This window comes from Streptomyces sp. NPDC050759 (genome assembly GCF_044456945.1).
Classification (GTDB): Bacteria; Actinomycetota; Actinomycetes; order Streptomycetales; family Streptomycetaceae; genus Streptomyces.
In genome coordinates, this window is record NZ_JBITGI010000002.1 from 110450 (window position 1) to 168120 (window position 57671).

At 68.9% G+C, this 57671-nt stretch carries 45 protein-coding genes and 3 pseudogenes; 21 read left to right on the forward strand and 27 right to left on the reverse strand.

The window, feature by feature from the left end; genetic code table 11:
• Positions 1-425 precede the first annotated feature (425 nt).
• Positions 426-2042, forward strand: coding sequence for a flavin monoamine oxidase family protein (locus tag ACIBJB_RS06300; RefSeq protein WP_398927062.1), 1617 nt, complete (start codon positions 426-428; stop codon positions 2040-2042).
• Here the strand turns inward: ACIBJB_RS06300 and ACIBJB_RS06305 are convergent.
• A pseudogene (locus ACIBJB_RS06305) lies at positions 2008-2366 on the reverse strand (beta-ketoacyl synthase N-terminal-like domain-containing protein). The gene ACIBJB_RS06300 and the pseudogene ACIBJB_RS06305 sit on opposite strands and share 35 nt — an antisense overlap.
• 484 nt (positions 2367-2850) lie before the next feature.
• Positions 2851-3795 (reverse strand): serine protein kinase RIO, encoded by a 945-nt coding sequence (locus tag ACIBJB_RS06310; RefSeq protein ID WP_398927065.1) that lies wholly within the window; start codon positions 3793-3795, stop codon positions 2851-2853.
• Positions 3796-4047: 252 nt separating this feature from the next.
• On the opposite strand from ACIBJB_RS06310, the gene ACIBJB_RS06315 reads away from it, so the two are divergent.
• Entirely contained in the window at positions 4048-4632 is a 585-nt protein-coding gene (locus tag ACIBJB_RS06315; protein WP_398927067.1) for a hypothetical protein, read from the forward strand.
• 1171 nt (positions 4633-5803) lie between these two features.
• On the opposite strand, the gene ACIBJB_RS06320 is transcribed toward ACIBJB_RS06315, so the two are convergent.
• Positions 5804-6763 (reverse strand): zinc-binding alcohol dehydrogenase family protein, encoded by a 960-nt coding sequence (locus ACIBJB_RS06320; protein ID WP_398927068.1) that lies wholly within the window; start codon positions 6761-6763, stop codon positions 5804-5806.
• Positions 6764-6915: 152 nt separating this feature from the next.
• Here ACIBJB_RS06320 and ACIBJB_RS06325 point away from each other — a divergent pair, with 152 nt between their 5' ends.
• The 3 genes from ACIBJB_RS06325 to ACIBJB_RS06335 all read left to right on the forward strand — a co-directional run bounded on the left by ACIBJB_RS06325 (position 6916) and on the right by ACIBJB_RS06335 (position 9177).
• On the forward strand, positions 6916-7386 hold the full coding sequence (locus ACIBJB_RS06325; protein WP_398927071.1) for a MarR family winged helix-turn-helix transcriptional regulator: 471 nt from the start codon (positions 6916-6918) through the stop codon (positions 7384-7386).
• 198 nt (positions 7387-7584) lie between these two features.
• Positions 7585-7872, forward strand: coding sequence for a hypothetical protein (locus ACIBJB_RS06330; protein WP_398927073.1), 288 nt, complete (start codon positions 7585-7587; stop codon positions 7870-7872).
• A 600-nt stretch (positions 7873-8472) separates the two neighbouring features.
• Entirely contained in the window at positions 8473-9177 is a 705-nt protein-coding gene (locus ACIBJB_RS06335; RefSeq protein ID WP_398927075.1) for a DUF4232 domain-containing protein, read from the forward strand.
• 211 nt (positions 9178-9388) lie between these two features.
• Here the strand turns inward: ACIBJB_RS06335 and ACIBJB_RS06340 are convergent, their stop codons facing one another.
• Positions 9389-9994 carry a hypothetical protein gene (locus tag ACIBJB_RS06340; protein WP_398927077.1) on the reverse strand — a complete coding sequence of 202 codons (606 nt, stop codon included), beginning with the start codon at positions 9992-9994 and terminating at the stop codon, positions 9389-9391.
• Positions 9995-10920: 926 nt separating this feature from the next.
• Here ACIBJB_RS06340 and istB point away from each other — a divergent pair.
• Positions 10921-11708: pseudogene (istB, locus tag ACIBJB_RS06345) on the forward strand (IS21-like element helper ATPase IstB).
• 14 nt (positions 11709-11722) lie between these two features.
• On the opposite strand, the gene ACIBJB_RS06350 reads toward istB, so the two are convergent.
• The 4 genes from ACIBJB_RS06350 to ACIBJB_RS06365 form a co-directional block, all read right to left on the reverse strand.
• Positions 11723-12106: a YybH family protein gene (locus ACIBJB_RS06350; RefSeq protein ID WP_398927079.1), complete on the reverse strand. Its 384-nt coding sequence runs from the start codon at positions 12104-12106 to the stop codon at positions 11723-11725.
• 598 nt (positions 12107-12704) lie between these two features.
• The gene (locus ACIBJB_RS06355) at positions 12705-13319 is read right to left on the reverse strand and encodes a hypothetical protein (protein WP_398927081.1); all 615 of its coding nucleotides are present in this window, start codon (positions 13317-13319) and stop codon (positions 12705-12707) included.
• A 138-nt stretch (positions 13320-13457) separates the two neighbouring features.
• The gene (locus ACIBJB_RS06360) at positions 13458-15038 is read right to left on the reverse strand and encodes an AbgT family transporter (protein WP_398927083.1); all 1581 of its coding nucleotides are present in this window, start codon (positions 15036-15038) and stop codon (positions 13458-13460) included.
• Positions 15038-16339, reverse strand: coding sequence for an amidohydrolase family protein (locus tag ACIBJB_RS06365; RefSeq protein WP_398927085.1), 1302 nt, complete (start codon positions 16337-16339; stop codon positions 15038-15040). The genes ACIBJB_RS06360 and ACIBJB_RS06365 overlap by 1 nt, the downstream gene beginning before the upstream one ends.
• A gap of 50 nt (positions 16340-16389) precedes the next feature.
• Here ACIBJB_RS06365 and ACIBJB_RS06370 point away from each other — a divergent pair, with 50 nt between their 5' ends.
• Complete coding sequence (locus ACIBJB_RS06370; protein WP_398927087.1) at positions 16390-17568, forward strand: Lrp/AsnC family transcriptional regulator; 1179 nt, start codon at positions 16390-16392, stop codon at positions 17566-17568.
• A gap of 70 nt (positions 17569-17638) precedes the next feature.
• Here ACIBJB_RS06370 and ACIBJB_RS06375 read toward each other — a convergent pair whose 3' ends face one another.
• Together ACIBJB_RS06375 and ACIBJB_RS06380 are read right to left on the reverse strand one after the other, a co-directional pair.
• Positions 17639-18751: a glycosyltransferase gene (locus ACIBJB_RS06375; RefSeq protein ID WP_398927089.1), complete on the reverse strand. Its 1113-nt coding sequence runs from the start codon at positions 18749-18751 to the stop codon at positions 17639-17641.
• A 255-nt stretch (positions 18752-19006) separates the two neighbouring features.
• Positions 19007-19459, reverse strand: a complete 453-nt coding sequence (locus ACIBJB_RS06380; protein ID WP_398927091.1) for a cupin domain-containing protein — start codon at positions 19457-19459, stop codon at positions 19007-19009.
• 595 nt (positions 19460-20054) lie between these two features.
• Here ACIBJB_RS06380 and ACIBJB_RS06385 point away from each other — a divergent pair.
• Positions 20055-20759, forward strand: a complete 705-nt coding sequence (locus ACIBJB_RS06385; protein WP_398927093.1) for a DUF4232 domain-containing protein — start codon at positions 20055-20057, stop codon at positions 20757-20759.
• Positions 20760-20868: 109 nt separating this feature from the next.
• On the forward strand, positions 20869-23001 hold the full coding sequence (locus ACIBJB_RS06390; protein ID WP_398927095.1) for a PQQ-binding-like beta-propeller repeat protein: 2133 nt from the start codon (positions 20869-20871) through the stop codon (positions 22999-23001).
• Between the two features lie 85 nt (positions 23002-23086).
• Here the strand turns inward: ACIBJB_RS06390 and ACIBJB_RS06395 are convergent, their stop codons facing one another.
• The 5 genes from ACIBJB_RS06395 to ACIBJB_RS06415 all read right to left on the reverse strand — a co-directional run bounded on the left by ACIBJB_RS06395 (position 23087) and on the right by ACIBJB_RS06415 (position 28757).
• Positions 23087-25144: an ATP-binding protein gene (locus ACIBJB_RS06395; RefSeq protein ID WP_398927097.1), complete on the reverse strand. Its 2058-nt coding sequence runs from the start codon at positions 25142-25144 to the stop codon at positions 23087-23089.
• Between the two features lie 181 nt (positions 25145-25325).
• Entirely contained in the window at positions 25326-25463 is a 138-nt protein-coding gene (locus ACIBJB_RS06400; protein ID WP_398927099.1) for a hypothetical protein, read from the reverse strand.
• The gene (locus ACIBJB_RS06405) at positions 25436-26200 is read right to left on the reverse strand and encodes a cytochrome P450 (protein WP_398927101.1); all 765 of its coding nucleotides are present in this window, start codon (positions 26198-26200) and stop codon (positions 25436-25438) included. The genes ACIBJB_RS06400 and ACIBJB_RS06405 overlap by 28 nt, the downstream gene beginning before the upstream one ends.
• A gap of 668 nt (positions 26201-26868) precedes the next feature.
• The gene (locus ACIBJB_RS06410) at positions 26869-28296 is read right to left on the reverse strand and encodes an FAD-dependent oxidoreductase (protein WP_398927103.1); all 1428 of its coding nucleotides are present in this window, start codon (positions 28294-28296) and stop codon (positions 26869-26871) included.
• 326 nt (positions 28297-28622) lie between these two features.
• Positions 28623-28757: a hypothetical protein gene (locus tag ACIBJB_RS06415; protein WP_398927105.1), complete on the reverse strand. Its 135-nt coding sequence runs from the start codon at positions 28755-28757 to the stop codon at positions 28623-28625.
• Between the two features lie 317 nt (positions 28758-29074).
• On the opposite strand from ACIBJB_RS06415, the gene ACIBJB_RS06420 reads away from it, so the two are divergent.
• Positions 29075-29431, forward strand: a complete 357-nt coding sequence (locus ACIBJB_RS06420) for an Atu4866 domain-containing protein (protein WP_398928393.1) — start codon at positions 29075-29077, stop codon at positions 29429-29431.
• Positions 29432-29506: 75 nt separating this feature from the next.
• Here ACIBJB_RS06420 and ACIBJB_RS06425 read toward each other — a convergent pair whose 3' ends face one another.
• The 5 genes from ACIBJB_RS06425 to ACIBJB_RS06445 all read right to left on the reverse strand — a co-directional run bounded on the left by ACIBJB_RS06425 (position 29507) and on the right by ACIBJB_RS06445 (position 36708).
• Positions 29507-30106 carry a hypothetical protein gene (locus ACIBJB_RS06425; protein ID WP_398927107.1) on the reverse strand — a complete coding sequence of 200 codons (600 nt, stop codon included), beginning with the start codon at positions 30104-30106 and terminating at the stop codon, positions 29507-29509.
• A 291-nt stretch (positions 30107-30397) separates the two neighbouring features.
• Complete coding sequence (locus ACIBJB_RS06430; protein ID WP_398927109.1) at positions 30398-31675, reverse strand: condensation domain-containing protein; 1278 nt, start codon at positions 31673-31675, stop codon at positions 30398-30400.
• A 545-nt stretch (positions 31676-32220) separates the two neighbouring features.
• Positions 32221-32994 (reverse strand): SDR family oxidoreductase, encoded by a 774-nt coding sequence (locus tag ACIBJB_RS06435; RefSeq protein ID WP_398927111.1) that lies wholly within the window; start codon positions 32992-32994, stop codon positions 32221-32223.
• 456 nt (positions 32995-33450) lie between these two features.
• Positions 33451-35592, reverse strand: coding sequence for an ATP-binding protein (locus ACIBJB_RS06440; protein WP_398927113.1), 2142 nt, complete (start codon positions 35590-35592; stop codon positions 33451-33453).
• Positions 35593-35799: 207 nt separating this feature from the next.
• Positions 35800-36708, reverse strand: a complete 909-nt coding sequence (locus tag ACIBJB_RS06445; RefSeq protein WP_398927115.1) for a helix-turn-helix domain-containing protein — start codon at positions 36706-36708, stop codon at positions 35800-35802.
• Positions 36709-37172: 464 nt separating this feature from the next.
• On the opposite strand from ACIBJB_RS06445, the gene ACIBJB_RS06450 reads away from it, so the two are divergent.
• The 4 genes from ACIBJB_RS06450 to ACIBJB_RS06465 all read left to right on the forward strand — a co-directional run bounded on the left by ACIBJB_RS06450 (position 37173) and on the right by ACIBJB_RS06465 (position 42030).
• On the forward strand, positions 37173-37946 hold the full coding sequence (locus ACIBJB_RS06450) for an SDR family NAD(P)-dependent oxidoreductase (RefSeq protein ID WP_398927117.1): 774 nt from the start codon (positions 37173-37175) through the stop codon (positions 37944-37946).
• A gap of 181 nt (positions 37947-38127) precedes the next feature.
• On the forward strand, positions 38128-40209 hold the full coding sequence (ligA, locus tag ACIBJB_RS06455; protein ID WP_398927119.1) for an NAD-dependent DNA ligase LigA: 2082 nt from the start codon (positions 38128-38130) through the stop codon (positions 40207-40209).
• 237 nt (positions 40210-40446) lie between these two features.
• The gene (locus tag ACIBJB_RS06460) at positions 40447-40872 is read left to right on the forward strand and encodes a hypothetical protein (protein ID WP_398927121.1); all 426 of its coding nucleotides are present in this window, start codon (positions 40447-40449) and stop codon (positions 40870-40872) included.
• Positions 40873-41220: 348 nt separating this feature from the next.
• Complete coding sequence (locus tag ACIBJB_RS06465; RefSeq protein ID WP_398927122.1) at positions 41221-42030, forward strand: hypothetical protein; 810 nt, start codon at positions 41221-41223, stop codon at positions 42028-42030.
• 94 nt (positions 42031-42124) lie between these two features.
• On the opposite strand, the gene ACIBJB_RS06470 is transcribed toward ACIBJB_RS06465, so the two are convergent.
• The 3 genes from ACIBJB_RS06470 to ACIBJB_RS06480 form a co-directional block, all read right to left on the reverse strand.
• Entirely contained in the window at positions 42125-43321 is a 1197-nt protein-coding gene (locus ACIBJB_RS06470) for a glycoside hydrolase family 64 protein (protein WP_398928395.1), read from the reverse strand.
• Between the two features lie 77 nt (positions 43322-43398).
• Positions 43399-44817, reverse strand: a complete 1419-nt coding sequence (locus ACIBJB_RS06475; protein ID WP_398928398.1) for a glycoside hydrolase family 76 protein — start codon at positions 44815-44817, stop codon at positions 43399-43401.
• 197 nt (positions 44818-45014) lie between these two features.
• Positions 45015-45587 carry a GNAT family N-acetyltransferase gene (locus ACIBJB_RS06480; protein WP_398927124.1) on the reverse strand — a complete coding sequence of 191 codons (573 nt, stop codon included), beginning with the start codon at positions 45585-45587 and terminating at the stop codon, positions 45015-45017.
• A gap of 417 nt (positions 45588-46004) precedes the next feature.
• Between ACIBJB_RS06480 and ACIBJB_RS06485 the strand changes: the two genes are divergently transcribed.
• From ACIBJB_RS06485 to ACIBJB_RS06495, 3 genes are all read left to right on the forward strand, one after another.
• The gene (locus ACIBJB_RS06485; RefSeq protein ID WP_398927126.1) at positions 46005-46412 is read left to right on the forward strand and encodes a hypothetical protein; all 408 of its coding nucleotides are present in this window, start codon (positions 46005-46007) and stop codon (positions 46410-46412) included.
• Positions 46413-46587: 175 nt separating this feature from the next.
• Positions 46588-47241: a hypothetical protein gene (locus ACIBJB_RS06490; protein ID WP_398927128.1), complete on the forward strand. Its 654-nt coding sequence runs from the start codon at positions 46588-46590 to the stop codon at positions 47239-47241.
• A 193-nt stretch (positions 47242-47434) separates the two neighbouring features.
• A complete protein-coding gene (locus tag ACIBJB_RS06495) occupies positions 47435-49681 on the forward strand; it encodes a protein kinase (protein WP_398927130.1) in 2247 nt (748 codons plus the stop codon).
• Between the two features lie 361 nt (positions 49682-50042).
• Here ACIBJB_RS06495 and ACIBJB_RS06500 read toward each other — a convergent pair.
• A pseudogene (locus ACIBJB_RS06500) lies at positions 50043-50320 on the reverse strand (metal-sensitive transcriptional regulator).
• 329 nt (positions 50321-50649) lie between these two features.
• Here ACIBJB_RS06500 and ACIBJB_RS06505 point away from each other — a divergent pair.
• From ACIBJB_RS06505 to ACIBJB_RS06520, 4 genes are read left to right on the forward strand one after another with little or no spacing between them, the layout of a single operon-like run.
• Positions 50650-51396, forward strand: a complete 747-nt coding sequence (locus ACIBJB_RS06505) for an MMPL family transporter (protein ID WP_398927132.1) — start codon at positions 50650-50652, stop codon at positions 51394-51396.
• Positions 51393-52061, forward strand: coding sequence for a TetR/AcrR family transcriptional regulator (locus ACIBJB_RS06510; protein WP_398927134.1), 669 nt, complete (start codon positions 51393-51395; stop codon positions 52059-52061). Before ACIBJB_RS06505 ends, ACIBJB_RS06510 begins: the two co-directional genes overlap by 4 nt.
• A gap of 9 nt (positions 52062-52070) precedes the next feature.
• Positions 52071-52856: an SDR family NAD(P)-dependent oxidoreductase gene (locus tag ACIBJB_RS06515; protein WP_398927136.1), complete on the forward strand. Its 786-nt coding sequence runs from the start codon at positions 52071-52073 to the stop codon at positions 52854-52856.
• 27 nt (positions 52857-52883) lie between these two features.
• Positions 52884-53924, forward strand: a complete 1041-nt coding sequence (locus ACIBJB_RS06520; protein WP_398927138.1) for an NAD(P)-dependent alcohol dehydrogenase — start codon at positions 52884-52886, stop codon at positions 53922-53924.
• Between the two features lie 74 nt (positions 53925-53998).
• Here ACIBJB_RS06520 and ACIBJB_RS06525 read toward each other — a convergent pair whose 3' ends face one another.
• The 3 genes from ACIBJB_RS06525 to ACIBJB_RS06535 form a co-directional block, all read right to left on the reverse strand.
• Positions 53999-54649 (reverse strand): response regulator, encoded by a 651-nt coding sequence (locus ACIBJB_RS06525; RefSeq protein ID WP_398927140.1) that lies wholly within the window; start codon positions 54647-54649, stop codon positions 53999-54001.
• A 4-nt stretch (positions 54650-54653) separates the two neighbouring features.
• Positions 54654-56135: a histidine kinase gene (locus ACIBJB_RS06530; RefSeq protein WP_398927142.1), complete on the reverse strand. Its 1482-nt coding sequence runs from the start codon at positions 56133-56135 to the stop codon at positions 54654-54656.
• Positions 56136-56229: 94 nt separating this feature from the next.
• On the reverse strand, positions 56230-57456 hold the full coding sequence (locus ACIBJB_RS06535) for a hypothetical protein (protein WP_398927144.1): 1227 nt from the start codon (positions 57454-57456) through the stop codon (positions 56230-56232).
• Between the last annotated feature and the right edge of the window lie 215 nt (positions 57457-57671).

Here is a 57671-nt window from a genome sequence, read left to right on the forward strand (position 1 = left end):
TCAGACCGCCGCGTGAACGCCCGAACCCGTGGTCGGCCGACTCGGTGGCAATGCCGCCGGGCGGCTCCTTCTGAAGCTCCCCTTTTTCCTCGCACCGGCGGCGTGCTGGTGAGTCCGGCAGACGGTGGAGTCAACGTTCAAGTCCCAGATGATCAGGTCTTTCGCGTCGGCCTGGGCCTGAAGCTGGGTGAAGGTGCTTTGCCTCAGGAACCGTGCCAGGGCAGCTCCGTAGGAACCGGCAAGCCGGTCGACTATCTCCCGGCGAGGTTCGGGCGCGGGCCGCAACCGGGCTCCCGTACACGCCACCCTGTCCTTCAAGATGCGAGCTTGCAGAAACGTGTGGGTCACATCAATAATCCACGGGCCGTAATCGATCACTGGGAGGCTTCCCCGGTCTTCATTCCAGACCGAATGGGAGCCCAGTCATGGCACAGCCTCAGGTCGGGCCGGGAACGAGTCGCCGAGCGTTCCTGCGCCGCGTTGGAGTAGCCGGTGGCGCCGGAGCCATGTTCGCCACCATGGGGGCCCTCGGCCTCGCGCCCACGGCCGCCTACGCGGCAGAGAAGGAGGCGTCCTTCCAGGCACCGCGCCGCAGCGACTTCACCCTTCAGGGACGCGGCGGCAAGCCTGCCAGAGTGGTCGTCATCGGAGGCGGCATCGCGGGTCTCACCTCAGCTTACGAGCTGGGGAAGGCCGGCTACGACTGTACGATCCTCGAGGCCAGGGACCGCGTCGGTGGCCGAAACCTCACCATCCGCGGCGGCGACAGCCTCACGGACATCAACGGCAGCAGCCAGACGGCCCACTTCAGCAAGGGCCAGTACATGAATGCGGGCCCGGCCCGCCTCGCCCAATGGATGGTCACCCTCGACTACTGTCGCGAACTCGGCGTCCCGATCGAGGTCTTCACCAACACCAATGCCAGTGCGCTCATCTACAACCCGGGCCAGGGCATGACGAAACCGGTCCACTACCGGACCGCGAAGGCCGACGTGTACGGCTATGTCTCCGAGCTGCTCTCCAAGGCCACCAACGCAGGCGCTCTCGACGGCGAGTTGACGGCCGACGACAAGGAGCGGCTGCTCACTTTCCTCAAGAGCTACGGCTCGCTCGGCGCCGACTACACGTACACCGGCACCGAACACCGCGGGTTCACCGTCGACCCCGGCGCCTCCGGGACGCCCGGTGAGGAACTCGGCAGCGTTCCATCGCTCTCGGACGTCTTCGCCTCCAACGTGGGCCGCACCTTCTCGTTCGAATTCGGTTACGACCAGGCGATGCTGATGTTCCAACCCGTCGGCGGGATGGACCAGATACCCAAGGCTTTCGCGCGCGCCATCGGACACGAGAAGATCCGCACCGGCGCGGCCGTGACCGATATCAAGAACACGATGGACGGCGTGGTCGTCACCTACACCCAAGGCGGCCGTTCCCGTGTGATCAAGGCCGACTACTGCATCGCCACCCTGGCACCGCATATCCTCGCGAAGACCCCGCACAACCTCGGCACCAAGGTGCAGAGCTCGCTCCTCGCCGTGAAGCCCGCCAACGCCTCCAAGATCGGCCTCGAGTACCAGAGCCGGTGGTGGGAGAAGGACCTCAAAATCTTCGGCGGTATTACCGAGACCGACATGGACCTGGACCACATCTGGTACCCGTCCTATGGCCACCTCGGCGACCGTGGCCTGATCATCGGCTACTACAACACCGGTGCTCACTCGGACGTGTATTCGGCGCTCACCCCGCCCCAACGGCTGGAGCGTGCTGTCGCGCAGGGCGTCATGATCCATGGCGACAAGTACCGTACCGAGTTGGCGGCTTCCTTCTCCCATCAGTGGAAGCTCGCCCCGTACCTCGAGGGAGCCTGGCACTCGATGCCCGGGGGCCCCGACGCGCCGGCGTACGCGCCGCTCAACATGGCGCAAGGCAATGTGTACTTCGCCGGTGACTACCTGAGCTATCTCGACGCCTGGCAACACGGGGCGATCTCCTCGGCACGCAAGATCGTCACGGAGCTCCATGCGCGCGTGCTCGCCTCCTGACGTTCTCCTTCGGCGGCGCGCGGATCGATTCGGACGGGCGGGCGCCAGATAGCCGATGGTTCGCCGGTGGCTGGTCCGTATGCGGGCCGCAAGGCCGCAGGCGGTCTGTTCTGCGGCAACTTTCGCCGAGGACCACGACACCGCCGCCCTCGCCGCGGACGTAGCCATTGGCCCGGACGTCGAAGGTGTGGCAGCGGCCGTCCGGGGAGAGGCCGCCGAACTTCCAGGCCCCATGGTGCTTTCGGCCAGGAGCTTCAGATCGACGCCACCGGCGAGGGCCAGCGTGGCTTCGCCCCTCGCCAGGCTCTCGCAGGCCAGATGCACGGCGACCAGTGAGGAGGACTGCCTGCCCCGTGTCCACCGCGAGGCTCGGTCCGCCCAGCCCAAGCAGGTAGGAGACCCGGTTGGCGATGATGCCGCGCTGCGATCCGGTCGGCGAGGTGCGGCTCGACCGCATCACGTCCCGCGTGGCCTCGCTCCCGGTCGACCTCCTCCGCCACGAGCTCTTCCGCACGCACAACTCTGTACCGGAGGAGACCCTGGAGCAGATCGTCGACGACGTCTTCTTTCCGCTCCTGCACCGCTGAGCGCCTGTCAGGGTTGTGGACAGCACGTTACCGGCCTTGTGACGACACGACTTGTGGACACCGGTCCGACATCCGAACGCTTCTGACGGCTCTTGATCGGACAGCCTCCGGCCAGCCAACATCACACGAGTGGTTCGTGAGGCGCTGGCTGGCGCGTCGGGCTCGCTCGTAACCGCCCAGGGCCAGTTGAGGAGCCGTCAGAAACAGCCTGGCCGCCCATTTCAGAAGGCGTGCGCCATCAGCTCCGCGAACAGCGCGTGCTCGTCGACCTCCAGACCCCGCGAGCGGAACCAGCCGCAGATGTTGGCGCAGTCCCGCTGGAGGAAGTCCATCCCGTTGAGGTTGCCGACCAGGTCGACGATCTGTGGCAGGTCGATGATGACCAGCCGCTCGCCCGCCGCCAGGATGTTGTACGCCGAGAGGTCGCCGTGCACGAGGCCGCTCTGCACCATCGTCGCGAGCGCGTCGGTCAGCTGCTCGAAGTAGGCCGCCAGCAGCTCGCGTGAGGGCCGAACCTGGGCGAGCCGGGGCGCGGTCGCGACGGTGTCGTCCTCATCGACGACGGTGATCCACTCCATCAGGACCTCGGTGCCGTCGATCTGGACCGGATAGGGAACCGGCAGCCCGAGATTCCAGAGCCGCACCAGCGCACCCCACTCGGACACCGCCCACTCGCCGGCCGCGACCTGCCGACCGAAGGTGCTCTTCCGTTTGACGGCCCGCTCGTCACGTGAGCGCTTCATCGAACGGCCCTCGGTGTAGGAGGCGGAGCGGTGGAAGGACCGGTGCTCGGCAGAGCGGTACCGCTTGGCCGCCATGACCACGCCGCCGGCGGGGTCGAGCGGGTCGGCGCGCTCGACGAGGTGGACGTCGGCCTCCTTGCCGGTCTTGAGGACGCCGAGCTCGGTGTCGATCGCGCCCTGCGAGGTCACCACCCAGTCCGGGAGCGGCTCGGGGCCTCGGCAGAGGGGTTCGACGCTGAGCCAGGTCGACCAGCGCTGGCCGTCCTCGAGGTCGTCGTAGGCACGGAAGTCGAAGACGAACCGCTCGTCGACGTCGCTCAGGTCGTGCGACTGCGGGACGTAGCGGTCGGCGTCGGTGCTGAAGGCGTCAGGAAATGCCGGGTGTTGAGGGTGCTGGTGCTGCGAGAGATCGTCGTGAGACATCGCTGGAAGTGCTCCATGAGGCGAGAGGGAGGCGGTCTGCGGGCAGGCCGAGAACAGTCGTAGTCACGGTCGTGCCTCCTCTCGTGGAGCACCGGGCAGCTCCCGGTGACCCGCCCATGGTGCGGGTGGGACACGGGGCACAGCAACCGAATAAAGTCGGCCCGCGTCGAGCGGCCCCAGCTGTGCCGCCGGCTCCGGCGTGATCCTCCGGACCGAGCTCGACCTGTTGCTCTTCGTAGGACGCCCCGACGCATGGCGTCGTGGTCGACACCCCGACGGGCAAGAAGTGCTGTCCTCCGGCCCGACGACGACCGCTACGCGGACAGCGGCGCCCTGATCATCCCGGCCGGGCACTCTCCGGCCGACCGCCACGCTGACCCCGTCGTCTCCCCTTTCGCCAGCTTGAGCAGCCGCAACGTCTCCACCGGTCCGTCGCACGCCTTAGCGGTCGCGGTCGCGCGGCCGGACAGCGCCGCGCGGGCCGCCGCTTCGGTGTCGATGGCGTCGGTCTTGCCGCGGCGCCGACGGACGGCCGTCGGGCTGGTCGACCTCGGTCACCTCGATGCCCTCGGCGCTGAGGTGGCGGGCCGGCGCGGCGCCGTAGGAGCCGGTGCACTCCACCCCGGCTCGTCGAAGGGTGCCGAACGAGCGTGCCCAGGCGACGAGTTACTGATAGCCCTCGGTGGTGGCCGGGAAGATGCGGCCGTCCAGGGCGACGCCGAGGGTGGTGATGACGGCTGCGGCGTGGACGTCCTTGTGGGTGTCGACGCCGAGCAGGACCTCCTCCGCGGCGTCGAGCGGGACGTGACACGGGGCAGCGGCTTGTGGGCTGCGTGATGCGGGCTGCGTGATGCGTGATGCTGGGCGGGGTCACCTGTCTCCTGATCGCCTCGGGACCGGTGCCGTCGCAGGGCCGGGGAGGTCAAGACGGTGACGGTGCCTGTCGCGAAGGCCCTATCGGGACACATCTCCTGCCCTGCGGCAGCTGATGCCGCTCCGGGTGGTGGCCCACAGATCAACACTCAGGGCACGAGGCCAGTCGTAGCGCGAGTCAGGCCACCACTCGAAGCGGCACCTGATCATCCTCACAGTCGTAGGGGACCTTGCCGCGCGGCACGCCGCCCAGCACTTGAAGCGCGTGGACGTGGCCTTCCAGGAACGCTTCCTGCCCGCACGAAGCGAGACCAGGAGGCGACCACTGCCGCCACGCTGCCCTGGGTGGTGCTCGATGGCGCCGCGGCCGATCAGACCGGCAAGCGAGTTTCTTCGGGAGCTGCCGGCTTGCGGCAACACTCCGACTTCCTGCCGGTCCTATGCCTTGGACCTGCTGCGCTGGTTCCGGTTCCTCGCCGCAGTGGACGTCGAACGGAGCCGTGCGAAGCGCGTGGACGTACGCGACTTCGTCCTCTGGCTCCGCACATGGCACAACCCGGCGCGGGACAGGCGTCACCCGGACGCACCCGTGCCGGGGTCGCTGAACGCGCGCACCGGCAAGGCGTACCTGAAGTCGGGCTACGCCCCGGCGAACCATCAACCATGCGGTGTCGGTGCTGTCGGCGTTCTACGACCACCATCGGCAAACCGGGCATGGTCCACTGGTCTCCCCGGTACCACCGCAGTCCCGTGACGGGCGCCGGCTGGAGGCGCATCACAACCCGCTGAGGCCTTTCCGGCTGCACCGCCGGAGCGCCTACCGCAACAGAAGCAGGTCGACCGCGAGCCCCGGGCGGTCCCAGACGATGTCGTCGAGGACCTGTTCACCTCGCTGGGCTGCCACCGCAAACGGGCACTGTTCTCCCTGTTCTTGTCCAGCGGCGCACGGGCGCCGAGATGCCGGGCATGACGATCGGCGATGTCCACCCGGGTGAGGGCCGGATCTACGTGCAGACCAAGGGCCTGGGCGGGGCGAAGGAAGCATGCCCGGGCCTCACCGGCAGCCTTCGCCTGCTGGCATGGGAACGGGCTCTTCCTTGTATTCGGTGCTTGTGTGAGGGATCCGGCGTGGGTTTTAAGGGGTCAACACGATGCGCTGCCCGGGACCGGTGGAGGTGTTCCACGATTGCTCGACCTGGGACAGGGGCATCGCTACGGGGGCCACGGCCAGGTCGCCTGCGGTGATCTCGGCGGCAAGGGAGGGAAGTTCGGCGAGGATGCCGGCTGTGGTCACCGAGCCCTGGCCGCTGCCCATGACGGTGAGAGCTCCGGCGCGCAGCAGGTAGGACGGCAGGGTGATCTCTTGTCCGGCGACTGAGCCGATGTGGATCCAGGTCAGTGGCTTGGAGCGGTCAGTGCGGGCGGTCAACACCGCGGGTATCGCGCGCTCGGTGGGGTGGCCCCACAGGTAGTCGATGACAACGTCGACGTCCGCGGCCGCCCGGCCGAGCCGCTCGGCGACGTCCTTCTCGTCGCCGTCGAGGCTGACCGTCTCGTCGGCGCCGAAGTCCCTGAGCAGGTCGAGGCGCTGCGCGTTGCGGCCGGCGCCGACGACGCGGGAGGCGCCGAGGCGCCTGGCGATCTGGACGGCGAGTTGTCCGGCGTTGCCGGTGGCGCCCAGCACCAGGATGGAGTCGCCGGCCTGGAAGCCGATGCGGCGGCGCAGCGCCACCCAGGAGGAGATGCCGGGGTTCATGGCCGCGGCCACGGCGAGGGGGTCGGTTCCGGGCGGCAGGGTGATGGCACGGCGGCGGTCGGCGACGGCCTGTTCTGCCATGGCGCCCAGCGCGGTGTCCGGGGCGACGAAGTAGAGCAGTTCACCCTCTGCGGTGCAGCCGACCGCGTCGATGCCGGGGATCAACGGCAGAGTGCCGTCGGAGGTGTAGTGGCTGCCGTCGGCGGAGGAGCGCACCCGCGGATGCAGACCGGCCGCGAGGACGTTGACGAGTACCTCGTGCGCACCCGAGGGAGTGGGCGTCTCGAACTCCCCGTAGCAGCGAGGAGCGTCGAAGGAGCGAACGACTGCTGCGCGCATGGGAGTCTCCGGTTTCTCGTTGCCTGCGCCGCGCCGGCTGCAATGGCCGGCGGCGCGGCGGAACAGCCGCCACCGCCACCCGAATTTGGTTTGCGGCACGTACTAAATCGAAGATAGTTTGTGGCACGTACCAATGCAACTAGACTGGCCGCATGACCACCGAGCCCGCCGCCCCGTCCGGCAGTACCGACGATCGCCCCTTGAACACCGCGGACGCCCTGGTGCAGCTGTCCTTCCTGATCCAGCGCATCCTGTCCGCCACCGGCGCCGGGCACGATCTGTCGGTCATCCAGATGCGACTGCTCGGCGTGCTGCGCGACCGGCAGGCCGGCATGCTCGAACTCGGCAGCCACCTCGGCCTGGACAAGTCCTCCATGACCGGCCTGGTCAGCCGCGCCGAGAAACGCGGCCTGGTGAGACGCTCACCGTCCCCTCACGACGGCCGGTCCGTGCTCGTCTCCCTCACCCCGTACGGCCGACAGCTCGCCGACGAGGGCAGTGCGGAAATCGGCCGCCGCATCACCGAGCTCGCCGGACACCTCACCTCGACCGAACGCACCCAGCTCACCCAACTCGCCGCTGCTCTGCTGCGCGTCCAACCCGCCGCGGCCCCCGGGCGCTGATCACCGACGCCCGGTCCGCAGCCACACCGCCACCCACGGGATCACCAGCGCCGTCAACCAGGTTTCTGAACCGGCAATACACACGCGTCAGGGGATCAACAGCGAACTTCACCGAAGCCATTCAGGGCGCGTATCGAGTCGTGATCAAACTGTCCACTTCGCCCGCCGCCTGTGCGACTCGCGTGAGAGCATCCGTCCATGAGCAGCGACCTGGAAGTGAGTGCTCTGGCGATCAACGTCACGATCCCGCCAGCGCTCCGCTGGACGGACACGCGACGTGGTGAAGAGTTCCAACTGACCACGCTCAACATCCGGCTTCTCCCGGACGGTCACCTCGCTGCGAAAGCCTATGGCCGACCAGTCGGCGGTGGTCGGGGTGCATATGTCTCGTTCCCGGTCCCCGACGAACCAGAACTGGCGGCTCTGGTTGTCGACGCAGCCAGCCGCGCCGGGACGTTGTGGGCCGCCCATCGCGGTCTCGGCTGAGCCTAGTTCGGCTCGAGGGCAGACCCTGGCAGTTCCGGACTCCGCTCTCGCGGCGGGGTCTGGTCCGGTAGATCTTCGTGTATGACGCGACTGCAACTGACGGACACAGAGTGGGAGTTCATCGGGCCTTACCTGCCGATCGGCGCGTACGGCCCGTACCCGAGCGGCTGCGGCAGCAGTTCGAGGGTGTGATCTGGCGGTTCAGGACATTTGCCCGAACCACCTGGCGAACGCTGCTTCTTCTCGCCGACGAAGCAAGACGTGACCGACCGGATCGGGAACGTCACCCGGCAGCATTACGAACCGCGCGTCACTCAGGCGAAAGGGCTGATCGCGCAGGTCGCCCGCGCGCTGTTCGTCCTGGGCGACATGGCGCTGGAGATCGGACCGATGCGTCCGGTGCGCAACAACGTCCGCGGCCTGGAGGCCGCGGGTCGGGAGCTCGGTCTGCGGGGGCGTTCCACGGTGGTTGTGGCCGGATTTCGTCACCGGTGGGTCACAGGGCGGAGTGCGGGAGAACTGCCGGCTCAACGGTTCTGTCTGGTTCGACGAGGGCGGCGAGGAGCCGTGCTCCGGACAACTGGAACTCGGGGGGACAGCATGCGTTACGTCAACGGAATGCGCGGTTCGGCGGTGGCGGTCGTCGTGGCTTCGGCGGCGCTGGCGGTAGCGGGATGTCAGCCCGGCGGGAGCGGTGCGGACACCGGAGACGGCGGCGTCACCCCCTCCGCGGCCGTCAGCTCAGCGGCCTCCTCCTCCACACCCGGCACCCCGAAGCCCGGCAGCTCCGCCTCCCGGCCCGCGTCCTCCGCGCCCGCCGCCTCCGCACCCCCGTCGTCCGCACCCGCTCCGGGCGGTTCGGCGCCGACCTGTTCCGCGGGCAGTCTGAAGGCGACCGCCCGTCAGGCCGCCGTGCGGCCGGCCGGTACGGGGACCGGGGCGGCCGTCGTCGAGTTCACCAATGTGTCCGGGCGGACGTGCGTCCTCAAGGGACACCCCACGGTGGCCGGCGCCGGGAACGGCTCTCCCGAGATGAACGTGCCGCTCACCGTCAAGCCGACCGGAGCCGCGGCGCCGGTGAAGGTGGCCGCCGGCGGCAAGGCGTGGGTGAAGCTGACGTTCGTGCAGGTGCAGGGAGAGGCCGACGGGTACTGCGTGTCCGGTTCGGCGCCCGTGCTGTATCCCACGATGGTCCTCCGGCTGCCGGGGTCCGGGGCGCATCAGGTGGCCCTGGAGGACGGGCAGTTCGCCGAGTGCGACGACACCGTGACCGTCACCGCCGTATCGGCGCTCAGGCCTTCTTGACGGCCTGCGGGCCGCCACGAGTTCTCTGACATCGCCGACCGGGCGAGGAAAGATCAGATGACCGCTCGCGGCTTCCTGCCGGACTGCTGATGGGCGAGGCGAGTGCGACGGCCGGGCCCGGCGCCGCTCGGAGCGGCGGATCCAGGCGGTCGGCTTCCCGAGGAAGAAGTCACTGCGGACCTTCAACTTCGGCGGAGCCCCGCGGCAAGGATCAGGTGAGCCGCTGTCGGGCTTCTTCCAGCGACCCGACCACCGAGTAAACGTCCGGGAGGTTCAGACCGACGTACAGGGCCTCTCCATCGAGGCTGCCGCCCGGCTCGTAGAGGCGCACAATCGGCGTCGGGAGTTCGTCGTTGAACTTGGGCGGGTCCCAACCCACGACCCGTCCGAGGAATGTCTTCCCTTCTGCCTGGGCGGCGTAGAACAGCAGGTAATGTGCCGGGTCGATCAGCCAGGGATCAGCCCGGTGCGACCCCCGATCGTCATGCCCCTGCGGCCATGAACCGTCGGACGACGCAGCACGCCAAGCCTGTTCCACATCTTCTGCTGTCCGGCCTATCCAGTACTTCTCGGTCGTTGCGCCGAGAGACACGTATTCGGGTTGGCCCTCGGTCCCGTCCGGGCCGAGAAACCGCACAACTGGCTCGATCGCGGGCCCGGTGATCTCGTTGAGATACCGGTAGAAGGCAACGATCCTGCCCGTCCGCAGCCTGCCGTCCTGGTCCTCGCCGTAGAAGTACCGGCCGTGCCGGTAGTACTGATCCGTGATGTCTTCGTAGTGCGGCCAGTGATCATATCCACGCTTGCGATAGTTCATCGATGACCCTTCAGACGTCGGCGACAGGCAGCACAGACTACTGACCCCCGGGCCTGCAGAATTCGGATCGTGAGGATCAGAGCGACACGTCGATGTAGTCGATGTCGGTGGACCCGACCTCGAGTTGGTGGCACGGCATCCGTTCGCCGGACAGCGGCGCGGCAACCGGCATGACGGTCAGGCGAGGCGGCGGAAGGCCCAGCGCACCAGCTCCTGGTCCACGCGGGGGCGGCCGGTGCGGCACCGGGATTCCGTGCACGGCCTGCACCTCGGTCAAAAAGTCACGGGCGGCATCCCGGAACTGGTGACCAACGCGCACAAATACGCGCCCGGCCCGTGCCTGCTGGACCGGGGATCAGCGACGGCGCCGTGGAGGCCGGCGTGTGGGACACCGGCCCGACGCCGCCAGTGGCCCACAGCCTTGATCCGGGTCGGGTCGGGCCGGACAGCACGGCCTGGACATCGCAGGCTGCGCGGCTGGCAGGCCGGCAAGGCTCTTCTTACTCCATTTCCGATGATGGGACCTCACGGGCAGCCCGTCGTGCAGCCGGCCTCGTAGGACACCGACGCTTCTGCTTTGATCAAGGGAACGAAGGCCCTGGTCAGGGCCCTGCTCCTGCACCGCCATCAGCAGCATGCGGCCGTGCTGGAGGGCCTGCGGGCCGCCGTCGAGCTGGGCACCTGCAGCGACGACGTGGTCACCTCACCCTGGAGGCCCGCAAGGCCTCCCAGGCAGCCGGCCGGGCCCAGACCGTCACCGCCACACCGGCAGCGGCAGACCCTTCTGAACCGTTGGATCCGCAGTTGCCGCAGGTCAGCCATCTGACCCCGTGTCGTCTGGCCAGGTCACTGCCCGAGGCTGCCCGCACGCTGCCCCGCCTGGAGCAGTGGGAGGAACTGCTGAAACTGCGACGGAAGGATTCGTCATGACTGCCGCCCAGCACGCGCTCACCGCCCAGGCATCCGACGCCGCGATCGACACCGCCTGCCGGATGCTCCGCCTTCCCACCATGCGGGCCAGGCCGCCGACACCGTCGCCCGCGCCGAGCGCGAAGGGCTCTCCTACGCCGGATTCCTCGCCGAACTCCTACTCGCCGAATGCGAGGACCGCGCCCGCCGCCGGGCCGAACGCGGCATCTGAGTCGCCCACTTCCCCCGCGAGAAGTCACTGCGCGAGTTCGACTACACCGCCAACCCCAACGTCGATCCGGCCGTCGTCCACCGCCTCGCCACCTCCGACTGGACCACCAAGGGCTACCCACTGTGTCTGATCGGGGACTCCGGCACCGGCAAATCCCACCTGCTCATCGGCCTGGGCACCGCGGCCGCCATGGCCCGCTACCGCGTCCGCTACACCACCGCCGCCTCCCTGGTGAACGAGCTCGTCGAAGCCGCCGACGACAAGCAGCTCGGCAAGACCATCGCCCGCTACGGACGCATCGACCTTCTGGAAATCGACGAACTCGGCTACCTCGAACTCGGCCGCCGCGGCGCGGAGATGCTCTTCCAGCTTCTGACCGAGCGCGAGGAGAAGAACAGCATCGCCATCGCCTCCAACGAGGCGTTCACCGCCTGGTCAAAGACGTTCACCGACCCGCGGCTCTGCGCAGCCATCGTGGACCGGCTCACCTTCAACGCCACCCTGATCGAGACCGGAACGGAGTCCTACCGGCTGGCCCGCACCAAGGCGAACAAGACCAACGGGCTGAGGTGAGCGCCTGCCAAGGATCAGGAGCTGAGATGCTCATGCAGCATCTTCAACTCGCCGTCCCGCCGCACGACGACGTTAGTGCCCCGACCCTGGCCAGAGCGGAGTTCGCCGTTCACGACGCCGGTCCAGGCGAACAGATAGCGACACACCGCGACATCAGCGGTGAGCACAGGCCACTCCAGCTCACGCACTTCATACACCTCGTCGAGGATCCCCGCGAACGTCTTCTCGATCGCGGATCGGATCTCCTCGATGCCCCGATGCGAACCGTCCGAGAACCAGTACACGGCGTCCTCGGCGATGAATGGCACGACACGTGAGATGTCGTGGCTGTTGTTGGCTCGTTCGTACTCGCCCATGAACGCAGCGAGCTCAGATTCCAGAGATGTCCGATCCGTCATACGGCCATCATGCCGACGCCCTCGCGCGGCCGTCACTCTTCCCTCGCCGCTTCAGTGGTCCCAAACCATGCCGCCCTCCGGAGCCACCGCACGACGCCTGACCTTCACGAACCATCCGCGAACTGGGGGCCACTTGGAGCCGCCCGGGGGGCCAAATGACGGTTCTGGCAGCGATCACGGGGAGCCGTCACGAGCAGTCGCTGGAGCGGGACCATCGTGCGGAGTAGTTCGAATTCGCCACGCCTGTACAGCTGTCGGTTACGAGTGACGGCCGCTCTCTCAGTGACAGCGGGCGTTCATGTTCAAGAATTTGCACGGATGGTCGGCGAGTCGTCCGAGGCGAGGCGAGGGCGGGGAGGGGTGCATAGGTCGGCGAGATGTTGTTGGAGCTTGGCGTGACGGAACCGGTAGACAGGCCCCACCTGCCGCAAAACGCCCAGTCGGTGGGCGTCCGCGAGGAACGCCTGTAGCTCCCAAGGCAGTTGTCCGCGCAGTGCGAGCAGGATGCGCGCACTTGAGTAGTGAGACCAAGCGAACGGAAGGACGCCGAGCAGTAGACCGATCACCGCCAAGGTGGTCAGCCCGTACAGGCAGGACTTCAGGACGGCATCAGCAACGGCTGGGTTCCTGTCGCGCTGCTTTGAATGGCGTCGCGGGATGTGGGAGTGCGTGTGTTTCCGGGGGCACGTGCCCAGCGCAGGACGGCCAGGCTTGCGCCGATGAAGGCACCGAGTAGCAGTCCGTAGAGCAGGGGGAGTTCGCGCGGAATGGGCCCAGCGAACGCTCCACTGTCGTCTTCGGGGAGAAGCGTCAGGCCCAATCTGTAGTAGAGGTCGACGACCATTCCGCAGGCGAACGCGGTCCCGACCATGGTCGCCCTCGCGTGAAACAGGCGCTCCGGCCGGCGAGTCCACGTGAACGCTCCTCGGCCGGGGGTCTGTGGTGGTGCGGGCATCCCCACACCCAGCAGGATGACGGCAAACGGAAACGTGGCCCGGCAGACGTCTGGAAGGAGCAGATCAGTATTCAGGGGGTCGGTCCAATTGATTCCAGGAACGAAAAGAAGTTCGAGCAGGACCACGGATGCCGCGGCACATACCACTGTGCTCAGCGCCGTGAGGGTGAGTCGTCGGCTGGCCCAGCCGCGAGACGCGGCCCGGCCGCCGAACATGGCGCTGCGTGGGCCGACGGTCGAGCCATGCTCGTGGCCCACGCCCCCGAGGCCACGCCGTGGCGGTGCTCGGGGCCTGGCCGGCGGCCACGTTCCGGTTCTGGAGCACCTTCCCGAGGAGTTCTCGAAAGCAGTCCCGGAACGGGTGGCCTCCGCACACCGGTCCACCGCGTAACCCGATCACCTCAGCCCGATGTGGGCACCGGGCCCGAGCGGCAGGTCGAACCCGTAGAAGATCCCCAGGATCGCCAGCCACAGCACCAGGAACGGTCCGGCGAAGATGGCCAGCCGGGAGATGAGGGTGCCGAGCCTGGCTTCGGGTTCGTACTCGCGGAGCATCGCCAGAACGAGGAACACGTACGGATTCATGGGTGTCAGGACGCCGGTCGCCGAGTCGCCGATACGGAAGGCGGCCTGGCTGAGTGCCGGGCTCATGCCCATGAGCATGAACGCCGGAATGAAGACCGGACCCACCAGCGACCACAGGGCGGAACCGGAGAGGATGAAGAGGTTGAGACAGGCGACGAGCAGGACGAACGCCATGATCGCCCAGAAACCCGTCACGCCCAGCGAGTTGAACACCGCGGCGGCCTTCACGGCCAGCAGCACCGCGACGTTGGACCAGGTGAACAGCGCGATGACCTGCGCGGCGACGAACATCATGACGATGTAGCCGGACATGGTCTTCACCGAGTCGGTCACAGCGGTGACCGCGTCCTCGGTGCTGGTGAGCGTCTTGACGGTGATCCCGTACGTCAGCCCCGCCAGCAGGAACGCGCCGAAGAGGACCGGAACGATGCCGCTGAGCAGCGGCGAAGGCACATAGGCGCCGCCATCGCCGCGCAGGGGCGCCCCCGGCGGCAGCCACAAGGCGAGAACCGCGCCCAGATAGACCACGACGACGACGCCCGTCAGCAGCAGGCCCCGGCGCTGGACAGGGGTGAGGCGCACCTCCTGCCCGGCCGGCTCGTCGTCGGCCGGCTCGTACGGGCCGAGGCGCGGCTCCAGGACGCGGCTGATGAGGAATCCGCCCAGCAGCGCGAGCGCGATGCTGCTCGACGCGGTGAAGAAGTAGTTGATGAGCAGATGGATGTCGAGCCCGTCGGCCGCCGGGAGCACCGCGGCCGCCTGCTGGGTGATGCCCACGTACAGGGCGTCGAGGGAACCGATGGTGAACCCGGCGGCGTAGCCCGCGGTGACACAGGCGAAGCCGCCGATCAGGCCTGCCGCCGGATGACGCCCGGCGTTCTTGAAGACCAGGGCCGCCAGCGGCGGGAGCACGATGGCGGCGACATCGCTCATCATGTGCGCCTGACTGGCGATGAGGGCAACGGCATACGGCAGCGTGGCGCGCGGGACCCTCGCCAGCGTCGCCCGCATCGCGGCCTCCAGCAGACCGGTCCGCTCGCAGAGCCCGACCACCATGATCAGGACGAGCACGGCGCCGATCGGCGGGAAGGCCGCGAAGTTGGGGATCAGGTTCTCCACCAGCCAGCGCAGCCCCTCGCCGGTGAACAGGCCGGTGACCGCCTTCGTGTCGTCGGTGCCGGGGACGTCCACGGCGACATGGGCGAGAGCGAGGGCGGTCGAGACGACGCCCAGCAGGAGGAAGAGGGCGGCGAACAGCACGATCGGGTTGGGCAGAGCGTTGCCCGCCCGCTCGATGAGCGCGAGGACGCGGTCGAGGACGCCGCGCCGTTCCCTGTCCGGGGTCCTGCCGTCCGGGGTGGGCAGGCCGGTCAATGAGGAGGAGGAGGACATCAGGGCCGCCTTCCGGTCGGTGCGGTCGCCAGCAGGTCCTTGCGGACGACGCCGTCCTGGACGACACAGACAATGTTCGCGGGATCGCCGAGGACGCCGATGTCCGTGAGCGGGTCGCCGTCGCAGAGCAGCAGGTCGGCGGTGCGGCCGGGGGTGAGGGTGCCCAACCGGTCGGCCATGCCGAGGAGTTCGGCGGAGGTGCGGGTGCCGGCGACGATGGCGGCCATCGGGTCCATACCCAGGTCCACCAGATAGGTGAGTTCCATCAGGTTCACGCCGTGCGGACCTACGGCGGCGTCGGTGCCCAGCGCGATCCGGGCACCGTACTCAATGGCCCGGGCGATGTTCTCCTTGGTGATCCCGGACCAGCGGACCTTCTTCTCGTAGTGGTAGGGCGGCATCGTGTCCTTGTTGATGCCGGCGTACACGGTGGACAGGGTCGGCACGACGAAGACGCCGCGCTCGCCGGCCAGATCGAGGGCCCGCTCGTCCAGGCCGTAGCCGTGCTCGATGCTGGTGACGCCGCCGCGCAGGGCGTTGAGGATGCCGGCGTTGCCCTGGGCGTGCGCGGCGACCGGCTTGTCGCCGTGCCGGCGGGCCTCGTCCACGACGGCCCGGATCTCCTCCTCCAGCAGGCCCTCGTCGTCGGGCTGGTCGTACGGGCTGCCCATCCCGCCCGTGGCGCAGATCTTCACCAGGTCGGCGCCCTCGCGCAGCACCCGCCGGACGGCGAGCCGGGCCTCGCCGGAGGTATCGGCGATCTCGGACATCCCGGCGCTCAGGTCGGTGCCGTCGGGCAAGCGCACGTCGGCGTGACCGCCGGTGTGGCTGATGATCCGTACGGCCGTGTGCAGTCGTGGGCCCACAATCCGGCCGGTCTCAACGGCGGTGCGGTAACCCGCGGACAGGCCGCCCAGGTCGCGTGCGGTGGTGACGCCCGCGTCGAGGGTCTGGCGCAGCCGGGTGGCGGTGTCCAGCGTGACCAGCACGGGATCGAGTTCGGCGCGGCGGCCGGGGGGCGAGCCCTGCGCGTAGGCGAGGTGGACGTGGCAGTCGAAGAAACCGGGCAGCACCGTACGGCCGCCGGCGTCGATGGTCCGGACGGCCTCGGTAGCGGGCGGGGCTGCCGCGGCGGGTCCGGCGTAGGTAATGGCTCCCTCGGCATCCGTCACGACGACGGCATCGTTCACAGGGGCGACACCCGTGCCGTCGATGAGCCGGGCATGGTGGATACGCAAAGGGGTCCTGCTGGTCTCTCGCGCGGTGACATCTGTCGCGGTACCGGTCGTGGCATCCGTCATGGCGGGCGATTCACTCCTCCGAAATATGGAACAGGCGAATGGAGTGTGGAATGCACGAGAAAACTCCGGGTCACAGTGCAGCTTTCGACACCGATTCCGCCAAGGCGCGCAGGAACGCGCCACCCGGAGGCGTGCAGGATTTCGCCGCGCTGGGACTGGACGAGCTCGACCGTGCCGTCGTGCACGCGCTGCAGATCCGCCCTCGGGCTCCGTGGACGCTCGTAGGAGAGGTGCTTGCCGTCAACCCGGTGACCGCCGCCCGACGGTGGCACCGGATGGAGAACGCCGGGCTGGCCTGGGTGACGGCCTACCCGCGGCTGACCAACTCCAGGATCGTGGTCACCGGGATCGTGGAGGTGGACGCGGAACCCGGCGCCGGCGAGGACGTGGCGCGGACCCTCGCCGCGGACCCGGCGGTGGCGAACGTCAAGCTGATGGCGGGCGGCCGGGACCTGGTGGCCTCCGTACAGGCTCGGGACCTGACCGCGCTGGCCCGCCTCACCACCCTGCTCTTCCAGGGAACCCCGGGAGTACGGGCGACCCGTACGCATGTGTCGACGGGAGTGCCCACCGAGGGCAGCCGATGGCGGTTGCGCAGCCTGGACGCCGTCCAGTGCGCCCGGATCGAGGCGGCCCTGCCGGCTCCGCCCGAGAGCGAGGACACGGCGGGATGGGACGACCTGGACGAGCGACTCGTGGAACTGCTGAGCACCGACGGCCGCATGCCTCTGCGCCGGTTGGCCGCGGAGACCGACACAGGCCTGACAACTGTGCGTCGCCGACTGCGGTCGCTGCTCGCCACCGGGGTGAGCCTGCGCTGCGACCTCGCCCGCCCGCTGTCCGGATGGCCGCTGTCCGCGGTGTACTTCGCGTCCGTTCCGGCTCAGTACCTCGAGGAGACGAGCCGGGCACTGTCCGGCGTACGGGAGGTCCGGTCGTGCGCGATCACGGCGGGACCGCACAACCTCGTGATCGACGTCTGGCTGCGCGCCCTGGCCGACGTGCACACCTTCGAGGCCCACCTGTCGGGCCGACTGCCACGCCTGACCATCGGCGACCGGTCGGTGGTGCTGCGCACGGTCAAGCACATGGGCCGGCTGCTGGACGGGGACGGCCGGTGTGTCGGCATCGTCCCGCTCGGCCATCCGCAGGACCAGGACGTGCCCCGTCAGACACTGCGCATGGTCGGCACCACCTCGCCCGGAGAAGCCGACGCGGCGCTTCCGTGAGTGTTCTCGTCGTGGCGGGTCGGCGGCCGGGCCCGTACCGGAGCCAGCTTGGGGACGTCTCGCAGGCGGGTCACCCGAGGCGCTTCAACAAAAGCCCGAGAACGTCGTCGGCAGAGTTCATCCCGGCGATCTCCTCGGCCACCGTCGCGGCGCCGTCGGCCACCGCCTGGTCGGCAAGCACTCGCGCGACCGCGTCGGCGACCTGGTCCGGTGTGTCGATGACCAAGGCCGCGCCCGCTTCGGCGGCGCGCGCGGCGTTGACGGGCTTGTCCAGGCCCATCGGGCACAGGACCATCGGCCGGGCAGCGCTCAACGCGGACAGCACACTGCCCGCTCCCGCAGAGGACACCACCACGTCCACTCCCTCCAGCAGGTACCTCATCGGAACGAAACCCGCCAGGTGCACCCGCGTGGGGTCGACCGGCCGGTCCCCGACGTCCGTTGCGGAGTGAGGAGCGACGAGAATGTTGACGTCCAGGGCGGCCAGCGAGTCCAGGATTGCGGCGAGGGTGGCGGGATCCTCGACAACCGTGCCCAGCGTCACGAGGACCAACGGGCGGTCCTCGCGGTCGGCGGACTTCGGCCGGGACCACGTGCTGTTCTCGTCGGAGTGCGGCTCGGGACGGATGGCTATTCGCTCCGCGGGCAGCGTGTAGCCGCCCCGAAGCAGACTGTCGGGCCACGGGTCGATGTAGGCGACGGGCGCCGTGGGGGTCACCCCGTAATGGGCGAAGCGAGCGACGGCAGCCTCGTCAAGCACGGCAGCCAGCCCGGCGTCGAGAGGCAGGGCCGCGCCATGCGCTGCCCACGGGACGCCGAGCGAGGCAGCGGCAAGTGGGCCGAGGTAGTCGACCATGTCGGCGACGATGAGGTCGGGGGCGAAGGCGGTGGCGGCGGCAACCGCGGCCTCCGCACCAAGGCCCACTCGGGATTCGACGAAGAACTCGACCGGTCCGGCCGCCATGTTCTGCATAGCGTCTATTTCGGCGCGTCGGGTGACATCCTGCAGGGTCTCCGGGATGCTCGGGCCGGCGGAGAGTAAGGGCGTCGGAGCAGTCGAGTCGGCCATCGACGCATGGCTGAGCACGGCAACTTCGTGACCGGCACGGCGAGCCGCCGCAACGAGCGGCAGCATGGGCAGCAAGTGTCCAAAGGCGGGCGTGCTGGAAAACAGGATGCGCACGGAACTCCTCAACGTGATGTGGCGGCCATGTCATCGGCCGCTCGAAGGCGACGCAGAACGTCGGCCGGCAGCGAGCAGGCAACTACCGGTCCGCCCGGACCGGACGGACTGCGCGTCCGCCCAACGACGGCGGCCAAAGCGTCCTTGGCCCACGGCAGCCCGTTCCGGCGGGACGGACGAGGGACATACGTGGGGGAACCGAGTGGTTCTGCCCCAGTGCCTGGCCTGCGTAATGAGCTGCACCGCGGTGCGGCGTCAGTCGAAGGTGAATCCGTATGTGTCGGCGACCGCGGCCATCGCCTTCACGTCGACCTCGTTGAGCGGCGGGCCCACCTGTCCGCGCACGCCCGGAGTACCTATCTCGGTGAACATCGCGTCCATGCCGCCCGGGGCGTACAGGAAGTAGATGCGCGCGGGCTTGGTCCGGCTCAGGTTTCTGAAGGAGTGCCGTACGCCCTTGGGCACGTAGACCACCCCGCCTGCCTCGACCTCGTACTTTTCGTCCCCGGCGGTGATGACGAGTTCTCCGTCCATGACGATGAACGTTTCCGACTCGCCGTGATGCGTGTGCGGAGGCGGTCCGGCGTCCGCGGGCATGATCGCCTCCACCAGGGAGAGTTCACCATTGGTGTCCGTCGCCTTCAGCAGCGTGGTGTACGTGTCACCCACGAGGTAAACGGGCTCACCACCGTCGGGCGGAACGTGCACGGGGGGAATGTGTAGGGACACGCGTGATCCTTTGACTCATGTGACGTTGAAACGGCGGACACAGCATGAAGTGCCTCCCACCGCAGTCGGAGTCTGGCAAGAATGACCACCCCGAAACCACAACACGAGGTGCTCAATAGGTGCTCACTCGTGCCCATTCCTGTACGGCCAAAGGCTTGAGCACAACTGCCAACTCATAGCGCAGATCTGGACGCAGGCTGATCCCAAGGGGCTTGTCGGCGCTCGCACCGAGGCCGCCGGCTTGGCTCTTCGCCGAACTCGGCGAAGACCGCATTGAGGCTGACCATTCCTGATGAATGAAGCGTCGGCTTCACGAGGTCGCCTCAGCGGCTCGGCGAACGTCATGGTGGTGAGCATTATTTGGCATGGAACGACCAGGAAATGAGCACCGTGGCCACGCGGTCCGGGCCGGTGGCGGTGCCACGATCGGACCGTGAGGCGCCCGGTGCCCGCTGGGCAGCGGCCTGCGTTGCAGAACGCTGACGGCGCTGTCCGAGCACGAACCGACGCGGCCCGGGGGCCGAGAACGTCCTGTCATGAAGAGGTAACCAGCTTGCGCACACATCGACTTGCCGTGGCCTTGGCCAGTTCCGCCGTCCTGGCCCTGGCGCTCACCGCCTGCGGAGAAGGCGGTGCCGAGTCGAAATCGGTTGGAACGGCACCCACGAAGCCCACCGACACGACCGACACGCCCACCGCCACCGCCGTTTCGGCATCGGCGTCTGCCACCGCCACGGGGCAAGCCACGAAGGGCGCGGGCTCCCAAGACTCCGGAAATGGTGGCGGCAGCGGAGCGGGTGCCGGCAAGACCTCGTCCGCCGGCACGGGCTCCGGCAGTGCCAAGCCCGTGGACTGCACCACCGGTTCGTTGGAGTTCGCCATCAAAGAGGTGAAGAGCCCCATCAACCATGCCCTCATCACGGCTACCAACACCGGCTCGAAGCCTTGCCGCATCTACCGCTACCCCGCCCTGCGGCTGAGTGAGAACTCGCAATCCGAAACAGCCAGGTTGGGGCCGAGCCAACCACAAGCCGTCGTCACCCTCGACCGCGGCGCCACCGCGTATGCGGGCCTGATCACCGCGTCCGTCGACCGCAACAGTCAGACCAAGGTCACGACCTCCTCGATCGGTTTGTCCCTGCACGGCCCCGACGCGGGAGACTCGTCCACCGAGAACGGGGTGGATGTACCCGTTCCCGGCGGTTCCCTGTACGTCGAGGACGACAACGCCCAGGTCACCTTCTGGCAGGACAACGTGAGCGACGCGCTCGCCTGGTGACCTGGAACTGGCGTCCCACACAAGGGCCTTGGCCCAAGCTCAGCCGTCGATCCACGTAAGAAAAAAGGTGTGACCGTCCATGCCATTGCGAGATGGTGACCCTGAATCCGTGGGGGGCTATGTCCTGCTCGACAGGATCGGTGCCGGCGGCATGGGCACCGTGTTCCTGGGCCGCTCGGCCGCCGGACGCAGGGTTGCCGTGAAGCTGGTGCACCCACAGCTCTGCGAGGACGAGGAGTTCCGCGTCCGTTTCCGGCAGGAGATCGAGGCGGTCCGCCGGGTCAGCGGGGCGTTCACGGCACCCGTCGTCGACGCCGACCCGGATGCCGAGCGGCCATGGATGGCCACGCTGTACGTACCGGGCCCGAGCCTGTCGGCCTGCGTGGACCGCGGCGGCCCGCTGAAGGGACCGGAACTGCGGATCCTGGCACTGGGGCTCATCGAGGCGCTGCGCGAGATCCACCGGGCCGGGGTGGTGCACCGCGATCTGAAGCCGGGGAACGTGCTGATGGCCGAAGACGGCCCACGCGTCATCGACTTCGGCATCTCGCGCGCCGCCGACAACCAGCAGTTGACCGTCACGGGCAACCTGATCGGCACGCCGCCGTTCATGTCACCGGAGCAGCTGCGTTCGCCGCGCGACGTCACCCCGGCGTCGGACGTGTTCTCGCTGGGCTCGTTGCTGGCCTACGCGGCCACCGGAAGCGGCCCGTTCGACGCGGACACGCCATACATGGCCGGCTATCAGGTGATGTACGAGCCGCCGACGCTGGACGAGGTTCCGCGACCACTGCGCGGTATCGTCGAACGCTGTCTGGACAAGGACGCGGCGGCACGCCCCGGATTGGTGGAACTGCACGACTGGCTCAGCGCGTTGCCGCAGACAGCCGACTCCGGCAACTCCGACCACACCACCGGTTCGGACGAACACGGCCACCCCGACGATCCCGACAACGCGGTCGGCACAGGCGACAGGGCGATTCCCGGAGCCTCCACGCAACCCGTCACCGGCCGAGGTCTGCGCAGAGAACGTCGTGGCCGACGGCTCACTCGTCTGCTCACGGCCGTCGGTACAGCGGTCGCCGTCACCGCGTTGAGCCTCGCGGCGGTCAACGCCTTCGGCGGCGACGAACGACCCACCGCACGCACCCCTTCGCTCCCCGCCGGCTGGCACCCCTGGCAGACGACACTCCGCCTCGGCTCCGTGCCCGACACCGCTATGGATTCCGGCCCGCCGGGATGCGTCCCCGAGCGCACCGTCCTCTACTGCGGCGGCGAGGGCTTCACCGTCGCCAAGGTCGATGCCGCCACCGGCCGCGTCATCTGGCGGTCCGGCGACTCCGTACAGAACACGATGCCGTACGGCGTGCGGGACGGGGTCGTGTACGTCGCCGAGCAGACCCAGGGTGAATTCCGGACCGCGGCTCTGGACGCCGCCACCGGGAAGCGCAGGTGGGTGCGAGACAGCGACGGCTCGGTCGTCTTCAGCGGCGGGCTGCTGACCTCCACAAACGACATCCAGGGATTCATCGCGTACGACACGTCGGGGAAGGAACTGTGGCAGTCGCCGAAGGCCGCGTTCTGCGCACCCCTGTCCCTGGCCGGCGTTCCGTACGCCGAGTGCACGATCACCGGCCAGACCACCACCCTGCTGCGCCTCGACCCGGCCAATGGCACGGCACGCAAACTCGCGGCCCTGCCGATCGGATCGCAGGGCATCGGGCAGTCCGGAGGCGCACCGGTCTACGCGCAGCCCGCGGCGGCTGCGAACCAGGACGGGGAGATCGAGAGCGAGCGCCGGTACACCACCTTGCTCCGGGTCGACCCGCGTACCGGCGCCGTCCGTCCCGTGCCGCTGTCCCGCACCCTGCGCGGCGCGCCGACCCTGCTCGGCGACGACGTCGTGGTCTTCGCCCAGACCAACGGAAACGTCACCGCGGTGTCCGCCGATGACGGCAAGCAGTTGTGGCAGCGGTCGACCGGCATGGAGGGCCTGTCGCAGCCGGTCTTGTCGGCGACGTACGAGCGGATCTACATCTCCAACCGCATCGGCCGCGTGGTGGCCCTGGACCTGAGTACCGGCAAGGAACTCTGGCGCACCTCCGCCGTCGACATCCTCGGGGACGCGTCCCAGGACTGGGCGCCGAGCGTTGTCCTCGTCAGGGACGAGATCGTGGCGATGGCCGGCAACACGCTCTCCTCCGTCGGTCCGAACGGCCCCACGTCACAGGCCACCGACTGACGGCCCGGGCGTGCAACGGCAGAGGGCTCGTTGAGCGAGGCCACCTCCACGGCGCGGCGGACATCGCTCAGCCGGGCTGCCCGCCTCACTGCTCCGCCGGCAGGTCCCGGCCCACCGGAAGGACCGGTGTTCCGCTCAGTTCGTGACTCCACAGGACGTCCCTGATGTGCTGCACCGCGGCCGTCAGGTGGCGGCGGTAGGTGCTGAAAGACATCCCGAGGCGTCGGGCCGCCGCCTCCTGGGTGGGGGCGGTCTTGCTGTACGTGGTCGTGAGGACCTGATGACGTGTCTCTCCGCCGCGCTGCCCCAGCAGGGTGTCGATGGCGTGGAGCAGGACATCGTGGAGGTTCTGGTCGTGCTCCGCGACCAGTCGGCTGCGGTTGAGGGGGTTTGCCGCGAGTTCGCCCGGCCACCACAGTGCACGCAGGGCATCCCGTACGGCGGTGTCGAACTCCGTCCGGGACAGCACCACGTGGTCCGACCGCTCCTGCGGAGGTATGACCGCAGGCGTGACGGCAGCCACGTCATCCTGCAGAGCTTCGTGCTTCTCCGCCACCCACTCCATTGCGGACCGGGTACGCCAGTCTTGGGCGAACAGACGGTAGCCGTGGTCGCCGACCACGGGACTGGCATCCGTCGGCCGCATGTCGCCGGGCGCGAGGTGAGCGTTCCAGAATCCGTCGTCCCTCATCACGACGAACAGCCACGCCAGACGGTCGGCCCGGATGATCTCCGCCGTCACGCGCCACGTGACCAGGTTCAGAGACGCCGAGGGCCGCTGGTATGCCTGTGCGTCCACGATGAACCGTGCAACAGCCATGTGCTCGCCCGCTCGCAGTGGGCTGCCGGCGCGGGCGTGGGACCAGGCGGCGGCCACCACCGGATCGACGTCCTCCCCCTCCGGTCCGCTGAGCCGCAGCAACGTCGAAAAGGCAGTGATCTCGTCGGTCCGGTTCGAGCGGTAGACCCTGAACGCTTCGGGCTGCCGGTTCAGCCAGAAGCGGGCGATCGCGGCGGACTCGGCGCCCTCCGTCAGGTGGACCAGGTCCACGACGCGGCTCTCGTCGTCAGGCGTACAGGGCATTTCCCGCACCGCGTCCTCAGGGTCCCATACGAGGGTGTCGGCAAGATGACCGAGGGACCGGTCCAGGTACACGAGTGAGTTCATCGCCTGGAGCACCTGTGCGGCGGGCACCTCGCGGACCCGCGCGAGCAGATGGTGGTACATGCGTCGGCGTAGGGAGGCGAATCCGTCGGGGTCCCGCCAGCGGAGATCGGCGGCCAAGACCTCGCGCACGACATCGTGCGGAAAGAGCCCGGAGGCGGTGGATTCGACGAACGGCTGGGTGCGCAGCCAGGCGAACAGTTCAGCGGCGTCTTCGCCCATCATCGCCCGCAGCAGGGCCTCGGAGGTGACGTCGGCCTGCGCGCACACCTCCAGCGCCGTGCGGTGCGCCGCACTCGGGGCGTGGCCCACGAGGTGGGGCAGCAACGTCGCGATCACGTCCTGGCCCGGTGACCAGTCGGCAGTGCCCCGGGTCCCGTCCGTGTCCCGCTGCGCGGCGACCGCCACCGCCAGCGACAGGGCCAGCGGATTACCACTGGTGAACGACAGCAGCGCGTGGTGCGTCCCGGCCGGGACACCCCGTACGCGCAAGAAGGCGGCGGCATCCTCCCGGGCCAGATCCCGCAACCGCACCACCCGAAGCAGGTTCGCCCACCCCGGATCGGCGACCCAGCGGGGATCGGGGGCCGCGCGTCCGGCCACCACCACGACCGTGCCCAGCGGCAACCGCGGCAGGAACTGCTCCCACAACCAGTGCTCCAGGCCGTGGCAGAGCTCGAAGGTATCGACCAACAGCACCGTGTTCGGCTCGCCGATCGCTTTCCCGGCCGCGTGCTCGAAGTCCTCCGGCGTCGCGGCGACCGTACGCCCGTCCACCTCGATCACCAGCCGTCCCGCCTCCTGCGCCTCGAGAGCGAACCGCCTCAGCAGCGCGGACTTGCCGATCCCGCCGGGCCCGTGCAGATACAGAACCGACGGCGCCTGGGAGTCCCCCGCCAGCGCGGACCGGAAGACCGCCCGCTCCGCCACCCGCCCCACGAACGCCTGGTCCCGCGCGGTGACCACCAGGTCACCCAACAAGCCACCGTTCCCCGAATCCACGAGCCCCCCCCCACCAACCGAACCATGCATGGCCGAGCACCTTACGCCGCGCACCCCAGACCAACCGAAGGGATGAGACCGCGCGTCGATATGACTTGGTTCACTCCTCCGCCGGTAACCCGAGTGTCGGTGCAGGGACCGGGCGTGCCTGGAGCTGTCAGGGCTGCCACCGGTGGTCCGGGTCCTCGGGGGCGTGCACATCGAGGCGGCCGGTGAGCAGGGCATGCGCCAGCGGGTTCCAGGCCAGGATGTCACCGGTGACGCCGGTCACGAGCACGGGCGCCGAGATCGACACGATCCTCGCTGTGTCTCGACCGCGGGTTTTTGACGTCGGGGTTGGTTCCTGGCCCGCTCGGCCCCAGCGGTGCACGAAGTCCGCCGCCGGGAACGCCGTCGGGCTGCGCGGGTCGCCTCCTCGGCGCGGCGGTTGGCCGGGAAGGGCAAGGAGCGCGGCGGATTGACGGGGGACAAGCCGCGCCGGAGCACGTACGCATTGATCACGGGAAAGTGGTCGTGCACGACGTCCGCGGCCGCCTCGATGTCCGCGCCGAAGAGGATGCGCGCCACTGTGCGCAGTGCGAACCGGTCCATCTCCCTGTTCACGTCGACGACCGTGGCGCGGGCGGTGCGCCAGCGTTCCACCATGCTGCCGGCCTCCAGTGTCACCGCTGCGGCGTAGCCGTCCACCTGCCGCTTGGTGAACAACGGCCGGATGATGCGGCGTTGGCGCAGATAGTCGGCGTCCTGGCTGGTGAGCAGGCCATTGCCGATGGACAGCCGGATCTCCTCGTCAAGCCGGTTGTCCTTGCGGAAGTTGGCCGTCTGTGTGGCCAGGACCTGCTGTGCGCCCTCCGCGGAGAAGACGCAGTGCGTCACCGAACGCAGTCCTGGTGGGCCGGCGGAGATACGGACCACGTCGCCAAACTCTCGCCGCGCGCGCACGAGTGTGTCCAGTGACTCGCGCCGGAGGTCGAGTGCCGAGCCGAGCAGGGGAAGGCCTTTGGGGCCCGGTATCTCAGCGATGGCGGTCATGGGTGTCTTGTCTTGCACGGGTGTAGCTCCTCAGGGAAGTTCCTGATCGGGTAGTGAGCTGGTAGCGGTGGTGGTCAGAGGCGGGGTAGCGGCACTGAAGCTCGCATCCGCCATGGCAGGCCCGTCAGGCCGAGCGGGGCGGTGGGCTCCGGTGAGTCCGGCGGTCGCCGATCAAGTGGGCGGCAGGCGCCTTGGACCGCTCCGATGGCGGTCGGCCGACCGGTGCCCTGGGACGGGATCGTCACCACACTTTCGGTGACCGCACGCACCTTGGTTCCCGGCCAAGCAGATCCTGATGGCATCTCGGGTGGAGCGCTCTGCGCTTCTGCTCGGCCACCGCCCTGACGAGCTCACCCGCGGGTTCCACGTCCAGGGACGTGAGCTCCGCGGGGTCCAGCACCGGCACGAGATCCGACACAACCTCTGCAACCGCCCAGGAGGTGTACGGGCGCTGGTTGACCTGGCGCTGCCGAGGCGGCACGGGCTGCCTTGCGCCAGGTGGTGTTGCCTGCCTGAGTCCGCTCCGTCACCAGCTCCCTTGGAGCAGCGGCCCGTGCCTGGGTTCCCGGACGCGGGTGGCTGTGTCAGGAGAACATGAGGGTCTTCACCACCCGCTGCGCGGCGACGTCCTCGAGCGCGCTATGCCTGAGGTCAGGGAGGCGTCCGGCTCAGTCGCGCGAGGCGCCGATGGCTGCCAGGAGTTCGGCGCGTGAGGGGCCGGGAGCATGGTAACGCGGCTGATTGGCGCCGAGGGTCATGATTTTTTCGGTCAGGCCCGGGGCCGCCAGTACCTCATGGGCGGGGAGGTGGAGCATCGCCAGGTCGGCCAACGCACGGAGCACGTCCGGGTCGCGGAGCTTGGCCGCGTCAAGGGCTTTGCCGATCACCCAGCTCGGGTCCGCTGTCTCGTACGGTTCGCCGGTGATGTCCCCGTCGATCTCCGCCAGCCGGTGGCGGCTCCAGCCTGTGATGCTCCGGTAGATGGGCGTAAGGCGGGCCTCGGTGAGCTCGTCGAACCGGAGGACCAACTTCTCGGCGTCGGCGGAGCCGACCTCGCGCAGTGTGTCGCGCAGTGCCTGGGCGTGCAGCACCCCCGTGCTGAGGCCCGCTCCGGGCGCCGGATTGCTGGTCGCCCAGGCATCCCCGACCGCGACGAAGCCGGTGACCACCGGCCGACCCTCGACGACGTGGCGGCGGTACTCGCCTTGGGTGCCCGCCATCGCTCGCACACCGCCCACCGGCTCATGGGCCGCCCACTCGGCGACATCGGGGAAGAGCGCGACCGCCCGCTGCCAGGTGTCGGTGTCGTGCAGGGCCCGCAACTGCCGGTCCCGGGAGGAGACATAGAGCCCCACGGCCCAGATGTCGTTGTCGCAGGCGAACTTGCCGACCGTCAGCCCTTCGTGATGTTCCAGCACCCAGCCCCGGTACGACGGCCGGTTGTTCTGGGGCGCCCGGAAGTAGCGGGAGTAGTAGACGAATCCGTTGGGCTCGCTCTCCACGACGGGCGCGCGGTCTCCGATGGCGTCCAGCATCCGTGGGACGGCGGAGTTCCGGCCGCTCGCGTCGACCACCAGGTCCGCGTGGAGCACCTGGCCGTTGGCGGTCACCACCCCGCCCACCCGCGGGGTCGCACTCGACGTCGCCGAGGCGGTGACCAGCGCGGTGACGTGCACGCCCCGCAAGACAGTGACACCCTCCGTCCGGGACGCAACGCGCGCGACCGCCGCCTCCAGCACCGGGCGGCGGGCCGCCACGCTGTCGAAGCGCTCATCCCCGGGGCGGGCCCCGGCAGCCTCCGCCGGCAAGTCCGCGAACTGGATCAGGTTCATCCGGGTGCCGCCGAGGGCCTCCAGTTCGGCAACCACCTCCGGGAGTTCATGGTCCATCTCCATCAGCCAGCGAGGCATGACCATGTGCAGCATGCGGAACTGCTTCACCCCCCGCCGCTCCCACCCCTCCCACAGCCCGGCGGCGTCGCCGTGCGGCTCATCGGGGTTCCGCTCCACCACGGTGACGCGGTGGCCGTCGGCGGCGAGCAGCATCGCGGTCGTGAGCCCGGTGGGACCGGCGCCGAGGACCAGCACATGAGTCATGGACGTTCTCCTGAAAGGCGAAACAGATACGACCCAGAGTCACGCGGCCGTACTGATGAGAGCCAGGCCATTCCCTGTCCAACAATTGCTCCAATGCCGGGTGAGACGCCCCCGGCGTGGTTCGGAGCCTCTGGCCGCGCGCTTTCGCGAAGGTAAGTGTCCGAGGCTTGGTCACATGCGCGAAGAGTTGCCTCTGAGCTGAAGCGATGAGGCTTGCCGAAGCGGCACAGCAGTTCGTGCTTGCCCGCGCTCGCCGTGCCGACCACGTGGGCTCCCTGGATCTTGGCGATCTGCACCGCGAGGCCGACGCCGCCCACAGCTCGGTGTCAGGCCGTGACGTCGGCCATCGGAAGGCCGACCGCTTGCCCGGTGGTGAGCTGGGCGGGCTTGTGGATGATCTCGCTGATGGAGGCGAGGGCGTACTCGGCGTAGGTGTTGCCCTGCCCCGAGTCGGCGAGCATGCCAAGGACCTCGTCCCGGAGCGAAGGCGGACACACCCGGGCCGACGGCATCCACTGTGTCGGCGATGTCCCAACCGATGGTGAACGGCGGCTCGCCGGACATCGGCAAGACCGCCGAACACACATGACTGGCAAGCGCGACCTGTTTCAAAACACACTCGCCGGTGCCGGCGGGTGGGTGCGCGGCACCCAGGAGCAGCGCGGCCTCTCGCTCCACGGGGTTCGCGGGTCATCATCCGTGCATGCCCCAAAACAACAGCACTCCAAGGATCGTTGCACCCCTGCTCAGTCTGGCCGCGGCGGTGGCCTGTCAGCAGGTGCCCGGTGAACGACCTGCCTCCGCCGGCCCGACGACGTCGAGTCGGTCACCCGCCAGCAGCGAGACGAGTAACTCGGGTGAACTCCACACGTACGTCGGGATGTGGGTCACCGCGGACGATCAAATCCGACAGGAGCTCCTCCCGAACGGCCGCTATGACGAAGCGCGGGGCAACCGTGAAAGCGCCTATACCGGCCGCTACTGGGTCAGAGGGAATCGCATCGAGTATGCGGACGACACAGGCTTCACGGCCGACGGAACGTTCCAGGGCGACGTCCTTCACCACGGCGGATACGTCTTCTATCGCGAGGACAGCCCGGCACACCGCAAGGCCATTGACACCCGCGTGAGGTGAAAGGGCATACAAGGGCTCAGTGCCCGGCGGAAACCGCCGTGTGAGCCCGCCGCAACGCAGCCGGCTCGTCACAGATCACGGCGCGGGCCTCGAGGCGGCCGGCTGCTTTTCTGCAGCCCGGCCGAAGATGGTGCGACCCCACTGTTTGGTAATGGTGAAGGAGGTGTCACACTCCGCCATACGGTGGGTCAGGCGCGTCATCCGGGCCTGCAGGGCGCGCCGGCTGAGCGGACGCTGTGCATCGCCGAGAAGGAGGCACAGGTCGTGACAGCACCATGGATGCCTCACGGCCTGGATGAGCTCCAGAAGAATCTTCTGAGAGGCGTGCTTTACGTTCCGTGCGAGCTTCGGGCACTCATTGTCGTCGTCCGTGGAATGAAGCGGGGAAAGCACTGCCAGCCAGCGGCGCTCGGCGGCTATTCGGCTGGCCAACTCCTTGGGCGACGCACTGCGAGACAGTACGTTGGCGGCGCCGGCGCGCAATAAGGAGACCGAGTCGGTGTCTTCTGGTATCAGTACGACGACCGTGGACAGCCTGCTGAGTACGTGAACGCGCTGCGGCAGGTCAGGGACCAGGCTGGTGCCCGGCACATCCAGAACTGCCAGGGGTTGCGGCCGGCGCAGCAGGGAAAGGTAGGCGCCTGTCGATCCCCATGGATGGGGGAACGTCGGCATGACGCCCTGGCTCCTCATATCGCGCAGCAAGGCCGCTGTTCCGTCTCGCCGCATCGAGAAAACCACGTCGACCGGGGCTGGAATTCCGGAGTCGACCGATGGGGAAGGTTCCGGCGCGTACAGAGTCTGAGGGATGGGCATTACGGAAACCCGACGTAGTACAGATAGTGGATGATGGCCAAGAGCATGCCCTCAAGCGTTGCGCCGCGTACAGACAAAGCGATGTTCATAAAGTGCTCAACCAGTAACCATGATCCCTCGTCGAGTGCGCTGCGTGAGGGCACCGGGGGATCAGCCAGTGCCACCGATGGCTGACAGCAGTCGTTCTCGGGTCAACTCCAAGAGCTCGGGCACCGGGCTGACGCTCGTGTGCAGAATGCGCAGTGTGCCGGCGAGTGTGCTCAAACCGAGGGTCTGCTCTCCCTCGAATCCGAAGAGGACCGAAGGTCCCCACAAGCTTTTGAGGGTCAACGAACCGTAGGACGTCGCGATGGGCAGGGCTCCGAGATTGGTGAGCAGCAGTTCGTGGGGTGCGGCGGCGGCGAGCATGCCGGCCATGTCAGCCGGGGCCGGGCGGCTTCGCAGGACGCCTGTCCACAGAGCGAGCGACTGAAGCAGCGCGCTCTTGTGGCGGAACGGGGCGAGGGTGTCGGTGAAGGACCGGGCCGCCTCCCACGGGTCGCTCCACTTGCCGACCTGGGCGGTGGTGGCCGGGGCGAGGATGTTGCCCATGCCTTCAGCCGGCGCGGGAAGGAGCCCGCGCAGGCTGAGGGGCGAGTGCACCCGCAGCGGGACGGTCGACCAGTCCGCGTTGAGTTCGGCCGCCGCGCCCAGGGCCGCGGCGGCGACAGCGCCGTGCACGGTCGTGCCTTCTGCCCGGGCGCGTTCGCGCAGTGCGGCTGTCTGGGTCCGGCTCAGAGTGGCGGCATCGATGAAGAGCGCGGCGTCCGGGTCGGGTGTCCGGTAGATGCCGGGCCTGTCGGAGAGGGGGATGTCCATGTCACTCGGCAGAGTCGTGGCTGCGGCGGCGATCTCTCGAGCCAGGAAGTGGTCCACCGGATGCCCAGGATGCCCTTCGGCCGCCCCTTCGATGCTCCCGCCGCTGACGAGGGTCAACAGGTCTCGTACGAGAAATGCCTGCGACAGCCCGTCGACCACCGCATGGTGCGCAACGAGAACCAGCGCGCACCGTTCGGGGCTGTACAGCAGGACGGCCCGTACGGGCGGCACGACCGCCGCATCGACTCCGTGGCGCATCTCGGTGGCCAGTTCGTGTTGCCACCCGGTCGCCGCAAGGTCGGTCACTCGCAGCGGAATCTGCGCGGCGTGGCCGAACGAGAGCCGGGGGCCGTCGCCGCTGTCTCGGATACGGGCGCCGAGGAGGGCGTGGCGGCGCTGGAGGGTGTTCAGCGCCGTTCGCCACTCGTGCACCTCGGTGGGGCCCGCGACTTCGACGGCGGTGGCCGAGTGGGTGGGGCGGTTCTGGTTCATCAGCCACATGAAGTGCTCAGCCACCCCGAGCGGCCGTTCTGCGGGCATGCTGGTGGACTGTGCTGGGGCCGTCGTCACGATGGTGCTCCTCGGGCGAACGTGGTCCGCACACGCTCCTGATCCGGTGGGTGCGCGGACGGTGGATACGGCTCCACTCTCAGCCATCGCCCAGGCCTGGACCAGCCCTTTCCCTGTCCGCTAGTTGTTCACTTCGCGCTCAGTCGACCTTCACGCGCGGCCGCCCCGCGTCGTTGTTCGCCCACCTCCCACAGTCGGCCGGCCACATGGGCGAGCCCTCGGCTGAGGTGGCTGCGGTAAGTACTGAACGGCAGGCGGAGCTGGGTCTGCCGCCTGCTCTTGCGACGTGGCGCCATGGTGGAACGTCGCGGCCAGAGCCCGGTGCAGTCGCGAGCGCGTCTGTATGCCGTACTTCACGCTGCCGTCGGCCGGTGGTCGACGCCGTGTCGTGCACCGGAACTCGTCGCCTCGCTCGGCCGCCGTGTGGAGGAGGCCACGCTCGCCGTCTTCGGCCGGCCAATCATCGCCGCTTCGAGCGGTACGGAGTGCTCGTTGCGCACCGTCATGCACACGCCTGCGGGCGCAGACCGCCAACAGCCGCGACGCTACGGGCGCTGCCGCACAGGCCGGATGACCAACTCGTTGACGTCGACGTCGGCGGGTTGGCTGATCGCATAGGAGATCGCACGAGCGATGGCATCGGGCGAGATGGCCGCCGAGCGGTAAGCCTTCATTGCCGCCGCGGCTTCTGGTTCGGTGATGGTGTCGGCCAGTTCGGACTCGACGACGCCAGGTGAGACAGTGGTGACCCGGATGAACGGCTCAGCCTCCTGCCGCAAGCCTTCTGTGATCGCCCAGGCCGCATACTTCGTGGCGCAGTACACAGCAGCTGTCGGGACCACGGAGTAGGCACCGATCGACGCGATGGTGATGAAGTGCCCGCTGTTCTGGCGCTGGAAGTGCGGCATGGCCGCGGCGATGCCGTGCAGCAGTCCCTTGACGTTGACATCGATCATCCGGTGCCATTCGTCCACCAGCAGTGAGTCGAGGCGCGACAGCGGCATGACGCCGGCGTTGTTGACGATCACGTCGATGTGCCCCCGGGCAGCAACCGTTTCGTCGACGAACCTGGCCACGTCGGCCCGGTCGGTGACGTCGAGACGGCGTACATCGATGCTGCCGCCCTCCGCCCGGACGCTCTTGGCCAGGTCGGTGAGCCGATCCTCTCGACGCGCACCGGCGACGACGTGGTGGCCTTCCGCAGCAAGCCGCCTGGCGATGCCTTCGCCGATGCCGCTCGTGGCACCCGTGACGAGTACGACCTTCCGGTCGCTCCGGTCGCTGCCCTGCCCTGTGGTCTCCGAGGTTGTCCGTGTCACCGTGTCCTCCTTGCTCAGTCAGGGCAGAAGCCCCGTTGACGGATCGTTCACCTGCGAACTTGCCGTGCTTTCGATGGCAGGAGAAGGCCGGGATCTTCCTAGGAGTGCTGCACACACCACACTTGACCGACGAGGCAGTCGTGCCGTCACTGACCCACCCCGCGTCGGGTCACGGGGGCAGGTCCGTGGCGATCCACTCGGTGACCGAGCCGTGGTGGTGCTTCCGGCCGAGGATGTCGCGGGCTCGTGCGGTGCGGACGCGACTGTCTGAACGCGGTGGTGGGAGCGCATCATGTCGGCGCGCACGTCGTCTATGACCTGGCGCTGGAGACGGTGCTGGACCAACTTGTCGATCAGTTGGTCGTCCACGGCTTTCTCCGACACAGCCGCCGCCGGCTCGACAACCTGGTTCTCAGTCGCACGCTCATTGGTCATCCATGCATCGATCGTGGGGAGTTACACCGAGCCATTACGCTCCCGGTCCCGGTCGGCGGGGAGGAACGGTGCGCCGTTCAGTTCATGGCCCCACATGACATCGCTGATGTGTTTGACGGCGGCTGTCAGGTGCCGACGGTAGGTACTGAAGGACATTCCGAGGCGCCTGGCCGCGGCTTCCTGGGTGGGTGCGGCCTTGCTGTACGTGGTCATGACGACGTGATGACGTCTCTCTCCGCCACGCTCGTCCCGCAGGGTGTCGATGGCGTGCAGCAGAGCATCGTGCAGGCTCTGGCCGTGCTCGGCGACGCGGCGGGTGCGGCTCAGGGGGTTTCGTGCCAGCTGGCTGGGCCACCACAGCGCGCGCAGGGCGTCCCGTACGGCGGCGTCGAATTCTGAGCGGGACAGCACGACGTGCTCGGCCCGTTCCTGAGCAGTTCCGCCCGAAGGCGTGACGACACCCGCGCCGGTCAGCAGAGCTTCGTGTCTCTCCGCCATCCACGCCATCACGGGTTGGGTACGCCAGTCGTGGGCGAACAGACGGTACCCGTGGTGGCCGACCGCGGGCCTGGCATCAATGGGCAGCATCTCGGCGGGCTCCAGGTACCCATTCCAGAAGCCGTCGTTCCGCATCACGTTGAACGACCATGCGAGATGGTCGGCGCGGATGATCTCACCCACCGCACGCCACCTGGCCAAAGTGTTGGACGCCGACGGCCGCTGGTACGCCTGCGGGTCCACGTCGAACCGCGCGATGGCCATGTGCTCGCCTGCTCGCAACGGCTTGTCGGCGCGTACGTGCGCCCAGGCGGCGGCCACCACCGGATCGACGTCCTCCCCCTCAGGCCTGTCGAACTGCAGCCATGCGGAGCAGGCAACGATGTCATCGGTCCGAGTCGACCGGTAGACCTTGAACGCTTCGGGCTGCCGATCCAGCCAGAACCGGGCGATCGCGGCCGATTCGGCGCCCTCTGCCTCATGGACCAGCTCCACCACGCGCTCCTGGTCGGCAGGAGTACAGGGCATCTCCCGCACCAGGCCGCGGGGGTGGCCCTCGAAGGTGTCGGAGACATGGCCGGCCACGCCGGCATCCCGTTGCAGGTACATCAGGGCCTGCATCGCCTGGAGCATCTGCGAGGCGGGGACCTCCCGGACCCGGCCGAGCAGATACTGGTGCATCCGCCCACGCAGGGCCGCGAATTCGTCCGGATCACGCCACCGGAGATCAGCCACCAGCACCTCGCGCACCACATCATGCGGAAAGAGTCCCGACGAGGTGGACTCGATGAACGGCTGGGCGCGCAGCCAGGCAAAGAGTTCGGCAGCCCGCTCGCCCGTCATCGCCCGCAGCAGGGCCTCGGAGGTGACCTCGGCCTGAGCGCACACCTCCAGCGCCGCGCGATGCTCCGGGCTCGGCGGATCTCCCACCACTTGCGACAACAACGTCGCGATCACCTCGCCGCCCGGTGACCAGTCGGCCGCCCGCGGTGTCCCCTCCGCGCCCTGCTGAACGGCGACCGCCGCCGCCAGGGACAGGGCCAGCGGATTGCCGCCGGCGAAGGACAGCACCGCGTGGTGCGCTCCTGCGGGGACGCCGCGCACCCGCAGAAACGCCGCGGCGTCGCCCGGGGTCAGGTTTCGCAGCGGCACCACATGCAGAAAGTCACCCCATCCGGGGTCGGCGACCCAGCGCGGATCGGGGGCCACGCGTCCGGAGATCACGACGACCCCGCCCAGCGGCAGTCGCGGCAGGAACTGCTCCCACAACCAGTGCTCCAGGCCGTGGCAGTGCTCAAAGGCATCGACCAGAAGCACCGCGCCCGGCTCGCCGGTGGCTTTTCCCGCCGCGTACTCGAAGTCCTGCGTCGCGGTAACCGTACGGCCGTCCACCTCGACCACCAGCCGCCCCGCCTCCCGCGCCTCGAGGGCGAACCGCCGCAGCAGCGTGGACTTGCCGATCCCCCCGGGCCCGTGCAGATAGACGACAGACGCACCGGCCGGATCCCCCGCCAGCACGGACCGGAACAGCGCCCGCTCCGCCGCCCGCCCGACGAAAGCCCGATCCCGCGCCGCGACCACACGGTCACCCAAGGAGCCGCCGTACCCCATATTCACGAGCCCCGAAAAGCGCGAATCCTTGACCAGATAAATGACGTCGGTCATTTTTGGTCAACCGAAGGAATCAGACGTGCGTCGGTTTGACTTGGTTCACGCCTTCGCCGGTGGCGGCGGTCAGCACATAAGGCAGCCACTGAGAAACCCCAAGAAAAGAAGTTGAACGTGCCGGCGGGTGATCAAGCAGCACGGATCCGAAGGAACAGCCAGGCAGATCGGTCGCTGATGGAGCGGGGGCGGCGGAGCCCCGCTGCGTCACTGTCCGCCGTTCTTCTGCCACCGGGACAGGGACTCCGCCGAGGGGGCTGTCCCGCCGACCGGGCGGCCGACTTCTCCGCCGACGGGCTCCGCGTGCACGCTCCCCAGAAGTGCCAGCGCGTCAGCCGACGGACTGCCCGGTTCGGCGTAATACACGATGAGCCGCTGGCCGGGGTCACGGTCCACTGTGAAGGTCTCCACGACCAGTTCCAGGGAGCCGACGACAGGATGGGAAAAGCCGCAGATGTCGCTTCCCTTTTCGAATATCTCGTGGTCCGCCCAGTAGCGCCGGAAATCCGGGCTGACCGCCGACACTTCTCTCACGAGCCTTGTCAGCCGGGGATCGTTGGGGGCCGTGCCGGCGGTGGCGCGCAGTGAGGCCGCGACAGCACGGGCCGCCTTGTGCCAATCGACGTGGAAGCTGCGTGCCACCGGATCGAGGAAGGTGGTCCGCACATAGTTGCCCGTGATGGTGAAGCCGCTGGTCAAGGCCTCGGCAAGAGCGTTCCGCGCCAGTACGTTGTGCCACCGGTCCAGCACCATCGCGGGCTGCCCCGTCCACATCTGGAGCAGGCGCTGCAGGCCGGGCGCTACCGCTTCCCGATCGTTCTCCGGGCGCAGTGTCGCAGGGGCGCGGCCGGCGAGCAGATACATGTGGTTGATCGCCGGCGCATCAAGGCCGAACACGGACACCAGTGCCTCGAGAATCTGCGGCGAGGGCGACCTTTCCCGTCCCTGCTCGAGGCGCACGTAGTACTGCGTGCTGATCCCGGCCAGTGCGGCGACCTCCTCGCGTCTGAGGCCTGGTGTACGACGCAGGCCTCCCGGAGGCAAGCCGACGTCCAGCGGGCTGACGGCGGCACGTCGGGCTCGTAGGAAATCTCCGAGTGCATTCACAGGCCTCACATTAGGCAGCGTGGCGCCTGCCAGGGAGGGCGAGATCCTGACAGGCAGGCGCAGTGGGCAACCGGGCCTTCTGTGTGCCGGTTTGTTGTCGACGACGTGGCGCAGTCAGGCCAGGACGGGGCTCTTGTCGGCGCCGACGGGCGCCGTTGGAGGCGCGCATCGCCAGGCCCTCACCTGAAGCACGCCGGCGGTGCCGGAGTACTGGCGCCGGAACGCCGACGACGTCCGCGACGACCTTGGGCAGCCCCCGGTAACGCCAAGGCTTGCAGGCCGTCGGGGGTGCGGTGGCCTGCGTGTTCGGCCAGTTGCCGGCCGAGGCGGACGGCACGGGTCAGGAGAAGTTCTGGCGAGTAGTGAGCAGGGTTTGACCTGTCAATGACCGTGTGGCCTACGGAACGCTGGCGGAGTGAGGCCAGATGCGCACACCTCTGCCTCGTATCCACTCGTCGTATACGGAAAGCGCCATGACTGTTCAGGACAAGCGCATCATCGTGACCGGCAGCTCCCGGGGAATCGCCGCCGCGGCCATCGCGTCATTTGCCCGAGCCGGAGCCCGGGTCGCCGCACTGGGAATCAGCGACGAATCGGGCAGGGCTCTCGCCGAAAAGATCACGTCCGAAGGGCCTGGCACCGTCTCCTACTTCCACGCCGATGTCTCGGACAAGTCCGGGGTGACCACGGCCGTGGCCGCCGCCGCCGAGGAGCTGGGCGGCGTCGACTCCCTGGTCAACGTGGCCGGCATCGAAATGGGGGCGCCGGCGGAGGGTATCTCCGAAGAGGACTGGGACCGCGTCTTCGCGGTGAATGCCAAGGGCACCTTCCTCACCGCTCAGGTCGTCTTCCCGTACCTGCGGGAAAATGGCGGCACCATCATCAACTTCGGTTCCGACGCCGCCCTCATCCCCTATCCGAACGGAGCCCACTATTCTGCATCCAAGGGGGCAGTGCTCTCGCTCACTCGTACCCTCGCCGCCGAATGGGGGCGCTACGGGATCCGGGTGAACTCCGTCGATCCGGTGATATGGACGGGGATGTACGACGGGTACCGGGCGCGGATGACCGAGGAGGAACTCGCGGCCCACGACGCTGAGCAAGCCCGCATGATCCCGCTGGGAGGCAAGCTGGGTGACCCGGACTCCGACCTCGCCCCGGTCCTCAACTTCCTCGTCTCCGACGGCTCCCGGTTCATCACCGGCCAGATCATCTCTGTGAACGGTGGCGCCGTGCAGGTCCGTTGACCTTGTGTCTCGGGCCGGCATCAGGGGCGGATCCACCGAAAGGTGCCACCTCAACACATTCCGAACAGGAGGATTCGAGGGGGCCTGAGCCTCTGCACCAACACCGTCGCTGCGCGAGTCTCATTCCGAAACGATCGCTTAGCCAGTCGGCGTTGTCAGTGGTGGGAGGCAGGATGGCGGCATGACCACACCAGTTGCGCAGATCGTGGACGCCGCTGCCTACGCGCAGGCCGTCGAGCACGTCGTGGGGGCCGCGGCCGCCTACTACACGGACGGCACCTCTCCGCTCGATGACGACGCCTACGACCAGTTGGTGCGCGGCATCGCCGTGTGGGAGGCCGCGCACCCCGACCAGGTGCTGCCGCACTCCCCCACAGGCAAGGTCGCCGGCGGCGCGGTCGAGGGCGATGCGCCGCACACGGTGGCGATGCTGAGCCTGGACAACGTGTTCTCGCCCGAGCAGTTCACCGCGTGGATGGCCTCGCTGGCCCGCCGGATCGGACACGACGCGGAGCGCTTCAGCGTGGAGGCCAAGCTCGACGGTCTCGCCGTCGCGGCCCGCTACAGCGAGGGGCGCCTGACTCGGCTGATCACCCGCGGCGACGGGATCGCAGGGGAGGACGTCTCGCACGCGATCGTCACACTCGAAGGGCTGCCGGAGAAGCTGGACCAGCCTGTCACCGTGGAGGTTCGCGGCGAAGTCCTCATGACTACGGCCCAGTTCGAGCACGCCAACGAGGTGCGCACCGCGCACGGCGGGCAGCCGTTCGCCAACCCGCGCGGCGCGTCCGCGGGCACGCTGCGCGCCAAGGAGCGGGCGTACACGGTGCCGATGACGTTCTTCGGCTACGGCCTGCTGCCCCTGCCGGACACCGATGCCGAGTTCACCGAACGGCTGAACGGGCTCGCCCACAGCGAGCTGATGGCTCTGGCCGCCCGGCTGGGAGTGCACACCGCCGCCGCCACCGCGGTGCCCACCGTCACGGCCACGACCGTGGACGAGGTCCTGGAGCGTGTGCGGGAGATCGCCGCGCTCCGCGCCGAGCTGCCCTTCGGGATCGACGGCATCGTCATCAAGGCCGACCTGGCCGCCGACCAGCGAGCCGCCGGTTCCGGGTCGCGCGCGCCCCGCTGGGCGATCGCCTACAAGCTCCCCGCCGTGGAGAAGATCACCCGTCTGGTGGCGGTGGAGTGGAACGTGGGCCGCACCGGGATCATCGCCCCGCGCGGCGTGCTGGAGCCGGTGCAGATCGAGGGCGCCACCATCACCTATGCAACGCTGCACAACCCGGCCGACATCACCCGCCGCGACCTACGGCTGGGCGATCACGTCATGGTCCACCGCGCCGGCGATGTCATCCCGCGCATCGAGGCACCGGTCGCCCACCTGCGCACCGGCGACGAGCAGCCCATCGTGTTCCCCGAGATGTGCCCACGGTGCGGCTCCGCCATCGACACCAGCCAGGAGCGCTGGCGGTGCGAGCAGGGCCGTAACTGCCATCTGGTGGCCTCTCTCTCCTACGCCGCCGGCCGCGACCAGCTCGACATCGAGGGCCTGGGCGCCACCCGCGTGGTGCAGCTCGTCGAGGCCGGACTGGTCGCGGATCTGGCCGACCTGTTCGCCCTGACCCGCGAGCAGCTTCTGGGACTGGAGAGGATGGGCGAGACGAGCACCGACAACCTGCTCGCGGCCCTCGCCACGGCCCGGACCCGGCCGCTGTCACGGGTGCTGTGCGCGCTCGGTGTGCGCGGCACCGGCCGCTCCATGTCCCGCCGCATCGCCCGTCACTTCGCCACCATGGACAACATCCGTGGCGCCGACGCCGAGGCACTGCAGCAGGTCGAGGGCATCGGCCCGGAGAAGGCCCCCTCCATCGTCACCGAAATCGCCGAACTCACGGAACTGATCGACAGACTCGCCGCGGCCGGAGTAAACATGACCGAACCCGGCGCCACTCCCCCGCCTGCGACAGACGACGACCCCGCAGCACCGGCCGACACACCGGACGACCGCCCGCTTACGGGTATGACGGTCGTCGTCACCGGCGCGATGGCCGGGCCCCTGGAAAACCTCAGCCGCAACCAGATGAACGAGCTCATCGAGCGGGCGGGCGGCAAATCCTCCTCCAGCGTCTCGAAGAAGACCTCCCTCGTGGTCGCCGGCGAAGGCGCGGGCTCCAAGCGGGCCAAGGCGGAAACCCTCGGCATCCGCCTCGCCGCACCCGACGAATTCGCGCTGCTCGTCGCCGACTACCTGCACTGATCACGTCACCGCCGACCGCCTGTGCCGCTGCGCCCAGCGACCCGGGCCAGGGCCATGGACGTCCTCCCAGAGCGAGGAGGCCGCCGACAAGAGCGGCACTGCTGTCGGCGCAGCAGAACCCGACACCCCGCTCAGTGAACTCCGTGACGACCTCGTGTCCGCCGTGTACCAGCGAGCCCTCCTCCTGGCGACCGCAAACCGACCAACACCGCGGCCCAGCTCGACGGCGGCTCCGGATTGCACGGCGGCATCGCCCTCGCCACCGAACTCGTCCGCGAGGGCACCGTCTCCGAGGACCTCGTCGACCGGGCCGTACGACGCGTGCTGCGCCAGAAGATCGAACTGGGACTGCTGGACGCCGACTTCAACCCTGACAGCACCGCGGACGGCCCCATCGATCTGGACCCGCCGGCGCACCGGGCCGTCGCCCGCGAGCTGGCCGAGCAGTGCATCGCACTGCTCGGCAACCGAGACGGTCGCCTCCCCCTGGCGCCGGACACCGGATCCATCACCCTCATCGGCCCGTGCGCCGACGACGCCAGAAGGCGAGCGCCGACAGGTGCAGCCCGTACCGGTCGAACAACTCCCGTACTCCATCAGCCTGTTGAGGCCCGAATTCGGCAACGGGCAAGTGCGAGGCCTCGAAGTCGCGGCCTCCGGTGACCGGCCAGGCGGCCACCCTCCAGCGCCTCATATCCGGCCCGGGCCGCCCAGGCCGCGATCTCGGTGAGGGAAAGCTGTGGCAGACAGGCGGGAGCATGCCGAGTTTCATACGCGGGCCTCCGGGGCTACGGGGGTGTCGTCGACGTCGGTCCAGGCGAGGGAGGCGGCGGAGCGCAGGACGGCCTCGACGATGCGGGCCGAGCGCACCCCGTCGACACCTGTCGGCAGCCCCTTGGGCGTGCCCCCTCCGATCGCCGCGTAGGCGTCGGCGACGAACGCGGCGAAGCAGTCCCCGTAGCCCTGATCAACCCGATCGCCGACGGATCGGTTCTCGTCGACGGAACCGACGTGAGCGCGATGCGCGAGGAGGACCTCAAACGGGTCCGGTCCTCGGTGGGGTCCCGGTGCGCGGGCGAGGGCGGCACGTGCTCCTTCAGCGGCACCCGCTCGGTCGCCTACGGGGCAGGGACGTACACATACAAGACGGTGACCGACAGCACCGCCTGCACCAGCGCCTCCTTCGGCGGCGACCCGGCGGCGAATCTCGTCAAGTCCTGTTACGTCGCCGACGCGGGAGGCCCGCCCGGTTACACCGTGTGCATGGCCGAGGGCGGTACCTGCACCGTCCCCGGCTACAACCGGGACGTCGCCTACGGTGCCAACGGCAACTTCGCCCATCAGGTCACCAACGGCTCCGTCGCCTGTACCAACGCCCACTTCGGCGATCCCATCGACGGCGTCGCCAAGTCCTGCTACCTACCGTCCGCCGGAGCCCCGCCCGGTGGCTGGACCAAGTGCGCGGACCAGAACGGCACGTGTTCGGCCGCCGCGGGACAGCCGGTGATGTACGGCGCCTACGGAGCGTTCACCACGCGCACGGCGACCGGCGACACGCCGTGCACCGACGGCACGTTCGGCGACCCGATACCCGGCGAGTCGAAGGCGTGTTACACCGCGACCGGCGGCCCGGCCGGATACGGCACGACCTGCTCGGACGAGACCGGGACGTGCGCCTTCAGCGGACAGCAGACCGTCGCCTACGGCGCACGGGGCAGCTTCGTGTACAAGTCGTTCACCGGCGGCACCGGCTGCACGACAGCGGCGTTCGGCACCGATCCACTGCCGGGCGTGCAGAAGAGCTGCTACCTCGCCTCCTGAAGTCCGCGAGGCCTCCCCGCACGTTGCCGCCACCTGGCACGACAGGTGGCGGCGACCGCCTCCCCGCGGGTCCTGGAAGGCCCGGATCCCGGGGTCAGTTGAAGGGGTCGAGGGTGATGTACGCCTGCTGCGGATTTCCGTCGTTCACCAGCGACTCGTAGTTGCCCACGTCGTCGAACGCGAAGGCGTACGCCTTGCCGTCGGCCATCTGCGCGTGGATCTTGCGGGCGTAGTGGTTGGTGACGACGTCCGTGTAGAAGCCGGAGCTGCTGGTGTCGGGCTGGTTGGGGTTCGTCAGCAGCGTCGAGCGGTTGAAGCCTGCGCACAGGGTGCGGGAGATCGGGCCGCGCACCAGGTCGTTCGGTGCGTCCAGGAGCTTGTAGCAGCCGAAGATGCTGTCCGAGTCGGGCTTCTGGAAGGTCGTGACGACGGCCCCGGAGGCGTTGGTGAAGTTCATGACGTTGCCGGAGACCCGCCCGTAGTACTTGGTGTTCGGCTGATCGCCGAAGGGCGTGACCGTCAGGGTCGAGGTGCTGTACTTCTGCCACACACGGTTGATGTAGTCGTCCATCACATTCGCCGGCAGTGCGCCCGCCTCGATGCCGTGCCCCGGTGCCAGGGCCCGCAGGACCGTGCCGTCGGAACGGGTCTGGATGAGGTTCGCCCAGCCGCCCGGCTGGCCGCGCAGCGCAGTGAAGAAACCGTTGTAGCCGCCGGGCTTCAGGTGGCCGGTGTTCTTCACCGTGCCGTCGCCGGCCTTCACGCCGACCGCGTACGGCGCGGAGAACATGTCGACCTGGGTGCTGTTGATCCACAGACCGGAGTCGTTGAGGGTGTATTCGGTCCAGTTGAAGAGGATGTTCCTGTTGGGGTCGGAGGGGTTCTGCACCGCGGGCTGCACGAGTCCGCCGGTGGTCAGCTTGAAGACGAGCTTCTGGCCGTAGGAGAAATAGACGCGACCGGAGAACTTCGGCATCCGGAGCGTCATGGTCTGACCGTTGGCCGGTCCTGCGATCGACGCGTCGGGCGCGTCGGTCGGCGGGTTGCCGCCGGCGGGCCAGGCGTGGAACGTGCCGTTCGCGTCGGCCCAGCCCTGCTGGCCGGTGGTGAGCAGGGTGCCGATGTTGTAGACGTAGACCTGGTCACCGCGGCCCGAGTTGTTGCTGATCGTCAGGGGGATGGTGGTGGGCACGGCGGCCTGGGCCTGGCTGCCGGAGCCCGTCACGGTGATACCCAGACTGATGGCCAGGGCTGCCAGTACGGCGGCCAGCGTTCTTCGCGTCACAGAGATGGACACATTCTTCTCCTTGTTCTTGGTGCGAAGACGTGAGGGCGGAGACTCCCTGGGACACGGGCCGCTGATGGGAGTCAGGAGGCGGCGTTCATCAGATCGAGGCCACTGTGCTGGCGGGCGGCGTCGGTCTTGTCCAAGGGGCCGTACCAGCGCAAGCCGTACTGGTCGAGCGCGTTGCGGTCGGACGCGTACGCCTGAGCGGCCTGCCTGCTGAGGTACGCCGTGTACGGGCGGTCGGACAGGACCTCGTTGAGCTTCGCCAGGCCCCGTACGTCGGCGCCCTTGAAAGAGGGCCCGTCGGCACCGCAGTCACCGCTCTCGCAGGGGTCCTTGAGGATGCCCGCCGAGGTGTTGAGCCTGCTGGAGGTGGTGTTGGCGTCGGCGATACGGCGGGCAGCGGTGAGGACGGAGGAGTCGGCCGTGGCCTTGTACAGCTCGGTCAGACCGCCGACCAGTTGGCCCTGGTTGTACGACCAGACCGTGGCGTTGCCGTTCTTGCACGTACTCAGGCTGATTCCGTCGCCCACCGTCTGGTCGGAGTTGACCATGCCGGTGCCCTGGAACCACGCCCAGTCCGTCCTCGCGCGCCGAAGGTATGTGGTGTCGCCCGGGATGCGATTGTGCAGGGCGGCATTGAGCTCGATGTAGAGGGAGTTGGGGATGGCGTTCTTCACGGTCTTCGCGGTGCTCCACCACACACCGCCGCCGCAGGTGTTGTCCCAGTAGGAGGCCATGTAGTCCGCGTCGGCCCGGGCTGTGGCCAGGTAGCGGCGGTCACCGGTCAGGTCGTAGGCCGCGATCCAGGTCAGGCCCCACCATCCGGTGTCGTCGATGTAGTCGTTGCGGAACTGCCCGGCAGCGGCGTTGACTTGCAGGTCGTAGGTACGGTCGATGGCGTAGGTGTAGCTCTTCATGCCGGTGACCCGGGCGTTGTCGATGACGGCGTGCAGCGCGTTGGCGGAGTTCCACCATCCGGTCGTGTCGAACAGGCCGGTGCCGTAGTCGTAGAACTGCATCTGCGCGGTGGCCGCGGCGGTGCGCCGGTCGGCGGCGTTCCAGGTGGAGCGGGCCCAGGGCGTGCAGACGATGTCGGTGCGGTCGGCGGCCTTGCCGCAGGCGCGCAACGCGCCGACGCCGTGGTTCGCCCAGTCATCGACGTTGTACATCATGGTCCGCCAGCCGGTCTGGCCGGCCGGGATCGTGGTCGCGCCGATCCTGCTGCCCGAGGACCAGGTGCGCCCACCGTCGAACGAGCGGTCCATCCACACCTCGTCCCCGGGGCTGCCGTTGCCTACGGACGCCCAGCCCATGGCGTCGGCGTCGTCGAAGTGCAGCACGAAGGTGCGCGAGAAGAGCGTGGCGGTGACGGGCCTGCGGTCCTGGCTGCTGAGGGCCGGGTCCCGCGCGTCGCAGTAGTTGTTGCACACCGCCTCCGCGGCCACGGAGGCGGTGGCGGTGGCGGTGGGAGCGACCTGCACCAGGACGACTGACATCGTTATCAGGAGACTCGGCAGGAGTGCGGCGAACAGTGATCGCTTGGCGTGCATGGAAGAACTCCCGAGGCTTGCCGAACACTGCGGTGGGGGCACAGGGGCTGGTCCTTGAAAGCGTGTCGCAGACGCTAACCGGAAGCGGTGCACACGTCAATGGTCTGGACCTAATGGCACACCGTCGCCCCCTCGCCGGACAATTAGACGACGTCCATCGCGAAGCGGCGGCAGACGTGCACTCGGGCGAACTGCCCGCGCATGACCTGTTCGTCTCTGAGGTCGGCGTGGAGGAAGGCCGTCATCGGCCGTAGCCCTGTCCGTCGTTCGCCGATGGCCCGGTCCGGCTCGCCGGCGTCGGTGTAGTAGTTGGCGTAGACGTGAAGGTAATGCCTGCTCTCGTTGAAGCCCATCGCCCGATACCAGCGCAGTGTGTCCTGATCGTCCCTGGTCCAGGCGTCCAGCGTCGGCACGCCCAGCGTGCCGACGCGGGCGCGCGCCTCGGCGAGCAGGGCACGGCCGATGCCCTGGTGCTGGCGGTCGGGGTGGACGGCGACGGTGTCGATGGTCGCCAGTTCGCCCTCGACGGTGACGTCCATGATCCCGATGACGGTCCCGCGTTCCTCGGCGGCGACCAGCCCGAAGCCTGGAGCGGGGGTCTCGGGCTTGGTCTTCAGGACGTCGTCGAAGTAGGCACTCCCCAGGAAGGAGAGCACCCGGCAGCGCAGCCAGGACGTCTCGTCCGCAGGGCGATACTCACGTATGACGTGGTTCAAAATGGTGATCCTCAATGTGCGTAGCGAAGTCCGGATGGTGGCGGTCACTACGTTGAGAGATCACAGCGGAGATTCTGCGCACTGTCCCACGCCCGGGCAATCGGTTTTGCTCGATGGCCCCGACCGCTGCCGCAAAGGGCTGCCCGGTTGCGGTCGATGACGGGCCTTGATGTGATCAGTTGACGCGTCCGTGTCGCCGTCAAGGACCTGCGCGTTGAATGGGGCGATGCGCCGATGTGGGCGTGTCTGCGGTCCGCCTCATCTGCCCGGTAATGAAGCGGACCGCGCCTCACCTGGTTGAACCGTGCTCCCGAGCCACATCGACAGCATCGGGACCCCGAGAGCTCGGTGGCGCGGGAAAGACGGTCTGGGCTCCAGCTGTGTTCAGGATTCGGCCGGCTCCGGGACCACTTCGCCGTGCACCCCAAGATGCCGATCGACCCGAAGTGCATCGGCGGCACGCTCACCAGCATCCGCGCGGTACGGCGCCGGATCGGACCCGACAACCGGTCCAACCTCCTTGAGCGGGACACGTCGCCACCGTGGTGCCCGGTGCCCGGGCCGTGCTGCGCCGCCTGGGCGAAGTGGGCGGCTCCGCCTCGTACGAAGAAGACCTCGGCGCAGGCATGCGACGACCTGTCACAGTCCGGCACCGAAGGTGACGATATCTGCCTGTTACTTCGCGGGCTGGCGACCATGCATCCCATGCAACGATCGCGGACCCGCCGGGCAGTCATCACCTATCCAGTCCTGCAGGTCACGACCGTGGCGCTGGCGTTGTGGCTGTCCAGGCAGTTTGAGGTGGCGCGCTGTCCGCCACGCTGATCGCCCTGGCCCCCACCGTGCCAGGCGCCTACCTGGCCTGGGCCGCCTACCGTGACGACCGCAGCGAGGCCGCGGCGGACACCGACGCAAAGACGAAAACGCTGGCCGCGGCCGTGGCCGTGGCCGAGACCCGGCAGCGTGCCCAGCTGATCGGGCCGGCGCTCATCGCATCGACGTGGCCTTCCACCAGCACACCGAGCCCGCCAACAACGCCACCGGCGCCGCCCCTCACGGCCAACTCGCCGACATCGTCGGCTACTACCAGAGTCTGCACCCCGCCCGGCTGGCCATCACCGGCGAACCGGGCGCGGGCAAAATCCTGCACGCCCTGGACCTCCTCCTCGGTCTGCTGACCCACCCGGGCCGCACCGACACCGACCCCGCCCCGGTCCGCTTCTCGCTGGCCGGCTGGGACACCGACCGCCCTCTGCAGGAATGGCTCGCCCACCAGGTCCACCAGCAGTTCCGGAACCAGGGCATCACCCTCGCCGACGCGGCTGTACTGGTGGACAGGCACCGCGTCCTGCCGATCCTGGACGAGATGGACACCGACGCCACTCCAGCCGGCCGCCGCCGCGCCGCGCATGCCCTGCAGGAACTGAACAAATTCCAGGTCCCCACCGGCAGCGCCCCGGTCATCCTCACCTGGGCTCCCCCAGCGCGGTCCGCGACCACCTCCTCACCCTCTCGACGTGACCAAGCAGTCGCGGACGGAACGGGTGAGCTTCAACACATCGGAGGTCTTTGGTGCATGCAGGCATTCCGTACCAGCGCTGTTGCGTATCGTGCACTATTCCCGCTGTACAGGCACGTGTCACCAAGAACATGACGCTCCGTCAAATGGGCTCGTATGAAAGGGAGAAGGGCTGGTCAGCTACTTCCGGGTAGCGTGGAGCACCTCTCGAGATGAACCTCAGTGGTCACTCCAGCCCCTACTGTGTTGCCAGACCCCTGCCGGGCCTCTCCCCCACTCAGCGGGCGGGACTCCCGTCTGCCACCACTCAGAACAGGCAGCCGCGGGTATGAAGCCATTGCGCCCAGAAGATCCCGAACACCTGGGCCCCTACCGCCTCGTGGCCCAACTCGGAGCAGGCGGTATGGGCCGGGTGTACCTGGCCACCTCACCGGCCGGCCAAACCGTCGCGGTCAAGGTCATCCGTCCCGAGATGGCGGAGGACAAGAACTTCCGCATCCGCTTCCGACGCGAAGTAGCGGCCGCGGCGGCCGTCGGCGGCACCTACACCGCATCCGTGGTGGACGCCGCCCCCGACGCGGAAACACCGTGGCTCGCCACCACATATATTCCGGGTCCCACCTTGGCCGAGGCGATCGCCGAACACGGGCCGCTGCCGGTGCAGTCGGTTCTCGCCCTCGGCGCGGGCATGGCTGAGGCGCTCACCGCGGTGCACGCCCAGGGGCTGGTGCACCGTGACCTGAAGCCCTCCAACGTACTGCTCGCCGCCGACGGACCACGCGTCATCGACTTCGGTATCGTCCGCGCCCGCGACGGCTATCAACTCACCGCCGCAGGCGGTGTGTTCGGCTCCCTGGAGTACATGTGCCCGGAACAGGCCACGGGAGAGCCGATGGGAGCGGAAGGGGATGTCTTCTGCCTCGGCTCGGTGCTGACGTTCGCCGCGTGCGGGCACCCGCCCTTCGATGGTGCCGCGGCAGCGACTCTCCTCTACCAGGTGGCCCACGGCTGGCCCGACCTGGCCGGGGTGCCTGAGCCACTGGACAAGCTCATCAGTCTCTGTCTGGCCAAGGATCCCGCCTTGCGCATCAGCCCCGACCGGCTGTCCGCGGCGTGCGCTCCGGGCGGCGTCGAACAGTTGCTGACCGAGTCCTGGCTGCCCGCTCCGGTGGCGGCGACCGTCGCTCGCTATCAGGCCGCCGTCATGGATCTCGTGTCACCTCCGGCCGTCGTTCCGATCGCCCCCGACGCCCCCGGCATCGCCGACAGCAGGGCCGGTGCGGACGGCGGCCACGGACCCCGGGCAGAGTCCAACTTCCTCGGCCCGACGGATCCGGAGAAGTCCGAGAAGCTCGGGAAGTCCGACCCGGAGACTTCGGTTCCGCGTGTGCACCGCCGTTCCCCCGCATACTCCGGTCCCTCCCGGCGCTCGATCCTGACCGCCGGTGCCGGAGTGGCGGTGGTCGGAGGTGTCGCCGCTCTCGTCGCCGTGCGCAGAAAACCTCGCACCCACCCTGTGTCCTCACTGGTCCCGGCGCCCGAGCCGAGCTGGGTCTACCTCAGCGCCCCGTTGCTGCAGGCTCCGGCGGTCTTCAGCGACAGCACCGCCCTGCTCAAGGCCCGCCCGGGCACGATGATCTGCCTCGACCTCGACAACGGCTCCCGCCCCAAGTGGATCTACCAGGGCATCAGTGTCTCGCCCACTCCCGTCCTGTTGACCGACGGTGCGGCCGTCGCACTCGGTACGGGCGCCACGGTGATCGGCGTCGATCCGGCCAGCGGGTCGGAGCGGTTCACCCTCGATTTCGGCGCGGACTTCCAGTTCGACCAACTGCTGGGCGCCTACGAGGGCTTCAGCGTTTCCGTGCTCGGTGCTCGACTGGAGCGCCAGTCGGCCGAACAGGGCGTCGCGACATCCACCGACGCCGTCTTCGGCGTCGACCTCCAGGCCCGCCAAGCCCGGGTCATACCGATCAGCCCGGAAGACGTCGGCATCCGCCTCCAACCGGTCGTCACGTCCGACTACTTCGTCTACGCCGACGGTCTGCGCAACGTCTCGGTCCGCAGCACCCGCGACGCCGGCACCCTGCGTTGGCGGCACCCCGTCGGCTACGACCTCCGGCCAGGCCTCGCCGTACTCGGCCAGACCGTGTTCGCCGTCGGCTCCGAGCTCATCGCCCTGGAACTGAGCACCGGCAGGCTCCGCTGGCGGGCAAAGCCCAAGCACGGCTTGTTCGCCTCCCTGGGAGTGGGTGGCAACACCGTCTACGCCATCGGCAACGACCCCTACGGCGTCTACGCTTTCAACGCGGCGAACGGCTCCCAGCGCTGGTTCTGCGAGACGCCCCGCCTCGACGGCGACCATCCCATCGCCGTGGGACCGCAGGCCGTCTACGCTGCCGCCCTCGAGAACAAGGACGGCTTCTTCGCCATCGAGGCTGCCTCCGGGCGCCTGAGGTGGAACTTCACGGACGGCCGCGACACAGGCGTCAACGGCTGGCAGATCTCCTGTGACCGAGACGGACATCTGGTGGCGCACCACTACGACCGGGTCTACGGATTGCCGAACACCTGAAATAGGGCACATGTCCGGCGCGTCGACCGACGTACACGCCTGCTGCGAGGCCGCAGCGGCCGCTGCATCGAAGCCCGCTGGACGGACCAGCTCGCGGACGACTCACCAACTCCGTCCCGCAGCGCGGCGACAAGAACAACACCCTGGCGTTCTTCGCCGCGCAGAACCGGTGCTGTGAGTCGGCCGGGGCTGGCTCCGGGCGGAACTTCACCCGCGCCTGCGAGCAGGACCCGAGCCACCTCGCCACTGGGGCGGGGTCGGCGCACGCCTGGGCCCCGGCACGACTGTCGGCGGTCGCCGAACCTGGGTTCGGATCACTTTTAGACGTCAACACCTCGGAGACCCCCACGGCTTTGCGCTCCTAGCGGCGATGGAGACGACGGCATCCAGCGAGCCAGGCGGATGGGCCGGCCGCGCGGTGAGGTATCCGCCGTGGCAGGCCCTGTTCCGCGCGGCACTGTTGCAGGCCGGTGGCGAAGCCGGCGCGGCCCAGCGCGCGGGAGGCACCGGCGAGCTGCGTGTCGACGTCCTCGCAGTCACGGCCCTCCTCGATCATCCCCCCCCGGAAAGCTGCCCCTGCGCCCTGCGCAGCCGGCTCAGGACCGCTCGGAGTTCGGCGCTCGCGAGTTCGAGCTCCATCATCACTCGCCAGACATACGCCCTGGGGTAATGCACTCCACTCTGCGCAAGGTCGACGAGTCGTGAACGCTGATCACGAACAGAGCCGGCGGCACCGGTACATGGTCCACGCAAGGCTCCCGGACGGATGCAGGCGTGACCGTCGGCGCGGTCCTCCAACGGGCACGAGCCCAGCTGGTGAAGCTCCTCCCCCCGAACCGATCGGGGAACCCACCCGTCCCCGTACTGCCCGAGGTGCCTGAAGCCGAGTGGCGCACTCCTCCAATACCCCCTAGGTATACCTCTACTCTCACCAATACCCCCCCGGGTATCCAACGCAAGGAGGACATGTGACCAGCACGACGTTCCCGCAGGTGACGGGGCATGAGCCAGAACCACCACGGCCAGGACGGTCCGGGCTGTTGGGGCGGCTCGGTGGCTGGACCGCGGGGCACTTCAAACACGTACTGATCGGCTGGCTGGTCGTGGTGGCCGTGCTCGGCGCATTCGCGCCTCAGGTCACGTCGGTTCTGTCCGGAGCGGGCTGGCAGAGCAACGGCTCGGAGTCGGTGCGGGTGCGCGAACTGGCCCAGGAGCACTTCGGCGGCAACGCCTCATCCGCGATCCAGGTGGTCGTCAGCTCGAAGAGCGACAGGGTCACCGATGCGCCCGTGCGAAAAGTGATCGCCGAGGTCACCCGCGAGCTGAAGGCCGACAACCGGATCGGCGAGGTCATCGCACCCCAGTCAGGGGTCAGCATCAGCCGGGACGGGCAGACCGCGGTCGTCCTCGGCGGCGCCGACGCGAACACAGACGACATGGTGCGCGCCGCCGACGACCTCAAGGACCCCCTTCGGAAGCTGTCGACCGACGACATCACCGTGCGCGCGACCGGCGCCTCGACGATGTGGAGCGACTTCAACACCGCCAACCTCGACGCGATGATCCACGCTGTGAGCGCGAGGGCCGCGAGGCCGAGCCCACTGCGGGGATCATCGACGCGCAGGCGGTGCGGGCCGCCGGGACGGTGCCCGCCTCAGTGTCCCGGTGGGACATGTGTCCCAATGGGACATCAAGGCGTATGCTGGCAACCATGAAGGCTACGGAGCCAGTCCACCCGACGCAGGACCGGCGGCGGCGCAAGGCGCAGCAGACGCGGAACGCGCTGGCCTGCGCCGCTGTGGAGCTGATCCTGGAACGCGGGCTGGCGGCCACGACCGTGGAGGCGATCGTCGAGGAAGCCGACGTCACCCGCCGCACCTTCAGCCGGCACTTCACCGGCAAGGAGGACGCGGCCCTGGACTTCGTCCGGGGTGACGGCGACCGCATCAACGACCTGCTGCGCGTCCGGCCCGCCGGAGAACCGCCGCTGCTCGCATACCGGCGGGCGGTGCGCGCGTGGCTCGCCGACCAGGAGAACCCGGCGCATCATCTGCGGCCCCGGATGCGGCGGCTGCTGACCCTGGTGGACGCCGAGCCCGCCTTGTTCGCCGCCTACGAACGCATCCGGGTCGACGCCCAAGAGGAGTCGATCCGCATCATCGCCGAGCGGCTCGACACTGACGACGTACGGGACATGCGCCCAGCCGTTGTCGTGGACGCCGCCGCCGGAGTCCTCACCGCAGCGCTGCGCGCCTGGGCGCGCGCCAGTGAGGGCCACGACTCGGGCGCTGCAGACCTGGCCGCCCTGGTGGAGCGGGCCTACGACGCCCTGATCTCGGAGGCCGCCTCCGCGGCCGCCGAACCCCCTTCCGAACAGTGAGAACAACACATGAGCACCGCCCCCAGCAGTGAGTTCACCTACAACAGTGAGTTCGCCGGTCGTACCGCCCTGGTCACCGGCGCCGCCTCCGGCATCGGCCTGGCCACCGCCCGCCGTCTCGGAGCCGGCGGCGCGAACGCCGTCATCGCCGACTACAACGCCGAGGGCGCGGCGCAGGCCGCCGAGGACCTCAAGGCCGAGGGCATCAAGGCCGCCGCCGTGAAGCTCGACGTGACCGATCCCGAGTCCGTTGCCGCCGCCGTCGCCTTTGCCGTGGACACCTTCGGCGCACTGCACCTCGCCGTGAACAACGCCGGCATCGGTGGCCCGAGTGCCCCGACCGGCGAGTACGACCTCGACGCCTACAGCCGGGTCATCCGCACCAACCTGGACGGAGTCTTCTACTCCCTGCGCTACGAGCTCCCCGCCATCGAGGCGAACGGGCAGGGCGGCGCGATCGTCAACGTGGCCTCCATCCTCGGCTCGGTCGGCTTCGCCGGCTCCTCCGCCTACGTCGCCGCCAAGCACGGCGTGGTCGGCCTGACCAAGACCGCCGCCGCCGAGTACGCCGCGAAGAACATCCGCGTCAACGCCGTCGGCCCCGGCTTCATCGAGACGCCGCTGCTGAAGGACATGGACCAGGAGGCGTACGACGGCCTGGTCGGCCTGCATCCGATCGCCCGCCTCGGCCGCCCCGAGGAGGTGGCCGAGCTGATCGTCTTCCTGCTCTCCGACCGCGCCTCCTTCGTGGCCGGCAGCTACCACCTGGTCGACGGCGCCTACACCGCTCTCTGAGCCGGCCGCAGAAAGGAATTTCGCGTCATGAAGGCACTGCAGTACCGCACGATCGGCGCCGCCCCCGAGGTGGTCACGGTCCCAGACCCCGAGCCCGGCCCAGGCCAGGTCCTGTTGAAGGTCACCGCCGCCGGCGTCTGCCACTCCGACATCGCGGTGATGAGCTGGCCCGCCGAGAACTTCCCCTACGAGCTTCCGCTCACCCTCGGCCACGAGGGTGTCGGCACGGTCGTCGCGCTGGGCGCGGGCGTCAGCGGTGTACGCGAGGGCGACGCGGTCGCGGTGTACGGGCCCTGGGGCTGCGGCACCTGCGCCAAGTGCGCGCAGGGCAAGGAGAATTACTGCCTGCGCGCGGACGCCCTGGGCATCCGGCCGCCGGGGCTCGGCAGGCCGGGCGCGATCGCCGAGTACCTTCTCGTCGACGACCCGCGCCACCTCGTACCGCTCGATGGCCTGAACCCGGTCGCCGCCGCCCCGCTGACCGACGCCGGCCTCACCCCGTACCACGCGATCAAGCGATCGCTGCCGAAGCTGGTCCCCGGCTCGACGGCCGTGGTCATCGGCACCGGCGGCCTCGGCCACGTCGCCATCCAACTGCTGCGCGCGCTCACGCCGGCCCGCGTGATCGCCCTCGACGTCAGCGAGGACAAGCTGCGGCTGGCGAAGGAGGTCGGCGCCCACGAGACGGTGCTCTCCGATGCCGGCGCGGCCGCCGCCGTACGCACCTTGACCGGCGGTCTCGGCGCCGAGGCCGTCTTCGACTTCGTCGGCGCGGAGCCCACCTTGCGAACCGCGGGTGCCCTGGCCGCCGTGGAGGGCGACGTCACCATCGTCGGCATCGGCGGCGGCGCCCTGCCCGTCGGCTTCGGGTCCCTGCCCTTCGAGGTGTCGGTCGCCGCGCCCTACTGGGGCAGCCGGAGCGAACTCGTCGAGGTGCTGAACCTGGCCCGCTCGGGTGCGGTGTCCGTACACACCGAGACGTACTCCCTCGACGAGGCCCCACTCGCCTACGAGCGACTGCACACCGGGAAGGTCAACGGCCGAGCTGTCATCCTTCCCAACCACTGAGCCACCTACGGCGGTTCACAGCCGCCAGCGCTCCGCCGGCCCCGGTTACGCCGGGGCCGGCCCGTCCGTGCCGATCACCCAGCGAGCAGCCCCGCGTCGTGCGCGAGGACGGCGGCCTGTACGCGGTTGGCGCAGCCGGTGCGGGTGAGGATCCGGCTGATGTGCGCCTTGACCGTGCCGGCGCTCAGGTAGAGCTGATCGGCGATCTCCGCGTTGGACAGGCCCGCGCCGAGCAGCCGCAGGACATCCCGTTCGGCCGGGGTCAGCTCTTGGGTCCTGCGCACAGCTGCCTCGGTGTCCCGGCCGGACCGTACGTGGCGTTCCAGCAACTGCCGGGTGATCCTGGGTGCCAGGACCGGTTCGCCCTTCGCGGCGAGTTGCACGGCGCGGATCAGATCGGCGGGACCGGTGTCCTTGAGGAGAAAGCCGCTCGCCCCGGCCCGCAGGGCTCGCGTCACACTCGCTTCCTCGCCGAACGCCGTCAGCATCACGACACAGGTACGAGGCGAAAGACGGGCGATGTCCTCGGCGGCCGAGATTCCGTCCCGGGTGGGCATCTGAATGTCGAGGAGCGCGACGTCGATGTCCTGGGCCCGGCACGCCGCAGCGGCTTCGCGACCGTCGCCTGCTTCCGCGACCACCTCGATGTCCTCGGCGTTCTGCAGGATCAGCCGGATTCCCGCACGCATCAGTGCCTCGTCATCGGCGATCAGGACTCGGATCATCAGCTCATCTTAGGGCTGCTGTCGTCAGCAGTACGACAAGGAAGCCCACCGTCGGCAGGACCACGAGCAGCGCCACACAACCCGATCCCAGGACCCTCGGCCAGGTCAGGATCTCGTCCGACAACGGGGCACGGGCGCCTTCCTGCCCCATGCCTGCGGAGGGAAGGCGGACCGTGTCCGGAGGAGTTTCGACGAAGGCCCCCTCATGTGCCGTGGGTGGAAGGGTCCTGCCATGGGTGGGCAGCCAAGCCGCCATACGGAAGCCTCCGTTCGTCAGGGTGCCCGCTGCGAATGTGCCGCCGAGCAACGCGATCCGTTCCTGGCAGCCGGCCAGCCCGCTGCGGCTTCCGCCCTGGGAGTGGTTCGCCGCCCGCGGTGCCTCGTTGCTGACGGACACCTCGATCCCCTTGTCGGTGCCTTTCACCTCTACCCTGGTGGGGGCGCCGGCTGCGTGTTTCAGCACGTTCGTCAGTCCTTCGCGGACCATCCGGTGGATCGCCTGACGCGTACGCAGGTCGAGCTCGGGCGGGTCGGGAACGGACCAGTCCAGCTCGACGGTGCTGCCTGTCCGCCGGGATTCCGTCACCAGAGCGGTGATGTCCTCACGCGTTCCCTTGTCTTCCCCGGTGCTGTCCGACTGGTCCGTGAGGTCCGAGTGCCGCAGGACACCGAGGATTTCGCGAAGTTCCCCCATGGCCGTACCGGCTGTCGTACGCAGCAGCTCGGCCTGTTCCACGAGGGCGGGTGCCTGTCGCGCGGCGGTGAGTTCAAGGGCCCCCGCGTGCACCGAGATCAGGCTCAGGCGGTGGCCCAGGAGATCGTGCATCTCTCCCGCGATCCGGGTCCGTTCCTGGGTTCGGGCGGCAGCGGCGGCCAGCGTGCGGGTCTGTTCCAGATAGGCGTTGCGTTCCCGCAGCAGGCTGACCAGGGGCCGCCGCTGCCCCAGCAGGGTTCCGGCCAGGGTGGGGAGCAGTACGAGCAGCAGCGCTGAGACCGCGTTGCCGGCCAGTTGCAACAGCAGGGACTCGGAGTGGACCGGGGCAAAGGCGACGGTCAGAACACCGACGGTGGCACAGGCCACCCCCGCGACCTGCCACACGCGACGCGGCGGTGCGATACGACGGGTGGCGGAGAGCACGATCAGCGGTACCACCGCCAGCGTCCATATGTTGGTGCCCACGAACAGCAAGGAGGCGCACACAACGGCGGCGGCCGGCCGACCGCGCCGAGCGGGGACGACCAGCGCCGCCCACACTCCCTCCAGTACCGCTGACAGCGGCCGTTCCACGGGCACCGTCAACAGCGGCAGCAGGCAGAAAGCTGCCGCCAGAACACAGGCCAGCGCCTCGCCGACGACCGTACGTCGCTCGGCGGCACGTACAGCGGCCCAGCCCTCGGCCGCCTCCCGGCGCACCCACCCCGCCACGCCGGCCAGCGTGCGCGCCAGCCGCTCGGACGGTCGCGGCGGCTGTACGTCTTGGGACATCTGACTCATCATCACCCCTGCCCGGCCACCGTCGATCTCCCGGGCAGAACGGTAGCCGCGTTGGTCGTGGTCGCCGCACGGCGGGCCTCGGGTGTCATGCGCCCAGCCGGAGGCTCAACTCTGCCCGCAGTGCGGCCATGTCCACCTGGCCGGCGGCCAGCAGCCGTACGATCGCGCCACCGGCCCCGGCGTCCGCGTCCGCCGCCGGCTCGTCGAGCAGCGCGGACAACAGGTGGAGCGTCCCGACCGTGGGCGAACCGTGCTCGGCGGCGGACAGCCGGGCGACCGCCATGATCCGGTCGGCGGCAGCGGACAGACGCACCCGGTCACCCTCGGCAACGACGGCGGACGGGATCGTCGAAGCCGAGGAGACCAAAGAAACCTGCCGCGCACCGTGTCGGCGCATAAGGGCCGCGGCAGCGTTGGCGTCCGCCAGACTCCGGGGAAGCGACTGCCCGGCAACGGACAGGGCCCGGTCCAGGGCCAGTATCCCCAGCAGAAGGTCCACCGGCTCCGCCGCGGCGCGCCCGCACCGTACCGCTTGCCGCACGGCCTCCACCGAGACCGCGAACAGCAGCGGTGAGCCGTTCACGGAGGTACCGGAGGTCCACGAAGTCAGCGCGCGGGTCAGGCGGTTGCCGCTCCTGCCCAGCGTTCCGGCCCGGCGCAGAAGGGCGACACCGCGGGATTCCAGCCCCTCGCTCCGCGCCGGGGCGCTCGCGTCCAGCGCGTCGAGCTTGGTTGCCGCAGCGACCGTATCCAGCTTCTGCAGCAGCAGGGCCTCCCCTGCCCTGCTGCCCGGCAGGTCCAGCAGGGCACGGGCAACATGGCGGCAGCGCACCGAGATCGTCCCCTCGGCGCGGGCAGACCTGAGTGCGAGGAGCAGGCATCCGCGCATTGCCCCGGTCATCGCGGGCAGCACCGGGCTCTGCGAAGCCGGTCCGCGCGAGCCGAGGCCGAAGCGCCATCCCGCCTCACGCCAGGCGGCATCAACCTCCACCCCGTCGGCTTCCGCGCAGGCCGCGACCGGCGCATCGTAGGCCTCGTCGTGGCTCACCCAACCCCGGCCCGCCCGGCCGGAGATCATGCCGCTGAGTGAACCGGCCTCCCGCACCCCTGGGGCGATCGCCGCACCGGCGTCCGTGTCCCCCATCACGAGCTCTCCCAGCAGCGTGTCCGTCCCCACGGCCGGCAACTCGTGCCTGACCCCACGGCGCAGTGCCCCCACGAGGAGGTCCATGACATCCGGCTCGAACTCCATGGTCGCCCCGATCACGGCCGTGGCGTAGGTGTGTGGTGCGGTTGTCCCTGGCTGATCCATCGAACATTCCCCTCGAAAACGCGGTGGCCCGGTCCGAACGACGCTAGAGGCACCCACCGCGACACCGCGTCGGCCGACCGGCCACACTCCCGGTCCGATCGGCACACCGGCCAGACGACATCAGCAACCCGACGCACCCGGTTGTGCGACGACCAGGCCACCTGGAGCCCGCTCGCCGGTGCTCTGTCGGACGAATCCTCCGACCAGCGCCGGAC

Bases quoted from the DNA above. Each gene is read 5' to 3' on its own strand.
- ACIBJB_RS06300 (WP_398927062.1), top strand. From the start codon at position 426: ATGGCACAGCCTCAGGTCGGGCCGGGAACGAGTCGCCGAGCGTTCCTG.
- ACIBJB_RS06310 (WP_398927065.1), bottom strand. From the start codon at position 3,795: ATGTCTCACGACGATCTCTCGCAGCACCAGCACCCTCAACACCCGGCA.
- ACIBJB_RS06315 (WP_398927067.1), top strand. From the start codon at position 4,048: ATGGCGTCGTGGTCGACACCCCGACGGGCAAGAAGTGCTGTCCTCCGG.
- ACIBJB_RS06320 (WP_398927068.1), bottom strand. From the start codon at position 6,763: ATGCGCGCAGCAGTCGTTCGCTCCTTCGACGCTCCTCGCTGCTACGGG.
- ACIBJB_RS06325 (WP_398927071.1), top strand. From the start codon at position 6,916: ATGACCACCGAGCCCGCCGCCCCGTCCGGCAGTACCGACGATCGCCCC.
- ACIBJB_RS06330 (WP_398927073.1), top strand. From the start codon at position 7,585: ATGAGCAGCGACCTGGAAGTGAGTGCTCTGGCGATCAACGTCACGATC.
- ACIBJB_RS06335 (WP_398927075.1), top strand. From the start codon at position 8,473: ATGCGTTACGTCAACGGAATGCGCGGTTCGGCGGTGGCGGTCGTCGTG.
- ACIBJB_RS06340 (WP_398927077.1), bottom strand. From the start codon at position 9,994: ATGAACTATCGCAAGCGTGGATATGATCACTGGCCGCACTACGAAGAC.
- ACIBJB_RS06350 (WP_398927079.1), bottom strand. From the start codon at position 12,106: ATGACGGATCGGACATCTCTGGAATCTGAGCTCGCTGCGTTCATGGGC.
- ACIBJB_RS06360 (WP_398927083.1), bottom strand. From the start codon at position 15,038: ATGTCCTCCTCCTCCTCATTGACCGGCCTGCCCACCCCGGACGGCAGG.
- ACIBJB_RS06365 (WP_398927085.1), bottom strand. From the start codon at position 16,339: ATGACGGATGCCACGACCGGTACCGCGACAGATGTCACCGCGCGAGAG.
- ACIBJB_RS06370 (WP_398927087.1), top strand. From the start codon at position 16,390: ATGCACGAGAAAACTCCGGGTCACAGTGCAGCTTTCGACACCGATTCC.
- ACIBJB_RS06405 (WP_398927101.1), bottom strand. From the start codon at position 26,200: ATGACCGCCATCGCTGAGATACCGGGCCCCAAAGGCCTTCCCCTGCTC.
- ACIBJB_RS06410 (WP_398927103.1), bottom strand. From the start codon at position 28,296: ATGACTCATGTGCTGGTCCTCGGCGCCGGTCCCACCGGGCTCACGACC.
- ACIBJB_RS06415 (WP_398927105.1), bottom strand. From the start codon at position 28,757: ATGCTCGCCGACTCGGGGCAGGGCAACACCTACGCCGAGTACGCCCTC.
- ACIBJB_RS06425 (WP_398927107.1), bottom strand. From the start codon at position 30,106: ATGCCGACGTTCCCCCATCCATGGGGATCGACAGGCGCCTACCTTTCC.
- ACIBJB_RS06440 (WP_398927113.1), bottom strand. From the start codon at position 35,592: ATGACCGACGTCATTTATCTGGTCAAGGATTCGCGCTTTTCGGGGCTC.
- ACIBJB_RS06450 (WP_398927117.1), top strand. From the start codon at position 37,173: ATGACTGTTCAGGACAAGCGCATCATCGTGACCGGCAGCTCCCGGGGA.
- ligA (WP_398927119.1), top strand. From the start codon at position 38,128: ATGACCACACCAGTTGCGCAGATCGTGGACGCCGCTGCCTACGCGCAG.
- ACIBJB_RS06475 (WP_398928398.1), bottom strand. From the start codon at position 44,817: ATGTCAGTCGTCCTGGTGCAGGTCGCTCCCACCGCCACCGCCACCGCC.
- ACIBJB_RS06495 (WP_398927130.1), top strand. From the start codon at position 47,435: ATGAAGCCATTGCGCCCAGAAGATCCCGAACACCTGGGCCCCTACCGC.
- ACIBJB_RS06510 (WP_398927134.1), top strand. From the start codon at position 51,393: ATGAAGGCTACGGAGCCAGTCCACCCGACGCAGGACCGGCGGCGGCGC.
- ACIBJB_RS06515 (WP_398927136.1), top strand. From the start codon at position 52,071: ATGAGCACCGCCCCCAGCAGTGAGTTCACCTACAACAGTGAGTTCGCC.
- ACIBJB_RS06520 (WP_398927138.1), top strand. From the start codon at position 52,884: ATGAAGGCACTGCAGTACCGCACGATCGGCGCCGCCCCCGAGGTGGTC.
- ACIBJB_RS06525 (WP_398927140.1), bottom strand. From the start codon at position 54,649: ATGATCCGAGTCCTGATCGCCGATGACGAGGCACTGATGCGTGCGGGA.
- ACIBJB_RS06530 (WP_398927142.1), bottom strand. From the start codon at position 56,135: ATGTCCCAAGACGTACAGCCGCCGCGACCGTCCGAGCGGCTGGCGCGC.
- ACIBJB_RS06535 (WP_398927144.1), bottom strand. From the start codon at position 57,456: ATGGATCAGCCAGGGACAACCGCACCACACACCTACGCCACGGCCGTG.